The organism is Colwellia sp. MB3u-4, from assembly GCF_014077065.1.
Taxonomy (GTDB): domain Bacteria; phylum Pseudomonadota; class Gammaproteobacteria; order Enterobacterales; family Alteromonadaceae; genus Cognaticolwellia.
Window position 1 is genome coordinate 1 of record NZ_JACGVE010000065.1, and the last position, 57,671, is coordinate 57,671.

Below are 57,671 nucleotides of genomic sequence, written 5' to 3' on the forward strand. Positions count from 1 at the left end.
AAGCTATTAAAACCGTTCGTTTGGGTTACCCCTTGGAACTGGAGCGCATTCTAGAGATTTCTCGCTTCACGTCAACACCTAATATCAATTAAATTGCGATTAAATGACTGTTTGCTTTTTAATTATACATCTGGTGCTTTTATTGACCTAGGAGCGTTCAAATAGCATTCGACCCGTATAAAGTCATATGAAAACGTGGTTCTTATTATTGCTTAATCACAAGGTTTATAACTTCTACTCTAGATAAGAAGACTACAATAGCCATAATAGAGAAGATAATTAACTGAACAGCTATTCTATAACAGTTACTAAGTAACAAATCTTACTGTTAATAGTATTAATAGATACTTGCCTAATTAAATTGCATGAAAATCACACTTATTCTTGCACATTACCAAAAGGTGGGTAACATAGAATTGCAAGTTAAGTTTTTATAAAATAATAATTAGGTATCCATTATGAAGTCTCCTCAAGCATTGACGCTAATTGTTGCGTTAGTATTTTCTGTTGCTATATATTTTTTGGCTAACAGTAGTGTATTCGAATTAACAAGTATGAGTGTCGCCGTTGTTGCTTTTGTTTGTGCATTTATCGCGCCCTTAATTGGAAAAGCCGAAACAAATGCACAAGAAGCAGATACAAGCATCAGCACACTCTATGTTGGCAATTTACCGTATAGAGCTAACGAAGCCGCAGTAAGAGAGTTGTTTTCTGAGTATGGCCAAGTTCAATCAGTAAGATTGATGAAAGATAAACATACAGGAAAAAGACGCGGATTTGGTTTTGTTGAAATATCAGCCGCAGATGCAGAGCAAGCGGTTTTGTCATTGAATGATAGTGAATTTCAGCAAAGAACATTAAAAGTTCGTGAAGCAAAAGAACGACCAGAGCAAATTGTTGAATAAAACCTCAGCATAACGTTGCTTGTTAAAACCGACCCATTAAGTAGTAAGAGTGTAAAATTTACAGAAGTCGTTTAACTCTCTTACTCACTAGTCATATTAAAGCCTGTAAATGATAAGTTTACAGGCTTTTTGTTTTACTACTATATAGGTAATCGGGGAGTTACTTTATGCGTTTGATAATATTAAACTCAAATGTTTTAATATTACTGACCACAAAGTCTATCAACGCTTATCTATAGTCTATAAAATAGCGGCTTTTATTAGCGGCTGTGATTAATAAGCCAGTGCTTCTAAGATACAGTCGTTGTTTAATAAATAATGTCTTTAATAAACAAAAACAGGCCAATCGCTAAAGTCTCGACTTCATCATCAGTTAACGACCTCCACTTTCAACAAGGTATTTCAATGTTTAGTCATATCCATCCCGATAATTATCAACAGCAGCTTGACGAAAAGCAGCAAAATATTACAGAAAATTTTGCTCAGTTTGAATTACCAACATTTGAAATATTTACCTCGCCAAGCTTGAATTATCGCCAGCGTGCAGAGTTTAGAGTTTGGCATGACGGTGATGATCTGTATTACATTATGTTTAATAGTGAAACAAAAGAAAAATATCGGGTTGATGACTTTCCTGTTGCCAGTGTGCTTATAAATCAATTTATGTTGGCACTATTAGCGGATATAAAAACTAACGAAGTATTACGCCAACGTTTATTCCAAGTTGATTTTCTATCAACTGTTAGCGGCGAAGTATTGATTAGTTTGCTTTATCATAAACAGTTAGATGAACAATGGATTGAGCAAGCGCAGCAATTAAAAGTTCGACTATCGGCAATCGCTCCTGTTGATATTATTGGCCGAGCTCGCAAGCAAAAAGTGGTCTTAGACAAAGACTTTGTGATGGAAACATTAACATTAAATAACAAAGAGTTTCATTACCAGCAAGTTGAAAATAGCTTTACTCAACCTAATGCTAAGGTAAATGAAAAGATGTTGCTTTGGGCTCAACAAGCGACTAAAAATATTGGCGGTGATTTAATTGAGCTCTACTGCGGTAATGGTAACTTTAGCATTGCTTTGGCGGAAAACTTTGATCGGGTATTAGGCACAGAGATATCAAAAACGTCAGTTAAGTCTGCACAGATTAACATTGCGGCTAACAAACTCGACAATGTTGATATTGTGCGAATGGCGAGTGAGGACTTTAGTCAGGCGATGAATGGTGAACGGGTATTTCGGCGATTACAAGGTTTTGATCTGACCAGTTACAATTATCAAACTGTGCTTGTTGATCCTCCTCGAGCTGGGCTAGATCCTGATAGTGTTGAATTAGTGAGTCGCTTTGAGCGCATTATCTATATTTCATGCAATCCGGAGACACTCCGTGATAACTTAACTGAATTGGTTAAAACCCATAAAATTGAGCATTTTGCTCTATTTGACCAATTCCCTTATACCCACCATATAGAAACCGGTGTTATTTTGTCTCGTCTTTAGCGCTACTACTGCGCTGTTCGCTACGGTTTTTATTACCTACGCCAATTTCAAATGCACCACGAGCAATAAACCTGAGCTGTTTAATTGTTCGTTGTGCTAATTCTGCTAAATCTTTTTTATCACAATCTAGTGCGTCAGAGCCGGCACTAAAAACAATGGTTACGGCAGCATTTGCTTGCAGATAGGCCACTTCAGCATCAAGTTTATTAGCCTGTTGTAAATAATCACACAACTCTAGCGTAAAATAACGAATTTCACGATTAACTGCAGCACGAAATGCTTTTGACGTGCCTGAACGCTCGCGTAGTAACAAGCGAAAAATATTGCCGTTACTTTCAATGAACTCCATAAAGGTACGCACAGAAATTTGGATCACCGACCCCCCTTTGTCAATACGCTGCCTTGCTTGACGCATTAATTGACGCAAGGTTAAACCCGCTTCATCCACTAAGGTTAAACCCAATTCGTCCATATCAGAAAAATGGCGATAAAATGAGGTTGGCGCTAAACCTGCCTCTTTTGCTACTTCACGTAAACTTAGGCTAGAAAAACTCCGCTCACTGCTGAGTTGCCCTAAAGCGGCATCGATGAGTTGTCGACGTGTTTTTTCTTTTTGTAATGCTCGAATACCGCTCATCGTCTTGCACCTAGTAATTATTTCAGCCTGTAACCAGTTTGATATGATACTGAAAATAGTTAATATTACTAGTCAATAGATGTTAACCACTCTGTGATATTCTGATTTTTATTCTGTATGTTAGCTAAAAAATCACCATCAACACTTGACTCAGCATCGAGTAAAGTTAAAGATAGCGTACATGTGTACACCGAAAAACTTTTCGGTGATTAATCTTAGATGGACAATTAATGAATAAACCACCTATTATTTGGTTAAATGTTTTTGTATTTAGCATTACCTTTTTATTTGCTGCCATTGCAGTACCTTACCGTGCATTCACTCATGGCTTTGATGCCACAGAAATCACCGCAGCAACGATTTGTTTTATCTATTGCGGCATGTCGATTACGGCCGGTTATCACCGACTTTGGTCCCATAGAACCTACCAAGCTCATTGGTCATTGAGAGTGATTTACGCGCTAGGTGGCGCATTTGCTTTGCAAAATAGTGCCTTGCATTGGTGTTCTGATCATCGTATTCATCACAAACATGTTGATAAAAATAACATTGACCCTTATTCCGCAAAGTTGGGCTTTTGGCATTCACACATCGGCTGGATGCTAAGAGATCATCAACCTGAGCACTACAATAATTATAACAACGTGCGCGATTTACAAAAAGATGCGGTGGTGGTTTGGCAACATAAACACTATTTACTACTGACTATATTAATGAACTTCGGTATCCCTATTTTATTTGGTTTATGGCATGGTGATATAATTAATAGCTTACTATTGCTTGGCTTTTTACGTTTAGTGTTAAGTCACCACACCACCTTTTTCATTAATTCATTAGCGCACATCTGGGGTAAGCAAACCTATACTGAAAAAAATACTGCTCGTGATAATGGCTTTCTCGCCTTTTTTACTTTTGGTGAAGGCTACCATAACTATCATCATATCTTCGAAAACGACTATCGTAATGGCATTCGTTGGTGGCAGTTTGATCCAACAAAATGGTTAATTAAAGGCTGCGCTCACTTAAAACTGACGTCAAAGTTACGTGTGACTCCTGAAGATAAAATTGAAAAGGCACGTTTATCTATGGTTTTATTACGTAGCCAGCAAAAGATAGCGGCCCACCCTGACGCAGAGCAGATGCTAGAAAGATTGCAGCATGAGTACGATGAGCTTATTCATAAGATCAACGAATTTTATGCGGTACGTAAAGCGTTAGTTGCCAGTAAACGTGACCAATTACTAGCTGGTGTTGAAAATTCAGAGGTTATGGCGCAATACCAAGAAATTAAGCGAAGATTAGCTGAGCAACAGCGAAGCTGGCAAAATATGGTAGAAAAACTAGCATAAAAACAGTTACCTTAGATTTAATTCCTGCTAATATTTTTCTCCTTAAAGCAGGAATTAAAGGGTTAACCGTTGACTAAACAAGCACAAGCCGAAAATAAGAAAGTAAAAAACGCTGCTAAAAGCTATGATTTTGACGCCATCATTATAGGTACAGGGCCTGGTGGCGAAGGCGCGGCCATGAACTTAGCCAAGCGTGATAAGCGTGTTGCTATTATTGAACGCTATCATAATGTGGGTGGCGGCTGTACTCATTGGGGCACTATTCCATCAAAAGCGTTACGTCAATCGGTTAGCCGACTCATTGAATATAACTCTAATCCGTTATTTAATGCCGGACAAAATGCCAAGCAATTAACCTTCCAAGATATTTTAAGCCACGCATCTGCCGTTATTCGTAAACAAGTCAGTTTGCGCAGCGGCTTTTATAACCGTAACCAAGTTGAACATTTTTACGGTGAAGCATCATTTATTGATGCAAACACCCTCCAAGTATTACGTATTGATGGCTCAATCGATATCATTACAGCCAAACAAATAGTGATTGCCACCGGCTCTCGTCCCTATCATCCTGATGATGTCGATTTTTCGCACCCCAGAGTTTATGACTCAGACAGTATTTTATCGCTTGAACATTCGCCACGCCAAATAATTATCTATGGTGCGGGTGTGATCGGTAGCGAGTACGCGTGTATTTTTCGCGGTTTAGGCGTCAAAGTAGACCTGATCAATACCCGTGATCGCCTACTGTCATTCTTAGACGCCGAAATGTCAGACTCATTAAGCTATCACTTATGGAATAACGGCGTTGTTATTCGCCACGGCGAACAAATTGAACGTGTTGAGACCAGCAAAGATTCAGTTATTGTCCATTTAGAGTCGGGGAAGAAGATGCGCGCCGACTGCTTATTATTTGCCAATGGTCGCACAGGTAACACCGCCGATTTAAAACTTGAGAATGCCGGTTTAAAAGCTGATGGGCGTGGGCAACTGAAAGTCAGCGATACTTATCAAACCGACGTGGAAGGTATTTTTGCAGTGGGTGATGTTATTGGCTATCCGAGTTTGGCCAGTGCAGCCTTTGATCAAGGGAGAATTTGCGCCAGCGCAATGCTTGATGGCACTGGTAAAGCAAAACTTACTGTTGATATTCCTACCGGTATTTATACCATTCCAGAGATTAGCTCTGTCGGTAAAACTGAGCAAGAGCTAACCGCAGCAAAAATTCCATATGAAGTGGGCCGCGCGCAATTTAAACATTTAGCCAGGGCACAAATATCTAATAACTTAGTCGGCTCGTTAAAAATTCTTTTTCACCGGGAAACCAAAGAGATTTTAGGTATTCATTGTTTTGGTGAGAATGCCGCAGAAATCATACATATTGGCCAAGCCATCATGCAACAAACTAATGGTGGCAATACCATTGAATACTTTGTTGAAACGACCTTTAACTATCCCACCATGGCAGAAGCCTTTAGGGTAGCGGCATTAAATGGTCTAAATCGACTTTTTTAAACACAAGCTAAGGGCAAGGCTTCTATCGCTTTGCCTTTACGCCCTACTTTTTATAGACGTTAAAGTGAAAAAATTATGAAATATCCTTTACTGGTTGCGCTGTGTTTTTTTGTCTTACCAACGCTTGCTGAAGATAGCTTTAGTATTTACTTAGTTCGACATGCAGAAAAACAAGCCGTGCAGGATGATCCTAAGTTAACCCCTTGTGGTCAATTAAGAGCAGAGCAAATTGCGACTATGCTTGAGCACACACAAATCAAACATGTATATAGCACAGCCTACCAACGTACCATGGCAACAGCGGCACCCTTTGCTAAACAACAACAGCTGGCCATACAAGAATATTTACCAAAAAAACTGAGTCAGTTTGCACAGAAGTTACTTAAACAAAAAGAAAATGTATTAGTGGTAGGTCATAGTAACACCACGCCACAATTGTCGGCATTGCTCAGTGCATTTGATGTCGAAGATCTTACCGAACAAGAATATCGTAACCTGTATCAAATACAAGTCAGTGACCAGGGTAAAACCTTAACCTTATTTACTCAACCACTTATTTGCCAATAACTTACCGATAAGCTGAAGATAACTAGTCACTTGCCTGTTACTGCTGCTTGATCAAGATTACATGTCGGCGGCATTGACTTTATTGCCTGGTTTTATCAGCTCAATATCGGTAATCGTAAAAGGTGTACCCCATTGTTGAATGGTCATAACATCTTTTACTTTGCCTTTGACTCGAACAATAGCCCCATTTTGCGCAAACTCTTTTGCCATATTCATTGGCAATAATTTTTTTCCTGAATCGGTAATAATGCCGTAAAAGCCACCTTCTAAGTTTAAAAACTGCACACGACCACGTTGCCAACCATTAAATCCATCTTTCAATTTATCTGTTGTGTCTTCCATCTTATGACCTGTTAATGCTTTATTAGTATTTACCTGTGCCTCAACAAGTGTCGTCTCTGCCTGCTGGGTAGTATTTTCCTGGCCAGTTTGCGCTATCGTCTTATTAGCTTTATCTGTTTTAGTTTCATCCTTGTCGGTTGAGCTACTACCGCAAGCGCTGAGTAACAAGCTTATTGCCAACAGAGATAAATTTTTTGTGTTTTTGATCATTGTCATGTCCATTTAGAATCAATTTACTAGCTCAGCATACCTTAATCTAAAAGTAATAACCAAAGCCTAAATATATAAAAAATCTGTTTTTAATCCTATTGAGCAACTGATTAGAAACTGTCTAGCTGAATTTTACAGGTCAGTCATGGCATTATAATTTCAAGACAAAAAAAAGGAGCCTCAGGCTCCTTTAGATATAATCAACTAAACTAGTTTACGCCAACAAGGCACAAATAATATTGCTAACAAGTATAGCTTATCGATGATATGGCTTACTCAAACGATGAACCGACTCAATAAAGTGGCCCGCATGATCTGGGTTTACATCTGGATGTATGCCGTGACCTAAGTTAAACACATGCCCAGTACCACCTTCGCCAAAACCTGCTAATATTTTTGACACTTCTTGCTCAATTCTCGGTAATGGCGCGTATAACATTGATGGGTCCATATTACCTTGCAGTGCCACTTTATCACCAACACGCGCTTTGGCATTTTCAATATCAATGGTCCAATCAAGACCCACCGCATCACAACCTGTTGCAACGATATCTTCTAACCACATACCACCATTTTTGGTAAATAATGTCACCGGCACTTGGCGGCCATCGTTATGACGAGTTAAACCATCGACAATTTTCGCCATATATTGCAATGAAAATTCTTTATAATCTCGAGGTGATAAAACACCACCCCAAGTGTCAAATACCATTACCGATTGCACACCTGCAGCAATTTGGGCATTTAAATATAAAATAACTGAGTCAGCTAATTTATCTAATAATAAGTGTAATGTTTTTGGCTCTGAGAACATCATCTTTTTGATTTTAGTGAAAGCCTTTGAACTACTACCTTCAATCATATAAGTGGCAAGGGTCCAAGGGCTACCAGAAAAGCCAATCAAGGGTACATCACCGTTCAACGTTTTTTTAATCGTGCGTACTGCATTCATAACGTATTGCAATTCGCCTTCAGGGTCTGGAATACCAATTTTATCAACATCAGCTTTACAGGTAATTGGCCGTTCAAATTTAGGTCCTTCGCCTGTTTCAAAATACAGACCTAAACCCATAGCATCAGGAATAGTTAGAATATCACTAAATAAAATCGCCGCATCAAGAGGAAAGCGACGTAAAGGTTGAATGGTCACTTCACAAGCTAAATCAGCATCACGGCAAACCGACATAAAATCGCCAGCCCCTTTGCGCACTTCACGATACTCAGGTAAATAACGCCCAGCTTGACGCATCATCCAAACAGGTGTGTAATCAACAGGTTGGCGCAATAGCGCACGTAAATACGTATCATTTTTTAATTCAGTCATGAAAATTTATCTCCGCTATTTGTATGCGCGCATTCTAACACTTCAAATTTTATTGATCTATGTCCAAATCAAATCTATGTACGCTTACAGCATTGATAAAAAATTTGCCTTATTTTTGCTATAAGGCAAAATACTCTCGCAACCTTTAATTAGCACACCCTAGCTAAAGCCAGATACCAGCAAATATCATTAGCTCAATAAGTTGCCGTTTTAGTGGCGCGATCATTTTTAGTAAAAATAATTTCATTAATATAAAAAATTTATTTTTTTATATTTTTCAGCAAAAGCTATAAGACAGTGAAAATATATTTACAAATGCCCTAAGTGGTTAACCAGGCGGAGTGTTTTTAGTCACATTTTTTCATTAGGTCATACTCACGTTACAACTTGATCGATAACACTTTTTTACATTTTTTTACCCCGCTTTAAAAAGGACAATTTATTAAAGCGTTAGCTTTTAGCTTAATCAACACCTACAAACAAAAAAATAGACTGAGCGTTGTGAGTTTACACATCACTTATACGAAGATATTCGTGGAATATATGCTCTATTAAAGTTGTTGCACAGAGAAAAAGCCTTTGCTATAAATGTCCCGCGCTAAAGAAAAACAATAATAAAAACAAAAACAATAATAATAAAAATAAAGAAATTAATAAAAAGAAGCTAGTTTACTAGACCATATAGCGAGCATTTCAAGCCTTACTTCGGTAAGGCTTTTTTATTGCCTAAAATAATGTATTTACATTAACCAACGTTAATACACAAAAGCTGCAGGCAAACACATGGCTTTTCAATATTAACGAAAATAGACCGAAATACACCTTCAAAGTATTCCCAGAGTATCCCTAGAATAAATCACCGACCATGCGAGGGAGTAATATGAATAAGCACTTCAACTTTACTATCGCCGCAATAAACAATTTACAAATCCCCCGACAGCAGTCGAGTTGAATATCGAGACACCAAAATTCCCGAGTTAATGTTAAGAGTAACGTCAACTGGCTCTAAGTCCTTTTCTATTACCAAAAAAATTGATGATAAATATGTTCAGGTTACTTTAGGACGACTCCCTGCTAATAGCATTGAGCAAGCACGTAAAAAGGCGCGTGAAAATATCTTGTTAATGGAAAATGGTGTTAATCCTATTGAGAAGAAGCGCGAAGAACTTATACAGTACTTATCTACCACTGATCTGTTTGAGCAATACGAAGAAAACTTTCAAGCTCGCATCAAAGTCGGTGAACGTAGAGAAAATCATTAGAAGACTTTAGCCGAACATGGAAGCTGCTCGTAAAACCTAGAATTGGAAAATACAAAGCCAAAGACTTCACTCATGCTATTGCCTTACGAATTACCGATGATATAAAAGCAAACTTAACTGCTGCTTTGTTTAATGCTTCAATTGCATTACTTAGGGCAATGTTTAAATTTGCTGCGAGTCACGAGTTAGTTAAGAGCAATCCGTTTTCAACAATCTCTAAGGTTCGCATTGAGTCTAAAACTAGATTTCTAAGTAAAATAGAAATAGCCAAGCTTTTTGATTCATTGAAAGAAGAAAAACAAATTTACCAAGACGTAGTGCAAATATTAATTTATACCGGCCAACGTAAAGGCAATGTTTATTCAATGGAATGGAAAGAGCTTGACCTTGGAGTTCTGTCAATAACTGTACTAATCATCAATGTTTAGAAGGAAAGTAAATTATAAAATCACGAAAGTAGCTTTTGTTTTAAGCACAATATATAATTTTATTTTTTTTCATTACTATATTTAAAGGATTAAATACATGTTCAAGCTTTCATTCGTCACTTTTCTTTGTTGTATGTTACTAGCATGTGGTGGTGGTGGTGAATCATCGTCTACTAATAATACTTTACCTACCGATAATTCAAATAATAATAATTCTTGGTCTCCCAAAAAACCTGTTTATTCAGGTGAACGTGAGACATATATAATCTCTTATTCAAATGTTTCTGAAACAATGATCAATATTGCTGAGTCGTTAGATGTTCTCAACATGCTGGCATTTGGTGATGCATATTCACAATTTTATTTTTTAAGTGAAAATAGCAATTCAATTATGGGGGATGATGTAAGTTGTATTGGCGGTACAGTTACAAGTAAAGAAGTGGAGCAGAACAAAAAATTTGAAGTGTTTTATAACAAGTGCTTGATTGATGGTACTGAGGTTAATGGTACTTTAAGAGTTATTATAAATGGCTCTAAGGTAACCGTTATCCCAAACATTACCATGTTAGACACTTCTACTAATGAATATGCAACAATTAACGGATACTTTGAGCTACCAAACGATTACACCGCTTTATTTTATCTAATAATGGAGGTTGATGGTGAACAATTATGGTTTGATGAAGTAAAATTAAATGTCTATGAATATGATTCAGATTGGGGGATAAAATATGAAGGGGATATTTATATATCAGATTCAGGAAAGTTAACTGTTTCTACATCTAATATTGGAAATAAAGATCCTAGTAGCCCTAATAGGTTAACACTTTCAATATCGGCAAATATAGAAATTGAGCTTGTTGCTCAACTACAGGAGTATCTCACATTTACTTATTCTGACGAGTATATAGCTGTAACAATCCCATTAACAGGCAATTTTGATGGATATAGTAACGATCAAATTAACCACGCACCTCAAGCAATTATCTTTCCTGAATTATTAGAAATAGATAGAAACCTACCACTTAATTTGACTGCTATAAAATCAACAGATCCTGACTTTGACCCACTTACTGTCAAATGGGAGTTACTGTCTGGTCCTGATGGTAGTCAGTGGCAAGTTAATTCAGATCATTCAGTTACGTTTTCCGCTGATGTTCCTGGCATATATTCCATTAAATTGACTGTTCATGATCTAGAAGAAGAGGTCTCATCTGTTGAAGGGTCCATCAGAGTACTTAAAAATACACCTAAACCATCAATAAGCTATGTACAAGTTGATAATTATATAGGGCATGATTTTAATGCTCATATCGCATTGGATAATGATGAACTTGATGGGCCATTCGAATACAAATTAAAATATGGTCCATCGAATATGGTCGTTGATGATAATGGTCATGTTACTTGGGATGGAGCTATACCAAATTTCGGCTATGATATGGATGTTAACTTTGCTGTCTATATTAAAAATTCTGATAACTTCACCATTATCAAAAATAGTATTTCTTTAAAACCAGAAACAGTTCCCACTCTCACATCAATAACTGATTCTACATGGCGTTCATTTGATTTTAGTTCATTTTTTGATTCTGCAATAATACAAAGCACACAGAATATAAGCACCCTTTATCAAGGTGGTGAAATACTAAGCAAGCTAGCTTTAGATGGTACTAAATTAGAAGTTCAGCATGTATCTTTATATACAAATCAGAAAAACACCCAATATCAAGGCATTTATGATGCAAATGACGATGGAGTAGATGACTTCTGGTTTTCTAGTGTGACTAGGAATAGTGATAATATCGCAACTAGCCATATTTTTTGGAAAGACGGTCTAACAGCTGAAGAACATGAATTTTTAAGTATGGAAAACTCTGGACGTTACTTGAAATTTAGATTAATCGATTATGATAATGATAATCAGAAAGACATCATATTTTCTCAAAAAGCTTATGGTGACGATACTAAAGTAATTGACATAAAGTCAAAAGTTATAAAAAAAACAATAGATAGATTTTACTTTGATTATACTAGAGCTTGTGACTTCAATGGTGATGGTTATACCGACTTTGCCTACGCAAATCGTGTACTAGATTACAATAATGACGAAACACTTTATTATGTAAATACATCTGCATCCATTCTAACGATTGACAGCAATGCCGACGGCATATGTGAAGTGATTGACTATAATGGTGCACAAGTTACTTGGCATAGTTTGCTTGGAGATAATAGTTCTATGACATTATTAGAAGGCTATGATGTGTTAAGTGATCAAGTTGTCGGAAAATTTTACGACGATGGATTTGAAGAACTTGTTGTTTCTTATAGAGATAGCTCAGAAAACTTTGCAACAAAGACTTTGATTATTAAAATAGATAATTTACAGACAGTCGCTGTTGAAACTATATCGAGGGAAAAACCAACTAGTTTCCAATCTCCATTGAATTTAGTTGCAGTGTTAGATGTTGACGGTGATGGAATTGATGAAATCATACGAAAAGAAGCTGTAACAGGCTCTGAATTCACGCAACAAAGGTTTTTCGCAACAAAGCTAAGTGAAGGAACGTTCAGGGAAGTATTTAATTCCAATACTCTAAAGAGTAATATTTACAAATTTGTGAATTGGACTAGTACAGGTGAATTGTTTTATTTTGGAACATACAGTGAGCGATATATTGCGTCTGTAAAGGAAAGCTTTGAGCCACAGATCTTACTAAAAGATCAGAACATTAGGTCAGTGAGTATAGAGAATAGTGAACTATTTTCTTATCTTTGGAGTGGGAGTAAAAGTTTATCAAAAATTGATTTAGCTTATTCTGAATATTGGAATTCAAATGTTACAACTGACAATAGTTTTGATTTCAAAAACTTTGGTGAATTTTTATTATCACTTGGTAGTTCTAGCAATGATAATCTGATAAATGCAAGTACGGGTGAAATCATTTACGAAGTCCCATCTGTAGATAGTAACAAGTACAGTAAGTATGACATTAGTCCACATAGTGGATTACCTAAATATATTGCAAGTAGGCGTTCAAAGAGCTTGCTCAAAATCAAACCTGATCTAAGTGTAGAAGTGCTTTATGATTCAATCAGTGGCGAACTTATGAATGAAGCAGAAGATTATTCATTTGTTCAGTACGACAATGATGAACAAATGGAACTAATAATATATAACCATATTCACTTAGGAAGAGAGTATAAAATACTAGATACTGTTACGCTCCAACTAGAGCCAATTGATAGTTTACATAACACTATTATTAATAACGAAAACATTACTGATGATGAAATTGTCCCGTGTTTCAAGTGGGATAAAGAATGTAGAAATTTAATTTATCTAAATAGTAGTAGTTTAGAGGGTCACACGAACACAGGAACGAACAGATCTCTAAAAGTAGTAGATAAATATACGGGAACGATCATCTGGCAAAGTCCTGAGTTGATGGCTGATGATATAGCTTTTAGAAAAGTAGGAAATAAAATAGAGGTCGCCATAAGTGTAGAGGGTGGGTTTATTTATACACTTAATTAACCACTCTTATTCAATAAGGGATGAATTAAAGTAACGCTAGCTGTGAAAGGTGATTTAGATTTTAATACTTAGTTTATTCTACAGCACACAACTTAATAGCCTAGATAACTGAACTTGGCAAAGTAAAGCGCAGCTAAAGTGCTCAACACCCGCTTTAGCGGCATCTACTGCCCTACTGTCACCATCAACTGGCATTATCCGACGTGCAAAGTTTACTCGCTGAAGCGCAATATTTTTGGCCGCACAAAGTTTGTTTCGGCGAAAGCAATAGCACAAGCCTTTGAGGTAATTAAGCACAGCCAAGGAGAGTATTTTAAGCTCACCTGCTCGTGGTTAATTAACTGTACTGGTTTGCATGCAGTTAGGTTGCTCATGCCATTGAGGACACGCCAAAGCACTATATTCCAAGGATATACTACTGTCGTGAACACTATTTTAGTTATCAGGGGAAAAGTCCATTTCAACAGCTTATTTATCCAATACCTAGTTTAATGGTTCGGGTATTCATGTTTCGTTAACTATAGCAGGGCACCTTAAATTTGGCCCTGACATGCAATACATCGATGTTATTGACTACCACGTTGACCCAATACTAAAAGCTAATTTTTTTAAGGCAATAGTACGATACGCCCCTGAAATTGATGCTAATAAATTGCAGCCTGATTACACCCGTATTCGACCAAAATTACAAACCACACACTAAAGTTTTAGAGACTTTAGCAGTCAAAATGAAAATAAATATGGCATAGCAGGGCTAGTTAATTTATTTGAAAGAAAAAATCTAACACCTTCAGAGATAAAAATTTTATTCTGGGTATAAAAAAGCCCTCTACCAGTAGAAGGCTTTTTAACGTTGTTTAGCTGTAACCTTTATTAAGGTTAGATAACTCCCTAGTTACGGCTTTTTACTGATATTTATCGTTGGTGTGAGCGGATTAGGCCCAGCAACTGTAACGATATAATCACCATCTTCAGTAATTGTTACGCTCAAGTTATCTTGCGAGTCTTGCACTAATACCAATGGTGAATCTAGAGTAACAACATTGGTATCTGCCGGAGCCCCTAAATTGACAGTTGACCAGTCACCCGAAGCCACTTTAAATCCATAATCACCAGCAGTTAGGTTTATTTCCACAGAGTAGCTGCTTGCGCCATCATAGTTAAGTAGATCAACTTCCCCCCAATCATTCATGTCGCCACGAATAAATACGGGTGTAGCACCAAACATTTCTGCGGCATAAATACTTAATGTAGGCTCAGCTAAGTTAGATGCGTCAAACACAAACGTGTAATCGCCAGCTTCAGCAAAGACCATACTGAAGTTATCAATACTACCTGACAATAATAACTGCACTTCACCTTCAAATATTTCCATATCATCAGCTGGTGCGCCCATATTGATTGTAGACCAATCAGCAGAGGCTATTTTAAAGTTAGGCGTTGAAGCAGTCATGCTAATCGTAACTTGGTACTTGCCACCACCCACATAAATTAAGCGGTTATCTTCACTCCAGTCATTCATATCACCACGAATAAACATAGGTGTTCCAACAAACGGTTCTTCATTTTCTACTAACAAAGTAGGTGCGTTGATATCAGAAGAATCAAGCGTGAAGATGTAAGTCCCATCAACGGCAATAGTAATACTTAAATTGTCATTGCTACCAGGCAATAAACTAAAGCTTTCATCTTCTACTACTTCAACACCAGAGCTTGGTGCGCCTAAGTTAATTGTTGACCAATCTCCTGAAGCAATTTTAAAACCGTAACTTCCTGCAGCAAGGGTAATCTTCGTTTGGTATATACCATCAGCTTGGTAGATTAAGCCATCGACTTCACCCCAACCATTCATGTCACCACGAACGAATGGAACCTTATCTCCGTAAGGAACAACATCAGGTGCTCCTGCCGTTGCATAAGCTGATAAACCTGAACCTTGCGTTTCGCCTTGTACTTTCACAAAAACAGCGGTCGTTAACGCAGGAACAGTAAAGCTGCCTTCGTCAGTACCTTGCTCAAAGCTAGCACTAGCAACAGCGCCATCAACTGAGTCAATGAGTAAAGGGTGTAAGCTAAAATCACTTGCTGAGACAATAGTATGTGTTTGTGCGCTATTGCTACCATTTACCAGAACGACTATCGCGTCATAATTAGGGTCAATATCAGTAAGGTTTGTGCCGTCATCAATACTCATGACAATCAAACCTTGTGTTTGATTTTTGCCAATATTGTGAAAACCAACACGGTTAATAATATCTGCCGCGGTTGTTAATCTAAATAATGAGCTGTTTGAACGAATTGATAAAAATTCATTGAAAACATTCGAGGCAAACAACATATCAGTGATTGAAACAGTGCTTGATGGACTAGAAGCTAGTGCAACTAAGTAGCTGTCATCTCGGCCGCCTTTATCTAGAGGTAAGCCTTTATTCCAGTTGTTAATTTCAAAAGTGAAATCAACTAAGTTATACCAATCGCCAGCATCATAGGTATTTCGGTCTAAAGATTTAGAGCGAAGGAAGTCACCACCCATTTGTAAAAATGGAATACCTTGCGACAATAATACAATTGATTGTGAGATGTTTTGTGCACGAACACGTTCGCTGTTCGACATTTCAGGATTTAACTTAAACTGTAAGTTATCCCATAAGGTTTCATTATCATGTTTTGAAACATAATTAATAACATCAGCAGGGTCTTTCGCATACATACCGAAACTACTACCTGCTGCGTCTATACCATTAAAGTTTTTCAATACATAGTCAGTTAGTGTGCCTGCCATGCCCAATTTCACAATGTCTTGTTGTTCAAATGGATAATCTGAATCACTCACATTGTTAAATAGGGTCGCATTACGAATACCATCACGAATGCGATCGTTATAAGTGGCTATCTCTGTGCCCGCCATATTTTCTTGATTAGCGCGTTCGAAACCACGAGAGTCTTTGTACCAACCTTCACCATAAAAATGATTATCAGGGTCAATCGCTTGAACGGCGTCACGCGCTGCTAGCATTTGCGCTTTAGAAGCTTGGCTCATAATATCGAAACGGAATCCGTCGAACTGGTATTGCTGTGTCCACTGTTTTAACGAGTCAACCATCAACTTGTCCATCATGCGATGTTCAAGGGCTGTATCACTACAACAGGTGCTGTTTTGAACCGCGCCTGTAGTCACGTCACGGCTGTGATAATAACCGGGTACAAGTTTATCAAGTACCGAGTTATCCCATAAACCAGCAGAGTTTGTATGGTTATAGACAACATCTAAAACCACACGTAACCCAATGTCATGCAATGATTTGATCATCGCACGCATTTCTTTAATACGTGTTACGCCATCAGGGTTTGAAGCATAGATACCGTCAGGTACATTGAAATGCTTAGGATCGTAGCCCCAATTGAAGCTATCAGTATTGCGCATCGCTTCAGTCAATAAAGCAACATCGTTTGTGAAAGGTGAATAGCTTTCAAAAACCGAACGCAATGTTTGCTCGTCAATTCCTTGATAACAAGGCGGTGCTTTGGAATCTACTTTACATAATGCTAATACTGTACTGTCCAGATCGATAATTTTGGCTGCATCTTCATTAATGGTAGCGATATCATTAGCAGGTAACATATGAAATGTATTCAAGCCATTAGCCACTAATTTTTGTAGATGCAACATAGGCGCAGAGTCTATTTCGGTAAAGGCTAAGAACTTGCCTCTATTGTCAACTGAAGTACTTTCATCTTGTGCACTAAAATCACGAATATGCCCTTCGTAAATTACCGCATCTTCGTAGTTTTCGATAGTTGATACTGAGTGGCCTTCCCACCCTTCAGGTTGTAAGTCCTCGTCAGATAAGTTAACAAACTGAGAGTATTCACCATTGGTTGATAAACTTACCGAGTAAGGATCAGTACTTTCAATTTCTTCAATCGCTTTATTTTGTGGATGGTAAAGCGTTAATGCTAAACGATAAAATTGACGGTCTAGACTTGTATCGCCGGTATAACTCCATACACCTGTCATTGAATCTTCAGTCATATCATGACTTGAAACCATGTTTTTATTCGCATCATAAAGATTTAATTTAAGCGTTTGAGCGGTTGGAGACCACACAGAAACTTTAATGCTACCGTTTTCATAAACCACGCCTAAGGTTGCTTCATCGGCATCAGCCTCGCCTTTGGTATAAAGGTCATCAAGTACTAAATCAGCTTGCACATAGGTGGCCGCAACAGCAATCCCTTCGGCGTTATAACCAACTAAAACTAATTGGTTTTTAGCGATAGCTTTTGCTTCTTCAACAGACCAATTACCTGAAAATGCAGGCCAGTCAGCAACTAAAGGTGCAGCTGCTTTTTGCTCGTCGCTTAAGTTAACTTCTGTTAACTCAACAACCGTTCCAGTGATAACATCTGGGTTCGCTTCGTCTCCACCAATACCAGCAGTCGCTGAATGATGTAATTTAACTGAGGTTACCAGTTCAAAATTCACATCCCAGGTAAAGGTGTTGCTATCAATCCAATGTGCTGAAAAATCATTTATTGCTAACGCTTGCTTACCCAAGGATACAACTGGGTATTCAAAAATAGAGGCTACACCTGAAAAAGTAAAGTTCATACGCTGGTATGTTTCATCATCTTGAAACAGTGGCATTGTAAAGTCACCACCACCAAATTCTTTTCCTGCGTCATCAGTGCCTTTATGAACAATAAAGTGACCACATTCATTGTAACCATCTTTAAGGTTTACTAGCCAATACGCGCCATATACGGGATCAACCCCAGTATGAACTAAACCACTATCCCAGCTTTGCGCTAAAGAATCTTCTGCATAAGCATCACATTCATCACTATTCCAATTATGCATTTTGTAGTCGTCGTATTCACCGTCAGCACGGTTATAAAACAACAACGCCTGATTTTCTTGAGGGAAAATAACAGGGGCAGGTGCATTGGGATCAATACCAACCACACAACTTTCATTTAATGCATCTGGTACCGTTGGCACAGGACAAACAATAGGCTCGGGCGCAACACAACTTGTACCGGCTGCGTCGGCAACCATTGGCACATCGCAACTAAGTAATACTTTACCCGACTCGGTAGAATCTGAACCGCCACACGCGGCCAGTATTATTGATAAAAATGCTAAGACAATAATTCTTAACACCGATTTTTGACTAAACATAACATTTACTCCAAAGAGATAATTGGCGAGCTAATACCGAAATGAATACGGAAATTATTAGATTCTTTTTATTTGAAAATATAATTTCATTCACTTTAATAACTCATGGCTAATAACTAACGGGCTCTACAACGCGTACGTCATACCTAAAAAGAACTGACGACCAAAGTACTGAATGGTGCCTGTTTGGCTTTGTACGCCAAAGTAACTTTTGGTGGGTTCGTCGGTTACATTATTCACCTGAAAAACAACACCTAAATTGTCATTAACTTGATAGGAAGCCTGATAATCGATGACCAATTCATCGTCGTAATTAACGGTTTGTGCTTCGACAGCGACTTGCTCTGAAACAAATTCATCTCGATAACGTGCACTAAAGCGCGTTTCAAAACCTTCATGAGCCCAAAATAGTGTGCTTTGTAGAACATTTTCAGATAAGCCTGGCAGTGAAATAGGTAAATCTTGTTGCCCTAATTTTGAAATTTGTTGAATTTCACTTTTAGTATGTGAGTAACTTGCACTCAGTCCTAAGCCAGACCATAAACCGGGTAAGAATGAAAAAACTTGCGTGTATGTCACTTCAAGCCCTTTTATATAACCACCTTTATCATCGTTAAACGCTGTTTCAAAATTACCATTGCGAATTTCTAATGGCACGCCGCTTAGTGGGTCAATATATTCATCAGGGACAATTAAACCATTGCCAGCGAAGTCATATTCACTGATCGTTTGGGTAACAATACCTGCCGACTTTATGTCTTTATAGAAAAGGGCAAAAACAAAGTTACCATCCGATTCTGTAAAATATCTTTCATAAGAAATATCATATTGATTGGCATAAAACGGCTTTAAATGAGGGCTGTTTTTAGCGTTACCACTTATTTCAGCGTAAGTACCTCTCTCAGTTGTTACCTTGTTAATATTCACGCTACTGTTTGAAGCTAGTCGGTCAATATTAGGTCGGCTCATTACCTTTGCCGCAGCAAAACGTATTTGATCATCATCGGTTAGATGAAAATTTAAATTCATTTGAGGGAGATAATCGGTATAAGTATTACTGATGATACTTGGTGCATATTTTTGGTTGATTAGCCCTGCGTCGTCGGTAATAAATTGCGCGCCTAAATCTGCATTAGGCTCTACGACAACATCGCGCTTTGCATCCAGAACATCTTCGCCGTAGGCATCTTTTACCCTTGTTAAGCCAACATCTTGTAATGAGGTAGATGCTTGTTTTGTTCTAACAACACGAACACCAAAGTTACCCGTGACTGACATATTGCCAATTTCAGTATCAATGTTTGCCATAATATAAGCCGCGAAAATATCTTCAAATACTTCACCACTTTCTTTCATGGTCCAGTCTGAATTTTTTCCTAATGAGTCACCATTGATAACACCACTTGCAGAGCCGCCCCAGGTTTGAACTGGCTGAGGAACCCCCTCAGGAAACCAAGCATTTAACACTGCATCTTGATCAAGTGCTAAATAGCTTGGAAAATAAGAAAAGTCACCTTGCCAGTCAACCACTGAAACCATATCTTCAGTGAGCGTTAAAGGTTTTTCTTTCGAATTAAAGCCACTGTCGCTGCCAAATTCAAAGACTGAGCGGTCATTACTGTATTTTCTTTCTGAATAACGAGCACCAAATTCAATAGAAGAAATATAATTAGTATCAAGTGAGTATTGAAAATCAACACGAGCAGCGGTAACTTCGTCTGAATTGATATAAGGATAAATGCCGTATTTTGTCACCATAACACGGTTTAAATCTGTTAACGCATCGGCTTGATTTAAACTCACATCAGGTAAATCTAGGCCATTCAATAAGTAATTTATAGAGACATTATTATCAAATTCTGGCTCTGCTGCATTAGCATCATCTGATACTAGTGCCCAAAGTAATCCATTTCTAAAATCACTGGTGGCTAATGAATAAGATAAGTCTATCGCCATATTAAGGTTGTTGGTAATTTGCCAGTCTGCATTGATACCGAAGCTTTTTACTTCATCAGAATCGCTATTGTCGTCATTAACGACTTCAACACGCGTTGAACTATTATAGGTTCTGTTAAATGTACCGCCTATGACAGAGTTATCAATAATAGTGGCATTGCCTATTGCGGCACTACCACCGTCCAATTTAACACGATAACCACGGGCAAATTCTTCAGAATCAAATTTAGAATAAAAACCATCAAGCTTTAGCCTAAAGTTATCAACGGGTTGCCATTCAATAGTCGTAACGAAACCGTCACGGGTTTCTTCACCGCCTTTGTGCTGCAACTCAAAACCTTCACTGACATATTCTTTATTAAGGTGAATACCGTCTTCTTTTGTTGGACCATTTGTATCGTTTTCTACCCCGTCTACATCTCTAAGTTTATTGTAGCTTTGTCCGATAAACTGTGTGCTGGCACTGGGTTGGAATAAACGTGCATAACCAAGCGCAATACCCAAGGTGTCATCAGCAAATTTACCCTGATATGAAACACTAAAACGATGACCTGATGATGTAGCATCAGGCACATCGCTGGCTAAATCGTTGTACATACCACGAGCATTCACATTAAAAGAATGTTGTTTTTCATTTTTCAAAGGACTGGCAGTTTTTAATTCAACTGTACCTGCCACGCCACCTTCAATGAGTGATACTTTAGGTGATTTAAAAACGGAGGCTTGTGAAATCAGCTCTGAAGGGTATTGATCAAATTCAACACTGCGCTGACCGCTGGTTGAGACTTGCTCGCGACCATTTAGGGTGGTCGATACAAAACCACCTGACATACCACGGATATTAATTTCAGCAGCTTGCCCACCGGTTCTTACAGCAGAAATACCGGGTAAACGTGTTAAAGCGTCTGCCATGGAAACATCAGGTAGTGCCCCTAAGTCATCGGCCGTTATTTGCTCTGATACGGTATCAGCAAAGCGTTTCTGATTGATAGATTCAATAAGTGAACGTCTAAAACCAGTAACTTCAATAACTTCAATGGCTTTTACTTTTGCTTTGGCGTTATCTTTTACGTCTACTTTTTCTGTTTCTAAGGTAGTTTCAACATTTTCTTGTGCATAAAGCCCCCCAGAAGACATTATAAAACCACAAGAAAGTAAGGCTATTGAAAGCTTACTCCGCTTAAATGTACGCATAATTATTTCCCCTAATATTCATCCATGACATATTTTTATTGTTAGTTTTCTAACTAACTTTTATTATTTATCGTTAACGTTATTAATATAAGGGATGGTTTTTTCTTTAGATATGCTTTGCATACGTATTCAATAATACTGAGAACTCAAACAATTTTGTAACATCAGCAAAACTCATAACATCTATATTGTCACTAATAAGCCGCTAGCCCATTAATACCCAAGATCAAATGTATTAAACATAGAGGAAAGTTGCAGCCTGATTACGCAGGGGTTCGGCCAAAATTACAAGCCGCATACGAAGGTTTTAGAGACTTTAGCATTCAAAATGAAAACAAATATGGCATATCAGGGCTAATTAATTTATTGGCTACTGACTCAGCCGGGCTGATCTCAAGTTTAGCTATTGCTGAGTACGTTGAGCACTTACCGCTATCTGATTAGCCTAATTGAATGCAGTAGCAATACAGTAGTGATGCCGGGTTAAAAACAAAAAAACCAACCTAGGTGGTTGGTTTTTACTATACAAAAAGCTATAAAATTTTACTTAGCTATTTATCGCCAACTTGCGCTGCGGCTTCTGGTTTTTGAATTTCTAATAATTCAATATCAAATTGAAGCACAGAGTTACCCGGAATGCGTGGTGGGTTACCATTTGGGCCGTAAGCTAGATCTGCAGGGATAGTAAATTTAAACTTAGCACCTACTGACATTAACTGCACACCTTCGGTCCAACCTGAAATCACGCGATTAAGTGGAAAAACAGCTGGCTCACCACGTTCGTATGAACTATCAAAAGTTTCACCATTAAGGAAAGTACCCTTGTAATGCACTGTTACTGTATCGGTAGCAACAGGCTTATCACCATCAGCTGCGGTTAAAATTTCGTATTGAATGCCCGACTCAGTAACTTGAACACCTTCTTTTTTAGCATTTTCTGCCAAGAAAGCCTGACCTTCAGCTAAGCTTGCTTCTGAACTTACGGTAGCTTGCTCGGCTTGCTTTGCTTTCATTGCTTGATCTAAATTCATCAACAAGGCTTGAATGTCTTCTTGTTCAATTTGAGAGTTACCGTCCATGCTATCGGTAAAGCCACGAATAATAAGTGTTTTATCTAAAGTTAAGCCCAACTTATCGTGCTCTTCTAGATTACGCTCCATGTACATACCAATTGAAGCACCTAAACCGTAAGCTTGTTTTTGTATTTCTGTATCAAGCGCAACTGTTTGTTCTTCTTGCTTAACTGGTTCTTGACAACCCATTACTGATAATAAAGCAATAGCGACTACCGTTGGTTTAAAAAATCTCATTTATTTCTCCGTTTTACTACTCAGTCAGAAATTCCCGCTAAGTCATTTAAATATGTGTGAATTGTGAAACAATGCGGCTTATACTAACGATAAATGCCCTAAGAAAAAAGTATTAATATTTTGCTGAACTGTAACTTAACTAATCTTAAAGCCAAGCTTTTGTTTTTATTGGTGTTGATATTGCTAACAGCTTGTCAGCCTCTCGGCCAAGCACCAGAAAAAAGGTGGCAACATGCGGTAGAGGGAGCCTACGCGGCAAATATCTCTAATGACGCTAAATTCAGTGTTGTCTCATCCATTCATCACGGCATTAGCTTGTGGGATTTAGACAAAAACGCGCTGATATATAACTGGTCGCAACAGCAAAATAGTGCTGATAATTTAGTATTGGTGGCAGATATTGCTGATAATAACAGTCATGCCCTAACCGCTAATCGCCATGATTTTTCCCTGTGGAATATCAAAAATGGCCAATCAGAAGGTTATTGGTCAATTACCGAATCTACTATTCGTGATGTCGCCGTAGCAAATAATGGTGACTACTTACTTGTTGGACAAAGTAACGGTAAAGTCGTCCACATCACCATCGCCAATGGCCGCCGCTTAGAGTTTTTGGGCCATCAAGAAAAAATTAATGCGATCGATATGTTGCCTAATGGCCGAGTGGCTATTTCTGGCTCTAATGATTTTGTTGCTTATGTCTGGGATACCGTTTCGGGACAAGTTATTTATCGTTTTAATCACCCTAGTCGCGTGACTATGGTGGCGCTTGATCCTAAAGCACGCTATGCCTTTACCGCTGACAGTAAAAAGTCAGCCAATATTTGGGATTTAAAAACCGGTGAGTTAGTGTCCCAATTAAAATATTTTAATCGCCAAGAGATTTTTAGTGCGGTGCAATTTTCACCTGATGGCACTAAGTTATTAACTGGCGCACCTTCTCGTAAGGTTAGCGTATGGGATATTGCTACAGGCGAACGGCTAACCAGTTGGCGTGTTTTACCACGTGATGATATTAGACCGGCGGGGGCAGTTGTTTATAGCGTCGCTTTTAGAGATAATAACCAAGTAATCACCGAAAGTTCCTCAGGATACGCCGAATTATGGCAGGTAAATAAACAGTGAAATCAGTTAACGAATTAAACAAAGCCGTCGAAATGCTTGAAAGCCGCAATGCCTTTCAAGACGATATAATAGAACAACTTAACCACGAAATAACACTACATCAACGCCAGCTTGCAGAGCTGAAACAGCAAGTATCATTGCTTGCCAACAGAATTAAAGACAATACGCCAGAGCAAGACGGTAAAGAAGAAGTAGAGCCACCGCCACCACACTATTAAACGCAATACGCTAAATATTATAATCTAATTGATACCAAGCACTTCAATACCTGCAGGGTTATTAAAGCAGATATAAAATAACCCTAGGCGCTAATGAGTAGGCTTTATTTAATTTACTCTGCTAAATTTTAAGCTACTGAGCGAATAAACTGGGGTTGGTGGCTATAAAAGCATTATAATTAGCGATTGAATATTGTTAATCACAAAACTTAACGTAAGTTAACGCAACTGACAAAGGTCGCAGCATGAACACCAAAATATACAAGCAAGTGCTTTTTTTCGCTGATCACTTAATGGCAGCAGCTCAAGAGCAAGAGCAATCTACATTCGATGGTTTTTATGCCGAACTAAAACAACTCTGCGAAGAGAATGAAAATACCGATAAAGACCACCCTGTGCAGTGGGAAACACTTGCTGACTTTACTGATGACTTACCTTTAGCTATTACTATTTATGAGCAAGCTTTATTAAAAGCTGAAACGATTAACGACAAAGACTTCCGTTCGTCTATTAGTTATTCTATCGCGACAATGAAAGTGGCATTAGATGATCAAGCAGGCGCTATTGAGTCGTTAGAAAAAGCTAAAATCAGCTGTAATAAAATTTCGGATAAAGAATTAAAAGCGGAAATTCATGACTTACTGGAAGAGTTAAAACTTTCATCATAATGAATGTTAAAACTTAGCTGGGCTATATTGAATACTGGCGGGGATTTTCTCTGGGATAGTACTGGGTACTTGTGCTATCCCAGATGCTTTAGCTTTACACATTTAAGCTTACTGAGCTTATCCCTTCCTAAACGGTCGCAATGATGAACTATTATTCTTAACAGATGAAAGATAATTAACTGTTAGGAAGAGATGAAAAATTGTAAAAATTAATTCAGTCAAAAAATTTAGTCTGATGACGCTAAAATAAAAACACTAAATGAGAAATTATCCTCACCAAATAAAGATGATTAGATTGTCAAATCGATAATACCAAATTCAGCACTAACGGCTATCTTTACTTCTGCCTTATTTACTTCTGACTCGCTACAAATCAAACTTAACGCCTAGTCGCTTTGGTAAAATATCAAAACCAGACAAAAGTATGGCTTAACAGTACCGGTCAATTAAGCGCTACAACTGAACACAGCCCCAGGCTAAACAAGATTTGATTTTTGTTTAATATTCAAGTCATTAATCTGGTTTAAAAATACCAATGACCTGCTCTTTTGGTCTGACGTCTTGTGCAACATGCTCTTCAGGTTGCGCCATTTGATGACCACAATTTACACAGGTGACTGTCTCAACACTATTTTCTTTCGTTAGCGCCATGGTATCGATTGCCTTACATTTTGGACAGGTTGCTCCTGCTATAAATCGTCTTTTCACTTATCTACTCAATTTTATGGAATTTTTTCACAGATTTTAGCAAGATATCTGCCTAGGATTTCTATTTTACCTTGAACTACCCCCTAAGGAAAAGCGACAATAGTGTTCTGCATTAAAATGAGTAACGATAAATGATCATAGCCACAGATTTAAGTTTAGCCCGAGGCGCAAAATACCTCATAAAATCATCAAGTTTTACTATACATCCAAATCATAAAGTTGGACTTGTTGGGGCGAATGGCTGTGGAAAATCTTCTTTGTTCGCCAGCTTACTGGGCACACTACCATCAGATGTGGGCAACCTTTCTATGCCCTCAAGCTGGAAAATTGCTACCGTTAAACAGGAAACGCCCGCGTTAGACCGCTCAGCTCTAGACTATGTTATGGATGGAGATGTTGAATATCGTGAGCTAGAGGCGAAATTAGAACAAGCGCGCGAAGACGACAATGGCACGCTTGAAGCCACTATTATCAACCAAATTGACGCGGTCAATGGCTACAGTTTACCGGCACGAGCGGGAGAATTATTACACGGTTTAGGTTTTGTACAAGAGCAACTAGTTAACCCAGTTAAATCATTTTCTGGTGGTTGGAGAATGCGCTTAAACTTAGCTCAAGCCTTGATCAGCCGTGCCGATTTATTATTACTGGATGAACCCACCAACCATTTAGATTTAGATGCCGTGATTTGGCTGCAACGTTGGTTAAAAAGATTCACCGGTACTTTAGTGCTGATCTCACATGATCGTGATTTTCTTGATGATGTGATTGGCCAAATTTTGCATATTGAGCATCAAACCGCGAAATTATATTCGGGCAATTATAGTGCTTTTGAGCGCCAACGTGCCGAACACCTTGCACAGCAAGATGCGCAATATCAGAAACAACAAAAAGAAGTTGCTCACTTAACCTCTTTTGTTGACCGCTTTCGCGCTAAAGCCAGTAAAGCAAAACAAGCACAAAGTCGTTTAAAACGACTGCAAAAATTACCTGATTTGGCGCCAGCACATGTAGACAGTCAATTTACTTTCAGCTTTGAGCATCCCGAAACCCTGCCTTATCCGTTACTGGCACTAAAAGAGAGCCAATGTGGCTATAGTGAACAAGCCATTATTTTAGAAGATGTTGCCATGACCCTAGTACCCGGAAGTCGCATTGGCTTACTCGGGCGCAACGGTGCGGGTAAATCAACATTAATAAAATCACTGGCGGGAGATTTAGCCCTACTAAAAGGTGAGCGTTATTGTGCGCAAGATTTAAAAGTGGGCTATTTTTCACAGCACCAACTTGAGCAACTCCACTTATCCAGTAGTGCCATTGAGCATATTACACGGGCAAAGGCCGATATAACCGAATTACAAGCACGGTCATTTCTAGGCCGCTTTGGCTTTAGTGGTGACCAAGCACTAGATAAAGTCGGCACTATGTCTGGTGGCGAAAAAGCGCGCTTAGTATTAGCGCTTATTGTCCTAGAAAAACCACAACTGCTACTGTTAGATGAGCCAACCAACCATCTTGATTTAGAAATGCGTCAAGCATTGGTGTTAGCTCTGCAAGACTTTGAGGGCGCAATCATTCTTATTGCCCATGACCGATATTTATTAGAGTCGTGTGTCGATGAATTTTACTTAGTGGCTAACGGCCACGTGACTGACTTTGATGGTGACATTGACGACTATCAACAATGGTTAAATGACGATAAAAAGCAAAGCGTTAAAGCAAATAAAATCGTTAGCGAGCCACAAGTTGATAAAAAACAACAACGCAAAGAACAAGCCGAATTACGTAAAAAAGCCTCACCACTGCGCAAACAAGCAGATAAATTTGAAAAGCTAGTACAAAAAAGCCAAGACGAGTTAACGGAAGTTGAAGCTAAGTTAGCAGACAGTGACATTTATCAAGCTGAGCATAAAGCCAAACTAACCGAACTACTGAAACGCCAAGCAAAGCTGACACAAGACTTAGAAGCCAATGAAATACAATGGCTTGACCTTGAAGAGCAAATTGAAGAGATAATGTCGCAAGCATTATAAATTTATTGCTACACTTAACACATTATGAATTACACATTACAGCAACATACTTTGTCATTGCGTTTAATGGCGACAACACCAGACTATAGGACATTAAAATGAAAAAATTGACCTTACTCGTACTTAGTATTGCCCTATTTGCTCAGAACTTTGCATACAGCGCAGATTTAGATTTAGGCATATACGATCTTAATCGTGGTGAGTTTAACGCCGCAATAGCTCAATTTGAGCCTTTAGTAGCAGAAGGATATGCACCTGCTCAATATCAAATGGGCTTAGTTTATTTAAATGGTTACGGCGTGATGAAAAATCCAACAAAAGCAGTGGAATTATTTCATTTGGCGGCGTCACAAAATTATTCAGATGCTTTGTTTGACCTTTCTTTGTTATATAGTGAGGGTGAAGTCGTTAAAAAAGATCTAAACACCGCTTATACCTTAATGGAAAAAGCGGCAAAAAAAGGCTTACCTCGCGCACAATTTAACTTAGGGGTGATGATTTATAATGGCAGCGGTGTACCACAAGATTATTTACAAGCATCGCGCTGGTATCAAAAGGCTGCTGATCAAAACTATGCACTAGCGCAATTTAACCTCGCCTTAATGTATTTTGACGGCAAAGGGGTCGCTAAAAGTACAGAGATGTCGTATATCTGGAATATTATTGCCGCTAGAAATGGCTATCGTATAGCAGAAAAAAGTCGCGATATGGACGAGCATAAGTTAACGGTAGAAGAAATTAAAATCAGCCGTGAAAAAGCCGATACTCTTCAGCGCAACATAATACAACAAAGAGAGCTGAAATTAAGGCAAGCGCTAATAGAGCAAAACCGTTAGGCGAAAAAATTCGTCTGTATTAGCCAGTTAACAATAACCTATTGTTGACCGGCTGCAATAAAAAAATAAACCCGCAACAAACGTTAGCGGGTTTATTTTTGCCTTTCAGTCAGTTATTTATCTAACGGTCTATTTGATGATAAAAATAAGTAACCTCAGCGATAGAAAGGTTAAGCTCTAACCTGCTTGTTTCTTACTATTCATAAAAAACCATACCTAAAATCAATACCTGAAGTCCGTACCTAAAATCAATACCTAAAATCGATACCTAAAGTCAATGCTAGCCTCCATTTCCAGCCATCATATTCACAGCATACAATGGCAATGAATGTGATCTAAATCAATAAGTAGTACTGAGTTATTATTTACAATAGTTATCTAATATTTTTACTATTTTGATGTTTTTTGGAGTCAGTTATGAACGTTTTAAATATGCTAATCAACGACCCTGTTGTGCTTTATTCTTTTATTGGCTTAGCGGTTTTACTGGGTATATGTGGCTTTTATGTCTATTATTTTTTAAAGCATATTAGTGAAGATGAAAAGTAAATCTAGCAAGAGTACAGTCAAGGTATATAGATTCAACATATAACAAGATCAATGCTATCGGCTCAGCCTTGGTTTTTTACTCTGCGCTAAGCTTAATAAGCTTGTACATTGATGGCTAAACATTGGGCATCCACAGTGTTTTAACGTACAATAATTTTTTGCATTACACACTATTACCACGTTATGTTTACCAAAAGTTCTTTCAGCCCTGCTTGGTGGCTTAAAAACCCTCACTGCCAAACCATTGCCGCTAAGTTTTTTAGGCGTGGTCACACCATTAACACCACAAATGAGACGTTAGAGTTACCCGATGGTGACTTTGTAGATTTGGCGTGGACCGAAAAAGTTAGCCCTTCGTGCTCTCGGCCCATTGTCGCCGTATTACATGGCTTAGAAGGTTCAAAAAACAGTCATTATGCTAAAGGCATGTTATCTGCAATTAAAGCGCAAGGTTGGATAGGTGTTTTAATGCATTTTCGCGGTTGCAGTGGCCGACCCAATCGTATGGCAAAGTCTTATCATAGTGGTCAAACTTGTGATGTTGACTACTTTAGTCAATATCTTGCTGATACTTATCCTACCGCAAAAAAAGCGATTATAGGCTTTTCATTGGGGGGGAATGTATTAACCAAATATTTGGCAGAACAAAAACAAAATATCTATCAAGCCGCCGGTGTAATTTGTGCTCCACTTGACCTATCAAGTTGCTGCGACAGAATTAATCAAGGCTTTTCGCGCGTTTATCAAAAGTACCTAGTTGATATGCTTAGAGCCAGCACCATTGAAAAAATAAATGCAGATTTACTCAATAATATAGACAGAAACCATTTAGACAAGGTTCGCTCTATTCGAGAGTTTGATCAAATGATCACCGCCCCAGTTAATGGCTTTCGCGATGCCAATCACTATTATCAACAAGCAAGCGGTCGAGATGTACTTCAACAGATAACCACACCATGCTTAATCATTCACGCGAGCGATGACCCCTTTTTATGCCATGAAAACACCACCGCTATTGGTGTTCTACCAGAGCAATTAACCTTTGAAATTAGTGCTCATGGTGGCCATGTTGGCTTCATTACCGGTAAAAATCCACTTAAGCCACAATTTTGGCTTGAGCAGCGTATACCTGAATTTTTCACGAGATATTTATGATCATTCCATTAGAACAATTATCAACCGAGACTTTAAACGCCATTATTGAGAACTTTGTCCTTCGAGAAGGTACTGAGTATGGTAGTGAAGATGTATCACTCAGTGATAAAATCACCCAAGTGCGTCAGCAATTAACCCAAGGCTCTGCCCTATTAGTCTACTCAGAACTACATGAGACAGTTAATATTTTACCGACAGATCAATTGGTTGAAGACAGTGACGAAAGCGCTTAAAACAAAATGTACCTACATTTTATTGCAATGAAAAAGGCACTGATTAAGTGCCTTTGATAAAGAGTAATGCTGTGTCAACTTAACGAATGTTGCACTTAGCCAAGTGTAGACTTAACGAACTTTAAACTTAACGACCTTTAAACTTAACGACCTTTAATTTAACGAGTAAAGGTAACTGAAAAACTTACCGGCACGACATAATCAATACTCGGTAGAGATGCTAACTCTTTAAGTTTATTAATGCCCGCAACGACACTAAAAGCATCCGCTTTAATAAAAAATGGCTTTATCGTGTTGACCAATATTTTATCTGCGCTTAGCTTAACAACACTAACATCAATAGTGACTATTTGTTGTAGGCCATGAAAATCAAGTGTTCCGCTAAGACTGAGTTGTTGATTTTGGCCAGTTTTTAAAGAGTTAATTAATTCTTTATCCAGCTGAGTCGTAAAATTTGCTGAGCTATATTTGTCAGTTTCAAAAAGGAACTTTTTCATTCGCTCATCGCGGATGGCAATATTGGTATTTACGCTAGCTAGGTCAACACTAATAGTCACCTGTGCTTTTGCGTCAATATCGCCTTCAAGTTTTGCAAAACTGTGATTTTCCGCAATAGCCGATTTCTTCACCGAAGTAAAACTAAGTAGTGAACTTGAATTGTCGAGTTTCCATGTAGCTAAAGCAGGTAAACTGATTGTAGCCACAAGTAGGGTAATTAACATTAAAGCTGTTTGGCGCATTCTGTTCTCCATCTGTGTCAGGCTTTCGCCTTGACCTTTATGCCTAAAAAGCAAATAAGTATATTAACTTTTTGCTTAGGCTCTTATTGATTGTTAGCGTGTTGTTCTGTGCGGCTTAATAATATCATGCCAAGGGATCTCTTTATTCCCTAAAGATAAAAAATCAGGCTGCATCAAAGTTTTACGTTGGTTATAAGTTAATGGCTTAAATTCACTGTCGATAATACTGCCACCCGCTTGTTCAATTATACAATGGCTAGCGCCAGTGTCCCACTCACCTGTTGGCCCAACCCGTAAATAACAATCAGCACCACCTTCGGCAATTAAGCAATTTTTTAGCGAGCAGCTGCCTAAAGCAACATGGTCGAAGTCGTATTTATCATTTAAATACTGCCCCATTAAGTTAATATCCTGGCGACGACTAATCGCGACTTTAATTCGGCGCTGGCCATCATATTTTGCCACTTGTATTTGATGACTACCGCTATCATTTTCTTTAAATGCGCCTAAATGATTTTGGCCATAGTAGGTTAATTGATGATCAGGTGCATGGATAACACCAATAGTTGGCCAGCCATTTTCCACTAAAGCAACATTGACAGCGAAATCGCCACTGCCAGCAATAAACTCTCCGGTTCCATCAATAGGGTCTAATAGCCAATAGCGTGACCATTTGCCGCGCTGAGCAAGTGCTAACGCCCCCACTTCTTCAGAAATAATGGGAATATCAGGTGTTAGCCTTCTTAATTCGTCCATTAGAATGTCATTTGCCGCCATATCAGCACTGGTCACTGGGCTATTATCTTCCTTCATTTCAGCCGTATAGTTGCCATGCTTATAGTAACTCGCGACTTCTTGTCCCGCTTTTTTGGCACTTTCAAGTGCTACTGACAATAATTTTTCTGGGCTCATAAAATACCTCCTAAGTGATCTTTTACTAATAATAGCGCGGCAATACTGCGTGCTTCATTGAAATCTGGCTCTTGCATCAACTGCCGATAATCGGCTAACGGCCAAGGTATTAATTCTAACGCTTCGGGCTCATCACCGAGCAGCTTTTCAGTATAAAGATTTTCCGCGAGAAAAATGGTCATGCTGGCATCAAAAAATGCGGGCGCCATGGCAACGGTATGTATTGAGGTTAATGTTTGAGCACCGTAGCCCACTTCTTCTTTTAATTCTCGATTAGCTGCCTCTGCCGCACTTTCGCCAGCATCAATCAGCCCCTTGGGAAAGCCGAGTTCATAAGTGTGAGTGCCGCCACAGTACTCACGTACTAGTAACATGGTATGTTGATCTAGCATAGGTACAATCATCACCGCCCCTCTACCTTTGCCAGACATACGTTCATATTCACGTTTTTCGCCATTGGTAAAAGTTAGGTCGACTTGTTCAATCGAAAATAAACGACTTTTAGCAACCTGCTTGCGTGCAGTAATTTGCGGTAGTACTTTTTTTGTTGTCATAACGGCCTTTATTGCAACAACTTAACTGAGAATGCAACGTTGAAAAAACTAAAGTTTAACCTTAACACGATAACGTTGAATACATAACCAAACCTCTTTGGTATGCTCCTATAATAAACGTGTTTCTAGGGAAAAATCTATGCTTGATTGGTCAAAAATTTCAACTGTTTTGCTTGATATGGATGGAACCATACTCGATTTACATTTTGACAATCACTTTTGGTTGCACCACTTACCTAAACGCTATAGTGATTTACACGGGGTAAGTTTAGCTGATGCGCAAACATCATTAGCCAATCATTACGAAAAAGTGGCGGGGACTATAGATTGGTATTGCCTTGATTATTGGGCCCAGCAAACACAACTGTCGATCACCGACCTAAAACGCGAAGTACAACATTTGATTCAACTGCGCAGTGACGCACATGACTTTCTCGTTGCGCTTAAGTCATCAGGGCGTGAAGTGGTATTGGTCACCAATGCCCACCCTGATAGTTTATCGCTAAAAATAGAGCGCACTAAGCTAGATAAATACTTTGATACCCTATATTCAACTCATGAATTTGGTGTGACAAAAGAATCACAACTGCTCTGGCAACGCCTACATCAAAAGCATGGTTTTGCCTTAGAGAAGACACTTTTTGTTGATGACAGTGTCGTTATGCTCGATTCTGCTAAAAAATATGGCATTGAGCATTTATTAGCGGTAGCAAACCCCGATAGTAAAAAAGCCAGTGCTGTGATTAATGACTACCCGTCAATTACTGATTATAGTGTTTTGCTGGCAGGAATAAACAACAGCAAGTGGAACAATTAATCATCCCTAGGTATGATAGCCATTGCATTTCGTCAGTAATTATAACTGAGCTGAGGTATGCAATAGCAAGGCCCTTGATGGAGTAATAACTGGAACTAACGTGTGTGATTGAAAGTAACGCCACTATGAAATATTTAGGCCAGCTTCGAATAATCGATTATTTATTTCAATCGCTATGACACTAACCTGACGCATTGGTTGCCCACTTAAGAGCAATAAAGTATTTGATATAACTCACCTAAACTCATCTAAGTGTAAGGTGAGTGATATCTTATGTAGGCATTATCTAGCCATTATATTTTTAAGCGATATCGACCTTGATTATCTGGCTTACCCAAAAAGCTTAATGCTGATCTTAATTGCTCAGGAAATTTAGCCCCTGGGCTTAAATAACCACTACCTGAGAAACGCCCGCCTTGCTTTAACTGGGCACGATAGCTTAATCCTAAATCATTTTCAGGGTCTATATCAGCGACAAGTTCGCCTTTATCACAGGTTAATTTTGCCTTAAGTGTACCAAACTCAACTTTTTCATCAAAAGCGGTAATACCCGCATTACGCCATTGCAAATTACCCTGTAATTCAAGACATATCGGCTTGCCAATAATAAAACGGTCAATAGTTAGCGCTAATTGTTCATGGGCAATAACATTAACCGGTAAGTTAAGCCTTGCGGTCACTGTGTTGGCAGCAAGGTCTATCTGCGCATCTTCAAGAACCATGTCAGATAATAAGCCACTTATCGTCAACTGTCCTTCAGGGCCATTGACTAAAGCACCACCAAAGCTAATATCAAGTTTTGGGTCAAGCATTAACAAAGACATAAACGATAGCGAACTCTGCACTTGGTTAATCACAACGTCATCAACCATGACCTGCTTAACACGGGCTTGCCAAATAGTGCCTTCTACTGCGGCGATAGTGATATTTTTCGGTAAATTAATTTGCGCCATCAACCAACTTGCCGGCATTAATGCTAAAACAAAAACGCTGTACGCGGTGAAGAAAATGGCGATATAAGCAAACTTCTTTTTCATTAACTCTTTCCTAACTGTAATCGACGAACACGAACCATACCTTGTTGATCAGCTGAACTAAGATCTATATTTTTAACTTGCAGACCATCGTTAATGGCCAATTGCTCTAACCAAGTTAATAACTGGTTAAATGATATTTCATCAATCCAGACCTGTAAGTCATCGCCTTGGGGCTGCATGCGAGTAATGGTTATATTATTAGCGCTGGAAGTGCGGTTGACTATGCTCGACAAACTTGCGCCCGAACCGCCGCGTGCACTACGTTTTGCTTGTTGATAGCGTTGAGTATTTTCGGTCACCCAAGTTAACAAGGCTTGTTGACGTTCAAGCTTTAATGTTGTTTTTTCGATATTTTCCGTCAGCGGCTGCCAAATAAGACCATATAAAATAAATATCGATATAAGCACTGACATCACGCTGACCAAACGTTGTTCACGTATATTTAACTGTTGCCACCAAGCTTTCATGAGCGCCCCTTAGCTGCGGTATCTGTAATACTAAACGAGCCTGAAATTTGCTCGCCTTGATTATTTTGTGCGCCTAAATTCACGGTTAATCCTGCCTTTTCAAGCGCCACTTTTAACTTTTCAAAATATTGATAATCTTTGGCAATGGTTTGCATACGAACTTCATGGCGTTTACCGTCAAATTTTAATGTTTGTGGTTTAATTTCAGGCACACTGGCTAATGCGGGCTCAAGCTTAACTAATAATGACAAAAATCCTATAGATTCGTCACTATTACCCACCTCGGCTAATTTTTGTCGTAACTGTGAGCGAACGGTTGACACTTTTACGCGCTTAGTCTGAGGAAATGCTGCTTTATAATTAGCGATAATTTGCGCTTCAATCACCGATTGCTGATCTGACAAGCGATATAATTCTACCCCCTTAAGGGTAAAGTTAAGCACTAAGGCTACACCGGCAATACCGGCGACCCAAAGCCAACTGGTCTTGGTTGCTGAACGTTTTTCTTTTACTTGAAACTCACCTTGCAGTAGGTTGAATTTAGCGGAATGATTATTCGCTAAAATAGCTAAAGGCAGCTCTTCGGGTAAGTATTCGACCTTTATTTCCGCCGGCACTTGCGGTAGAGATGAATAGGCCAAAATGGTGTTTTCATTTTCTGCTAGTGCGCTGTTTTCTGCCTGTGCACTGAAGTGTTGCGCAATAATAGGCCATGCATTTGCTTCAAATGACATAACTTGCCATGCACCAAGCCTGATTAAGACTTGCTCACCCAGCATCACTGCCGTGCTGCTTTGACTAGCCAAGGGTAATGCCAGCGCATCGGGGATGATTGACTTAGTGAATATTCCTGCATTGGCCAGCCACTGTAGCCAAAGCTCTAACTGCTTGCGCTCAAGTGCCGCAACAAAGCAGTTATTACCCTGCTCATCTTGTTTTGTATCACTAAAGGCGAAGCATAGTTGCTCAACATCTTGTGCCAGCGTTTCTTCCATCATATATGGCGCCGCTAAACGAATAGCACGTTGAGATGAGCCAGGCACTTTTAAGCGTTTAATGGCAATGTCACTTGCGGGTACAAAAACGACCACATCCCGTGCTGTCGATTTTTCAGTTAATTGACTCAATGCGTTGGCATTAGGTAACTCACCACTTGCAATAATATCTTCTTGTCCGTTGGTTTTGATCAGCCAGTGAATTTTATTTTCAATTTGGCTGCCTAAACGGATAAATAAGGTTTCACCCATTACTCTCGTCCTATGATGCGACTGATCACACTTATATTGTTTTTATTATCTACTTTCATAATGGTATTCAAAGCAAAGTAACTGTTATTAAAACTTGCTGTTGTTTTGAGCTTAAAATACTCGCTGGTAACGGCAAATTGTTGTTTTTTCTCGGGGGGTATTTTAGCTTTACTCAACTCACTTAAATTAAAAAATTCATCAACACTTTTAAAGCCTTCTTCACCGCGAGCAGTCAAAGCTTGTGTCGCTTCATTTTGACTTATCCCTAACATGGCGACAAGTATTTCAGGCTTGTCTAATGCGATGGTATTTACGTTAATCTTATTGAGGTTAGTATTAGGTAAAACACAGGCATAGTCTTTGAGTTTATTAATGACATTAACCGTAAAATGCTCAACTACTCTTAACTCGCCGATACTAGCAAGATAATTATTCGCCGCTAAATAAGGAAATGCTTTGGCGGCATAATCATTATCTTCAGCACCCCCTGAACTTGAGATGCTGCTATTAGCGTCTAACCAGTCGGTTAAAGCATCTGCCATATATTGCGCTTCAAAACTGCCAACACCTTCAATATTCATGACAATGAGTAATTCTTCAAATGCGGCTCTTGCTGGCGATTTTGTTGCTACATTACCATTATTACGAATATTGTTACTGTCATCATCGTCGGCTCGTAAGGCATTCAAGTTGAAACAGCTATTTAAATCGGTTATCTCGCCGGTAATTTCGCCCAAATCGACAGGAAAGGTGTTCTCCCCTTGCGCCCATATTTGACCTAAATGTGTTACCTCGGCATTATCTGCAAAGGATTGTATTAACACTCTTTTTGCAAAGGCTTCTGCGCCCATGGCATACCAATAGGCTTGCTGGTTTGAGGCAATATTGGTGGTGCGTTGCATTTGTAATTGTAACCGCGCGGTCATTTGCGTTGCCAAAATCGCGATTAATGCCACAATAAGCATAACTGTGATTAACGCAACACCTTTGGCGCTATGTTTACCGGCAAAAACTTTCATCACTGCTAGCCCCCATTATCTTGCAGGTTATCACCGGCAACGATAAATTGGCGACGAATTATGCCATAGTCTGTGGTGTCTATTTCAATTGCAATCGCCATAGGTAAGGTATTCTCTTGCAAGGTTTCTTGCCATTTTTTTCCATCATAAAATTCGAAATTTAGTTTTTCTACCTGCGATATTAATGGCCTGACTTTTGGTACTTCGCCTAACACCGCATCAACAAAGTTAAAGTGTACTCGCTCGACAGTATTTTCGTTTAGTTGATAAGCTACTGACTGCATATCGCTGCGCGGTAAGAGTAATCCAGGGTTAGTCCAACCATGACGAACAAAGGCGATAGCTTGTTCACTGCTAGTGAAGCTGTCGTTGTCAGTATGTAGAAAATCGCTCAGGGGTGCTTCACCGTTTAAACGAACACTGCGTCGCGCTATTTGTAACATATCACGCTCGATAATTAAAAAACCCCGCTGCAGTTCGTTAATACGATCAGTGCGTGCTTTGGTTGCTGTGTCGCTGTTAATCACGGTTTCAAAAATACTAAAACTTGCCATACTGATCACTGAAAAAATTGCAATCGCAATCAGTACTTCTAATAAGGTAAAGCCTTGGCTGCGCTTTGGCATAAAGCTAACGGTTTTTTTCAAAAAACCATGTGTAATGGTAGTAATTTTCATGGGTTAGGCTTAGAAACATAAGTGGTTAAACTGCTTAATGCTGAAGTTTCTTTCTCATCAAGTCGCACTTGCATAACAATCGAACGCATGTCTTTATCCGTTGTTTTAAGTACTTTTTGTTGCCAGAACCATGTTTGCCCTGCCAGCTCTACTTTACCCTTTTTGTTGTTTTTTGGTGGCCATGCACTCTTGACTGTGACTTCAACTAACTGGTTCGATGCCACCCAACTCGCCATAATTTTACTTTCTAAATAACCTAAGTTTCGCACGTTGGTATCTGCCGTACCTAAAATAGCAATACCGGCAATTGAAAACACTGCCATCGCCAACATTACCTCAATCAAGGTAAAACCTTTTGCCAGTTTATGAAAACTAAGGTTAACGAGAGTTAGCATTAACTAATGGCCCTTCTATCGTTAATGGTGTGGTATAAATGCCAGACACTTTAAAGCTGATGTTTTCATCGCCATCAATAGCAAACTCTGCCAATGAAAAGGTTAAGCTAAAAGGGGTGATATCACCGCCAGAGAGCATGTACACTTGAGGGATGGTTTTTTTCTTTTCTTCTTCAGTAAAGTTATCGTCTTGATCTTCATTAATTAATAACGACGAATCAAACAGCAAGGGTTCTTCAATAGGCAGATCATCGAGCTGCAAGGTAATTTCTATCCCTTCAGGTAAAGTAAAGACCTCAAACATAGGATTACTGGCAATCGGCGACCAACTAACACCGTCATAGCCAAGAAATTGATAAGTATTTTTTTCAACAAACAAGCCTAACTCTATATTATTTAACAGGCCGTATTCTGCTGCGGCATCAAAAACGCCGGCAAAACGGATACTGTTTTGTTCTAATACTTGTTCCGCTTTATTACCAGAAAAAGTAAATTGTACTGCAGAAACCATCACGCCAATTAACACGATCACTAGCATCACTTCAATTAAGGTAAAACCTTGCTGGCGATGTTTATCTTTAGGCAGATGGCCGTTTTTAAGCTTCATAGTGAGTCAATAATTTAGGCGACTGATTATTGATAATCGCCTAGATTCCAGTTGCCAATGTCATCGTCTGTACCGGGTTCACCATCAGGTCCCATAGAAAACACATCCATAACGCCATGTTCCCCTGGGTTTAGTAGTTGATATTCATTGCCCCAAGGGTCGTTAGGTAAACGCTTAACATAACCGCCTTGTGGAAAACGACGTGCCGCTGGCTCTATATCCGTTTCAGTGACCAGTGCTTCTAAGCTTTGCTCCGTAGTTGGGTACTGATAGTTATCCATTTTGTACATGGTTAAAGACGTTTCCAACGCATTAATATCTGACACCGCCTTTTGGACATTGGCACGCTCTTGGCTGCCAAGCAAATTAGGCACCACCATACTGGCTAAAATGCCTAAAATGACGATAACGACCATAACTTCTAACAGGGTAAAACCTCGAATATTTCTTACTGCTTTCATTTCTAATTTCCTATTAACGTATTTAACTGAAGAATTGGCTGTAAAATAGCCATCACGATAAATAATACAATACCGGCCATTACCACCATTAAAGCTGGCTCAAATGCTTTTAATGATATATTAATAATCGCCTCAAACTCACGGTCTTGGTTATCTGCAGCTCGGCCTAACATATGCTCAAGCTGACCACTTTTTTCGCCACTGGCGATCATATGTAGCATCATGGGAGGAAACAGTTTAGTTTGCTCTAATGACACCCGTAAACTTGTTCCTTCTCTGACCTTATCCGCTGACTCTTTAACACTTTGCTTAATATATAAATTGTCGAGTACTTCACCCGATATTTTCATACTCTCTAATAAAGGAACGGCACTCGCGGTTAAAATGCTCAAGGTACGAGCAAATCTTGCGGTATTGACACTTTTTGCTACTTTACCTATGCCAGGTATGGCAAGAAAACGCTTATGATAGGCAAACCTAAAACTGGCCTTTTTCAGCAGTTGCGACCAAAGTAACATCAGTGCGACGACAATCAGCACAATAACTAAACCATAGTCACGTAAAAAGTCACTACTGGCAATGAGAAACTGGGTGGTGGCGGGTAAATTAGCGCCCATGTGCTCAAATTGGCCAACAATTTTTGGTACGACAGCGGTCAGTAATATAGCAATAACGCCAGTGGCCACTACGGTCATAATAACCGGGTATACCAAGGCTTGAATAAGCTGCGAGCGCAGTTGTTGTCGCTTTTCGGTGTAATCCGCTAAACGGTCTAATACTTTCTCGAGGTGGCCTGATTTTTCACCCGCAGCAACCATAGCGCGAAATAAGTGATTAAATATTTGTGGAAACTCCGCCATACTTTCAGCTAAGCCATAGCCTTCGGTGACTTTTGTACGCACCGCCATGATCATGCTTTTTATAGCGATTTTTTCACACTGCTCACCAACAGCCATCAAGGACTCTTCTATCGGCAAACCTGACTCAACTAAGGTTGATAGTTGCCGTGTGATTAATGCCAACTCCGACGCTGATATTTTTTTACCGCCAGCAAAAATAGACTTTTTACTTTCTTGCTTACTTTTTTGCAGACAGGGCGTAACCTCAATCGGCATTAAGCCCTGTTCGCGCAATAAATTACGCACATGTCTAGGGGTATCGCCTTCGATAACCCCTTTTTTATTTTTGCCTCGGCTGTCTACTGCCTGATAATCAAATGCTGCCATAATTTACAATTTATCTATACTTAGTTCGCTACTTAGTTCGGTACTTAGTGAGTCGACTGTTAGTCTTCGCGCGTAACGCGTAAGACTTCTTCAATCGTGGTTTCGCCAAGCATGACTTTATCAAAACCGTCACGGCGTATACTGGGTGTCGATTTACGAATAAATTTTTCAATCGCTTGCTCACCTTTACCGTTATGAATTAATGCACGAACTTTCTCATCAACGACAATCAGTTCATGAATACCGGTTCGGCCCCGATAACCTTTAAAGTTACAATCTTCACAACCAACAGATCGGTATATTGGCGCGGTATCGTCGTCACTTAGTTGCAATAACTTGCGCTCTTCCGCTGATGGAGTGCTACATTCGCGGCAATGCGGACATAAGGTTCTGACTAATCGCTGCGCTAAAACCCCTAACAAACTTGATGAAAGTAAGAAAGGTTCAACACCCATATCTTCCATACGCGTTATCGCGCCTGCCGCTGTATTGGTATGTAAGGTAGATAAGACTAAATGTCCGGTCAAACTTGCTTGCACACCAATTTGGGCCGTTTCTAAATCTCGAATTTCACCCACCATAACCACGTCGGGATCTTGGCGAAGTATCGCGCGTAAACCTCGGGCAAAAGTCATATCAACCTTGGTATTAACTTGTGTTTGTCCGATACCTTCAATAGCGTATTCGATGGGATCTTCAACCGTGAGAATATTACGTTCTTTACTATCAATTTGGCTTAAGCCAGCATACAAAGTGGTACTTTTACCTGATCCTGTCGGCCCGGTAACCAGTATAATGCCGTGGGGTTTTTCAATTAATTCAGAAAAACGTGCTCGGTTACCATCGCTCATGCCTAAGTCTTTTAAGTCTAAACGTGTTGAGTTTTTATCTAATAAACGCAAAACTACACGTTCGCCATGGCCTGTTGGCATGGTGGAAACGCGAACATCTACGGCTCGCCCCGCTATTCTTAACGAAATACGACCATCTTGAGGAATGCGTTTTTCCGCAATATCGAGCTTGGCCATCACCTTGATACGTGAAACAAGTAATGAGGCTAATTTACGATTAGGTTTTAACACTTCACGTAATACACCATCAACACGGAAACGAATTTGCAACGCTTGTTCAAAGGTTTCAATATGAATATCAGAAGCGTTTTCTTTAATGGCTTCACTGAGCATGGCATTGATCAGTTTAATAATCGGTGCATCGTCTTCGTTTTCTAATAAGTCTTCGGTTTCGGTCATCTCGTCGGCAAGGGAATATAAGTCAACCTCGTTGCCAATGTCTTCCATCATTTGTTGCGCTTCTGATGAGTCGCGCTGATAAGCAATGGTTAACAATTGTTCAAACTCTTGGGCACTTTTTACGTCAAGGGTAAAAGGGGCTTTGAGTACACGACGTACTTCCAACAAAATATTAGCACTGAGCAAGTCAGTACAAACTAAACGTAACACACCATGGTCATTTGCCACCAACACACTGTGGCGCTTAGCAAAACCAAAGGGTAGGCGAAAGCGAACATTTTCATCTTTCAAAATGTCACTAACGGCAATGGTTGATGACGTATCAGGTGCTAAGGTGTTTTCACTGGCAACACTTTGTTCATTTGCGTTAACAAGCACTGGTGTTTGTGGGGCAATGTCACTCATGGCTATTCGTTTTCAGCAGATGACTTTTCTTCATCACGCTTTTTCATGTATTCGTCAAACGACGGCGGTAATGCCAATTGATCATTCCATTTTGGCAAAATAGGCAACTTCTCACCCGACATTAATTCAAGACCCGCTGCTTTCTTTTGAATTTCTAGCGCGCGAATATAGTTGTACTTTTCTCTACTCAGGTCATTCATCAATTTGCCATCACGGACAATAGTTGGCCGTAAAAACACCATCAAATTACGCTTACGCGTGGTATTACTGGTAGATTTAAACAAGTGGCCGATAAATGGAATGTCGCCTAGTAAAGGTACTTTTTGCACACTTTCTTGCACATCTTCGTCAATCAAGCCACCTAAAATAACGGTTGCGCCATCATCAGCCATCACGGTGGTTTTAATTTCACGTTTATTGATTGAGATATCAACACCCGTAGCACCACTGACCGAAGACACTTCTTGTTCAATGGTTAACTGCACGCCACTGCCTTCATTAATTTGTGGTGTGACTTTTAACTTAATACCTATTTCTTGACGCTCGACCGTTTGAAAGGGATTACTATTGTTGCTGCCGGTTTGCGCGCCCGTAATAATAGGCACTTCTTGACCAACAATAAAATAGGCTTCTTCATTATCTAGTGTAGTAATACTTGGCGTAGACAATAAGTTTGAATTAGTATCAGAACTTACCGCTTGGACTATCGCGCCCCAGTCATCTTTCACAATACCAAACATAGTGCCACTAACAGAGCCTAATACTTGGGCCAGTAAACTATAATCACCATCAACGTCATTCTTTCTATAAGCAGCCGTAATCAACTCGCCAGTATCCGCTGCTCTAACTTCTGGTACAAAATCTCCTGGAGTTGAACGAGCAGTTTCAGCGGCAGCAGCCACCGAACTAATGGGTGTAACACCGTTGTTGAATTGAGACACGGCACCTGATTCATGATACCACTGCACGCCTAAGTTGACGCCGTCACCTTCAAATACTTCGACAATTATGGCTTCAATCAGCACTTGTGCTCGACGAATATCTAACTGGCGAATAACCGCTTCTAATGAGCGCAACATATCTGGTTGGGCGGTAATAACTAAAGTATTTGTATCTTCATGAGCGTCAATACTGACATTACGTGTGTTGCTTTTTCGCGATGATGAACTGGTTGTAGAGGAGTCTGCTTCAATAGATTCACTCACCCCTTGAAGTACTTTCACCATGTCTTCAGATTTTGCGTACTTTAAATGATAAACCCGTGTGTTACCGTTCGATTCTAATTCACTGTCCAAGCGCGACACTAATCTTGCCACACGCTCACGTGCTTTGACTTCGCCGCTAACAATAACGCTATTGGTGCGTTCATCAGCCACAATTTTAGGGATTAAAAAAGTCGGTGTACTAGAGCTTTTACCTTGGCCAGATTTGTTCATTGCCTCAATAATACGGACCATTTCGCCAGCCGATGCATATTTAAGGCTAATGATTTGTACGTCTTGATCGCCGGCTTTATCAACCCGTTCAATAATTTGCACCAAGCGATTAACGACAGCCGCGGTGCCAGTTAACATAATAACGTTGGCAGGATCATAGTTAACCACGTTGCCGCCGCCTGCTTGATCTGATAATTGGCGCAGCAATGGCGTAAGCTCGCGAACGGTGACGTTTTTAACTTCAATCACACGGGTAACCATTTCGTCACCTGCACCGGGGTTTTCATTACCGACTACTGGGATAGATGAGGTTTTTGCATCTTTATCTCGAATGATTTTGACAATATTATTGTCCATTGATACGGCAGAAAAACCATATACTTCTAAAACATTTAGGAAAAATTGATAATATTGCTCTTCAGTTAATAAGTCATAACTACGGACATTAACTTTGCCACGTACGTTTGGATCGACAATCATGGTTTTTCTTAAGTTTTTACCGACAATATTAATAAATTCCCCAATTTCTGTACCTTTGAAATTAGGCGAATATTCTGCAGCACTGATATTGGCAGAAAGCAAAACACTATTGAGTAAAACTGCAGTAACAACCCCGGTAAGGCTTCGCTTATACCAAGGTGCGCTTAATAATTTGCGCATTTATTATTCCTTTTATTCTAATTGTCTATACTGAAGAGTATTTCTGTTATGTCACCATTACGGTCAAGTAACAGCGAAACTTCGCGTTGTTCTTTTAAAGATTGTAGCGCTTGAGCTGCCTCTTGTGGCGCGGTTAAATCAAAACCATTCATTTGTACCGCAACATCACCGGACTTAAGACCCGCACTTTGGAAAAAAGTTGGATCTTTTGCTGGCATTAATTGATAGCCGGTAATTTTACCATTTTCTCGTTTAGGGGAAATTTTTAAATAATCAGTAATTTTACCTGGGTCGCTAGCCAATTCTGTTCGCAGCGACTTGGTCACTTGCGCTAGCGCTTGATTATCTCGTTGATCAACAATATTGGTGGGTGAAAAATTATCAGGTGAAGACTTTTGAGTGGTATTTCTTGTTGGTTGCGTCACGGCTTGCTGGTTGTAACGTGGTTTAATAACCTTAATGTTTTTATCAAAGATTAAACCTTCAAACATTAAGGTTTCTAAGCCACCCGATACTTTTAACAGGACACGATCGTGAAAAATATCTTCTAACACCGCCCGAGTACCTTTAATATTTTCACCGATACTATAGGTTTCTTGCTTGCCGGCACTTTCTATTACGGCCGCGGCAGTCGCTTTGTTAGTACTGGCAACCACACCGGTTAGAATGAGTTGCAGCCGTGTTTCTGGCGCGTCTTCAACAACCTCTTCAACACGATTTACGTTTTGCTGAGAAAAAGCACCAAAAAGATTAAGTGCTTGAATGGCTTTCACCTGAACTTGTTCTTTTGGCGCTACTGAAACAGACGATAAATTATTAAGTGTTAAGTTCGCATTATGATCGCTCTCCGCTAACCCTAGCCAGGTTATTTGCGCAAAGAGAAAGGCAATATAACTAAGCAACACCAAGATAATCACTTGGGTAATTTTTTGTTGCGGCAGCTTAGCAAGCTGCTCAAACGCGTTTGATAGGTTATTCGATAATGTCATTTTTTATAATTTTTTATTATCTGGAAATTTAAAGTCACTTTGATGATACTTGACCAAACGTCTGGCAACAAGACGTCATATTATTTTTTACCTATAATTATGCCATTTTTCATGATGTTTGTGATCTAGTTGCGCACAGCAAAAGTAAATCAGGGTCGGTGTTCATTGCTTCAAACTAAACATAACCGGCGCTGTCCTAGTGTATTTTAAGCAATAAAAGTGGACAATAATTTAATGACCTTATTTAATGACCTTAGTATAAGCTTAAAAATGTAACCAAATGCATTCTAACTAGCGTAAACATTACCGTTATGTTAACTTTCGCCAATTTATAATGCCTGCACGGGATATAAACAAAACAATGACCAAACCTAACGTTATTGAGACAAACAATACCCAGTCAACTCGCTTAGACAAGTGGTTGTGGGCGGCGCGCTTTTATAAAACCCGAGCAATTGCAAAACAGATGATCGATGGCGGTAAAGTATTCTATAATGGCCAACGCAGTAAATCAGGCAAAGCTGTTGTTTTAGGTGATCGCGTTACCTTTCGCCAAGGTTTTGAAGAAAAACATGTTTTGGTCATTGCCTTGGCAGATAAACGCCGAGATGCAAGTTTTGCTCAAACACTTTATCAAGAAACGCCTGAAAGCGTTAAAACCCGTGAGAAAAACAACTTAGCTCGCCAGCAGGGTATTTTGCTCAGCCCAGCCAGTGACACTAAACCTGATAAGAAACAACGTCGACAAATTCGGCAATTAAAAGAAAGGATGTAAACAGTGACCATACAAAAAGATATCTTAAATCGCTATTTATTTGACAACCTACATGCTCGAGGCGAATTGGTTAACTTAAGCCAAACCTTCCAAGACATTGTTGCTGCACACGACTACCCGTTGGGCGTAAAGCAATTGTTAGGTGAATTGGTGGCAGCCACTTGCTTATTAACGGCAACATTAAAATTTGAAGGTGAAATCGCTGTACAACTTCAAGGCGATGGCCCAATAGGATATTTAGCCGTAAATGGCAATAATCGCCAAGAAATGCGTGGTATTGCACGTATGGTGAGCGAAACCGAGGCAACAGCGCTGAAAGACCTTATCGGTAAAGGCAATATGATCATCACTATTCGGCCGAACAATGGCGAACCTTATCAAGGTGTTGTAGCGCTTGAGCAAGATACCTTGGCCGAATGCTTAGAACACTACTTTGATGTTTCAGAACAAATCCCCACTAAAATCTGGCTTTTTAGTGATGAGCAAAGCTCGCAAGTAGCAGGCACCTTAATTCAATTACTACCTGATGGTGATGATAAAGAGCAACAACAAGCCGATTTTGAGCACTTGTGCCAACTCACCAATACGATTAAATCTGAAGAGATATTCTCATTAGCTAGCGAAGACTTACTTTACCGGTTATATCATCAAGAAGAGGTTAGACTCTTTGAGCCACAAGCCGTTAGCTATCAATGTAGTTGCTCAGAAGAAAAGTGTTTAAATACCATTTCTCAAATTGAACCGAGCGAACTTGAAAGTATTATTGTTGAGCAAGGTAGTGTCTCGATGACTTGTGATTATTGTCTGACCACTTATGAATTTAAGCGTCCTCAATTAGCACAATTTATTGACGGCACAACTCACTAAAAAACTACAAACATATAGTGCAGACTCGCTGTGTATTGCTAGTGAGTCTGCTGCTTAGATATTGGGGAATAGTCAACCTCTAGCTCCACAACAGAGAAGTTAGCATTACGCGTTAAATCTTGATAGACAAGATACAAATCACCTTTTTTAGTAGGCCAAACACGAAAAGTTTTTTTGGCTATTTTTTTCACTGTTTTAAAATAACTTTTGTTAAAAACACCTTCATCTGATAGCACTACCACCAGGCTACCTTTAATAGTTCCATACTCATGCATTAACGTATTATATACTTGTGCGCCTTGTTCTAATTTACCATCCACTAATGTAAACTTATTACCATTTAGGCTAATTGATTGATTGAGTTTCTGTGCCGCCTTATTTAGCAGCGCGTGATCACCCATTTCACTTTTCAAGTTGAGCCTTTTATTGTCGTTATTATTTTCCACACTATTTAACGCTTTTACTTCATGCTGCTCGACCGAATGTTCATGATCATTCGCATTATTACAGCCAACTATAAATGTCGAAATAACCACAGCGCTCATTAATTTACTTTTCATAACCTCACCTTTTATTTTATCAATATTTAAAAACCAATACCTATAAAAAAAGCTGATTGAATCATCAATCAGCTTTTTGGATTACTTTATATTATCTACGACGACGTAGTAACGCTAAAGGTAATAATAAAAATGCCAATAAACCTGTAGAACCACTTGATTTTTTCTTAGGTGGTGCAACTGGTGCTGGTACATCATTCACTGTTACTGAAAAGCTCTGAGTAACTGTCTCAGTACCGTCATTAACACTGGCAACGAATGTTAGCGTTTCGCTACCTGATGCTAAATTCGGTGCGGTAAATGAAACCGCAACAGTGTCGCCACCCGTCAATGTTGCCGCTGTTCCAGCGGTTTGCTCCCAACTATACGTTAGAACATCTGCATTAGGATCTGATGCTGCTATACTCAAGCTAACACTTCCACCTTCAGTAACCGTTACCTCTGTTGCAGAGGCAGCACTCACGTTTGGCGATCGGTTGTCACAAGCAAGGCTATCACCAGCAACTACATCTGAGAAAATGCTAGTTTCCATATTGGTAAACGTCATGTCATCAATATACCAACCTGATGAGAAGCCTGAAAATGGACCCGGTGCATAGTAAGCATCTGTAACGATACGGAAACGGAATTGTACTTCGTTGCCATTTAAGTTCTCACCGAAGTTAATAGTTTCCTCACCATAATTTATTCCGGAAAACATATTACGACCTGCGATAGCCGTTCCAGTATTATCAAGTCCTATATCAGTGTAACCATCACCAAAAAAAGTACCTCCCATTTCGCTAACATCAGCCCAATCGCCACCGTTGACACTCACCTCGACAACAGCACCATCATACTCGGCTTCAAGATTGTACAAATGCCAGAATGAAATGCTGTAGTCACCATCAAAGCCAACTAACATAGTACGTGTTTTATAAGCTACATCAGACGTAAAGCTATGACCTGTTGCCGCAATGAGTCCATCGATTACATCCCATTGGTCAAGATGCCATGTACCGACAGCTTGATCGCCACCTGCCATCACAACCTCTGTAAAGTCATTCAAGCGCGATAAGGTGTTAAAGTCTTCAACTTGCGACGTACCAACAAGCTCACGCTCAACAAAGTCAACGTTCGTTGTCGTTGAGAATGTATACTCATCAGCTTCCATTCCGTCTGTTAGCGTTGGAATAAATTTAAGTACTAGCTCATCACCAGTGCCCGCTTCATTCAAGGTGAATTCAAGTGGTGTACTCGTTGCTGAATCAAGTATTGCAATATCATCAAATGATACAACACCTTCGTTTGCAAAAGTTACCTCATGGTCACTGACGACTTCAACAGTACCCGTAAGGCCTACTAACGCAGAATTACCACCATTTTTCAGGGTAAAACTAGCCGTACCGGTTTCGCCTTTATCTAAAATATTGTCATTTGAACAATAACCAGTCATTAACCCTTCATAGTTAGAATTCAATACGTGGTCTGCTACTGCGAATGTAGCTAAGTCTGTTTTAGTAGATCCAACAGCACCGGCATGATCAGTGGCGAATCGACTGGGTGATACTGCGCCTAGACCCATACCACGTTTAGCAAATGCCGCTAATAAAAGTTTGTAATCTTCCCTATCGTTGGCATATGCTGCCGCTAATATCGCATCGCGACCTTCAGTAAAGGTTGGCGCCATTGGCATCATTTTGTAACCAGCGACCAAGTAATCTTTCATTAGGCTCTTAGCTGCATCAAAAGTATGACGCTCGTCATTCACCATACTAACAAAAGATTCCCACAACATATTACCCCATACAGAACCAGGACGATGAACTTCGCCAGGGTATAATCCAATGTCTGCAAACATTGATGGGTTAATAGTTTTATTTGTCGAGTAAGGGTATGGACGTATTCCGTCTACAAAACTTGATACATAAGATGTATCAGCATAACCACCATCATATTCTTCATTACCTAAAACTAAGTTATCCTTAACTTCAGACACAAACAATAATGCATGGAAATCACCAAAACCTTCACCCATAGAACGGGCTTGTGGACTACTTAAACCTGAACCATTACCCACTAAGCGGTTACCGATATAGTGACCCCACTCATGCGCGACAACACCGTTATCCCACGAACTGTCCTTAAAGGCTCTTGAAAGGTCGTTTTTAAACATGTCGATTGAAACAGTTTCATTGGCTGCAAGCTTACTATAAATACTCTCGCCTGCCGCAAAAGTAAGACCCATACTAGCAATAGTTACTGTCTCGTCATCACCTCCCATCGAGGCAGGATTTCCATTGTTCTTATGGTTCACAATAAGTACAGCGATAGCACCAGCATCTTGCGCATTTTTAACTTTTTGCGTAAATTTACAAGCACCACGATCTATGATGGCGATTTTACCGGCTAAAGCAGCACCATTGGTTGCAGCTTCACAGCCATCAGTTGCATCATCAATACGTACCACATCGCCAGACAATTCATAAATCTCTGGACCAAACGATGCAATTTGAGTATTTAAAACAAGGCCAATATCATCATGCGAAGTCACTGTCACACCATAGTCAACACCATTGGTGACTTGAGTTGTTTCCCACAAGTACATTTGCATACGAGGAGAGGCACCATCTGCTGGTGTAGACATGTTGGCATTATTTAAACCAGAATTGTCTTGCACTTCTACATTTAATGCATCACCTTCAACACCGCCACGTTCATAGTTTAAAGCTTGGGCATTGCCGGCTGCTTCGTCAAAGCCATGTTCATAATAGTCATCATGTAAATAGTTATTCACATAGAATAAATTAACAATGGCTGCTTTACGGTTATTTAAAGAATACTCCGCTTCATCAACGTTATATTTGTAATCAAAAGTATTAGCACTGCTAACCTCCGCCATATAATCGCCATTAGTTAAACCCTGCGGCGCTACAGCATCTACATACGCAGTAACATTGTTACCAGAAGTAAAAGTTGCATCATCGGCTAACCAAGCATCCTCTGTGCTGATAGGACCATGGCTCAAAGTTACTAACGGAGCTTCTAAGTATCCTGCAGTTAAAAACGCATTCGGATCAGCATCAGCTGGAGCGGGTACTACGTCACCATGAGGACTATCCCATGGTGTGCCACTTGCATCAGCATAGACACGGTAATTGAAATCAGCTGCATGACTCGTTAGGTTGTTTTTAAATAATACTTCACCAGTTCTAGCTGAAACAACGTAGCTAACGTATTCTGAATCAACGCTATCGATAGCGCTAGTTTCAATTTCAACATAATGCGCAGCGACTAGCTTATTCTTATGTTCAAAAAAAACTTTTTTAGCGCGAGGTTCACCAACGAGGACTTTATCCGTTGCTGAATTAACGACAGAAAACTTATCATATTTTCCATCAGTACTTTTAATTTTTAATGCCACAGTGTTAGCATTGCCACCCATTGCCGTAAATGCGGCATTGATAGAGTGCGAAGAGTCTCCGAATTCTGCAGTGATATTTTTAATGGCTGAAGAAAGAGATTTAGCAGCTCGTTTATCAGCTAAATAGCCTGATGAGGCAACTAAATTAAACTCGCGGTCCATCATGATATTGTATTCACGATTGAATACTTCGACACCAGCAACTTCTTGCTTATATTTCGCAACAATCGCTCCGCGTCCCAAATCATGTATGTTAGCTAATTTAACTTGTGCAACATTTGACTTAATTGATGACAAACCTGCTAGTTTATTAAGGTAAAAGTCCGCAGCATGGGTAACTCGGTGTGCCGCTGCTACTGGTCCTAAATCTGGTGTTTCAGCATTTTTACCTGCCCATTGAAAAGTGGTTTTTCCCAAAACAGAATCATATTGATTAATCATACCACTTGCAGTTTGCACTTTACTGCGCGCATTAGTTTCAGCAACGTTATCAACTGAAAAAGATTTATATGCTATGTTGTCATTAGCCGCTACACCTAATGCGGTCGTAGCTAAAGCTGCACCAACAAAGCTGGCGATTACAGATTTATTAAAATTCATTACATTCCCTTTTTATTTTGGTTTACTTTTAACACTTAAATATCAATATTGCCTTATTACAATATTACATCTTGTTATATTTTATTACATTTATTAACACTTTCTTTAACTCTCTTACAACAGTCCAGACTGTTTTTTATGATTTTAACTGTCACTATTTTACCCGGCGTTTCGGTAGAAGGTTTTTACTCACTTTATGCCAAAATTAAATCTAAGATACGGGTTGTTTGGACAATAAAAAAGCAGAACTGATTGCTCAGCCCTGCTTTGTATTAACGTCTAGCCTTAAGTATTAAAAGTGAATAGTGGTTCCAATAAACACACCATCAAATACAATATTGGTATACAGGCCATTTAAGTCGTCTAATGCGAACTTAACCACACGGGGCCCACATTAATATTACATCAACCGTTAAGTTATCAACAAATTCATAGCTCACGCCTACTTCATAGTCGTAAAGTGTGTGATTGTCGATTGATAAAAAATTGCCTTATGCATATAGATTTAAACCTGTTGAGATGGCGAACGACTAAATTCAGCTTACGAAAGTTCGTAGGCTATCGCGCTTAAAATCACGAATTATCCCCAACGATTAAATACCTACTGCTTTTCCGGCCAAAATATATATTAATTAATAACATTTAGATTAAATTGCTAAACTTACTGTTAAATAACACTAAAAAAAGATACTAGATAGTTGGTCAATTAATTTTTGTCCCTCATGAAGAATTCATTTTAGACCTAATAAAAGTAAAGTGTACATTTTGTAAACACTACTTTCCACTTTCTATAATGAATATCCTCTTAAATAAAAATCCCACTCTCCATATATTTACATTATGTTTACATATTGCTATGTTTGGTCATCGCACTTTTGCGTTTCTCGTCTTATGGAATAAGTAGGTCTTTGATATTAAATGGATTTACTAAATATAAAATAATAACCCGCACAGCTATCTGTGCATTTAGGGAGCTTCCTTGTGAATAACAAAGTAACAATTGCTGTTTCTACAGCGCTATTATCAATGGCCACTATGCAGGCATCTGCCAGCACAGTTCAAACGCAATATTTGGCTGATTCATTAAAATCAGTCACACCAATTTCAATAAACAAAGGTGGTACATACAATAAAACGCAAGTTAAAAAATTTCGTGCTGAAAAAGACTTAACTGGTGGTACTTATACTTATATTATTCGCTTTAAAGACCAACCAGTTGCTACATACGACGGTTCTGTTGCCGGTTTAACAGCGACTAATCCTCAAATTGCCAAGAAGTCTCTTTTTAAATCTTTAGCCAATAGCAAAAAAAGCTCTAAACAAATCAGAAAAGAGTTACGGCTTGATTTTCAAGCGCCTGAAATAATCGCCTACAGTAATTATTTAGAAGCTAAACACCAAACGTTCCTAACAAAAGCGTCAGGAAAATTAGGCGGTAGTTTAAACGTTACTTATCAATATAAAAATGCCTTCAATGGTATGGCTGTGCGTTTAACGCAAGATGAAGCTAAAGCTTTATCGACATTTGCTGATGTAGCGTACGTTGAACGTGAAAAAACTGAGCATTTAGTAACTGATACCGGCCCAATTCACGTTGGTGCACCCTTAGTTTGGGATGGTCAAGGCCAAAGTGCTGTTAACATGGGTGAAGGCGTAATTATCGGTGTGCTTGATACAGGTGCAAATACTGATCACAGATCATTTGCCGACGTTGGTGATGACGGCTACAATCATACTAACCCATGGGGATCAGGTGTCTACGCGGGTGACTGTGCTGGCGATTTCGCTGCCTTGTGTAACGACAAATTAATTGGTGTACGTTCATATGCCACTATTACAGACAGCTATGACGATGCTGATGTATTTGGCAATACCCCACCAGCCAAAAATGGTGAAGATTACGGCGGGCACGGTTCTCATACTGCAGGTACTGCTGGCGGTAACATTTTACATGATGTACCTTTAGTTGACCCTCAAACAGGTGAACTTGAAGGTGACGGTATAAACACAACAGGCTTTGAATTTGCTCAAATCTCTGGTGTAGCACCGCACGCAAACATTGTTGCTTATCAAATATGTCATGGTGGCGACACTGGTGATAAATATTCGGGTTGTCCAGGTGCAGCCATTATTGCGGCGCTAGATGATGCGCTAGTTGATGGTGTTGATGTTATTAACTACTCGATTAGTGGTGGCGGCGATCCTTGGGTAAGTTCAACTGAGCTAGGGTTCTTAGCCGCTCAAGAAGCCGGTATTTTTTCTTCTGTTTCTGCCGGCAATGACGGTCCAGACGCATTTACCACTTCGAAAAATGCTCCTTGGTATACCGTTGTTGGTGCTTCCACACACGGCCGTGAAGTTGCCTTTGAAAAAGAAATTGGCGCATTCACCGGTGGTGATACTGAATTAGCTACTATTGAAGGTAACAGTGCCTCACAAGGTATTACAGCAAGTATTGTTTGGGCTGGTGATTACACTAACAGCAACGATCCTGATGGAGACCCTGCACAATGTTTACAGCCTTTCCCAACAGATACATTCTCAGGTGAAATAGTTGTTTGTGACCGAGGCGAAATTGCTCGTGTACAAAAAGCAATAAATGCTGCTGATGGTGGCGCAGGTGGTTTTGTACTTGGTAATATAGATGATGGTTCAAATGCTGTAGCCAATGACGTTTACGTGGTACCTGGTATTCATATCAACGCAGAAAATGGTAATGCTTTACGTGCTTGGTTAGCAAGTGGTGAAGGACATACTGCAACCATTACTGCTGCAGTCGCTGAGTTAAAGATTGGCCAAGCAGATGATATGGCTGACTTCTCTTCACGTGGCGGTAATAATACAGTTCCTGATATTATGACCCCTTCTGTAACGGCTCCCGGGGTTTCAATTTATGCGGCCTATTCAGATCAGCAATTTGGTCATGACGAAACCACACCAGCACCAACAGATTTTGCCTTTTTACAAGGGACTTCAATGTCAGCTCCTCATGTTGCTGGCGCTGGTGCTGTATTGAAATCAGCTCATCCAACATGGACACCTGATAACATTCGTTCAGCATTAATGTTGACAGCAATTACCGATGTTCGTAAAGAAGATGGTACAACAGCTGCTGATTTCTTTGATATGGGTGCTGGTAGTATACGGGTGAATTTAGCGCATCTAACAGGTCTTGTAATGAATGAAACTGCAGCGAACTATACTGCTGCTAATCCTGACGAAGGTGGGGATCCTAAAACATTAAACATTCCATCAGTTGCTAATGCTAGCTGTGTTGGTTTGTGTGATTGGACCCGAACTGTAACTGCTACAGCAGACGGCACTTGGACTGTTGAAGGCACTACGATTTCTGATGGTTTAATCATTACGGCTACTCCAGCAACATTTACACTTGCCTCCGGCGAAAGCCAGACTATAGCAATTAGTGTTGATGCCATTGCTGCAGAAAGTGACGTATGGTCATTTGGCCACGTTGTGATGACATCAAATATTCATCCAACAGCTAGAATTCCTGTAAGCGTTCAGGCTTCAAATGGTAACATACCAGACAGTCTATCTTTCGACGCAAATCGCGATCAAGATAGCTACTTAATTGAAAATGTTATGGCGGTTGAAATTACTGAATTTACCAGTCGTTCATATGGTTTGACTAAGGCAGACAAAACTGAGGCGACATTAGCTGTCGATAGCGATAATAGTGATGCTTACGATGATTTAGCCGATGGTATTAATGTTACTCTGCATACCGTTCCTGCTGATGCAAAACGTTTTGTTGTAGAAATATTAGCGTCTGCATCTCCAGATTTAGATCTACGCGTAGGTTTAGATGCTAACGGCGATGGTATCCCACAAGAAGACGAAGAAGTGGGTATCAGTGCAACCGCTACTGCACTTGAAAAAGTTGACCTAATTATGCCTGAAGCCGGTAGTTACTGGGTTGCTGTTCAAAACTGGGCGGCATCAGAGGAAGGTGCTGAAGATGCATATACCTTAGCAACAGCTATTGTAGATGCTGAAGCTGGTGATAACTTATCTATCGAAGCTGACACTGCTATAACTGCATTAACGGAATTTGACTTACGTGTTAAATGGTCACTTGACGGTGCTTTACAAGGTGATATGTACTACGGTGCTCTTGACTTAGGTACAAGCTTTGAAAATGCAGGCAACTTAGGATTAGTATCTGTTGACCTTATGCGTGGCATGGACGATGTGTCTATTTCAAGTAATGCAAATGCATACATGGAACGTCAAGACCGTGTTGATTATGAAGTGAGTGTAATTGCAAACTTAACCCCAGGCGAGCGCACATATACTGTTAAAGCAACAGTACCTGCAAGTATGACGCTTGATGAAGCTTCAGTTAGCGGTGATGCGGTAATTAGCGGTAATGATATTACTTGGACTGTTGTTCAAGAATCACTATTTGGTGTTGAGCCCTTCTATACTAAAACGACCAATGATAATGATACAAGTTGTGCATTACCAGATTTTGGTCAAGGTGGTGGCTACCTTGATTTAGCTGCTTTTGATATCTTACCTGGTACGCTAAATGGTGACACAGTTACCGCGACATATAGCTTAAACGCCAACTTTTTAGGCAAGTCATTTAGTTCAGTTTCTGTAACAGATGATGGGTTTATTTACTTAGGTGGTTCAGCCGGTTCAACACCTTGGATTAACCAGTTATTACCCAATGCCGCGGAAGCTAACAACTTAGTTGCACCATTTTGGCGTGATATGGAAATTGTTCGTACCGATACCTCTGGTGTTAGTACTGCCTCAGCTGGTAGTTATAGCTTCATTGAGTTTGATGACATGAGACCTTGGGATTTCCATAATGGCGATGCAAGTGTTTCTGATAATATCGATTTTGAAGTGGTATTTGATAACTCTACTGGTAATGTCATGTTTGCCTACGATAATGTGACACATGTTGTTGGTGCTGATTTAGGTGTAACTGTTGGCCTTGAAAATGCTACAGGTACATCAGGTCGTACCGACGTATATGCAATATCACCGTATACAGGCGGTGAAGCCGGTTCTGTTGGTGATATTTCAGATATATATTCTGGCTTAGTTATATGTTATACATTAACGCCTGTCGCAACTGATCCACAAGTATTTACTTTCTCTACTGAGATTAAAGATACGTTTAAAGGTGGTCCAGCAAATGTTGTTCTTACACACAGTACAGACGATATAAATACAATTGAAGTTGTTAATAACTCAAGCGTTGCTATTCAGGTTGAAGGTGCTCCTACCGCGATGATTACAGGTAGTACAGCTGTTGTTGAAACCGAAAGTGTACAACTGAGTGGTGCTAACTCATCAGATCCTAACGGTGATGCACTGACTTATGCTTGGGTGCAAATGGCGGGGACTCCAGTGACTATCAACGCAAGCGCTGAGTCAATTAGCTTTACAGCACCCAAAGTCTCGAAAGATGAAACTATCTCTTTTCAGCTGACAGTAAATGATGGCAACGACAACTCAGATTCAATGGTTGCTTCAGTATCAATTGTTAATAAGAAAGAAAGTGGTTCATTCGGGTGGTTAATGTTACTGCTGACACCATTGTTATTTACTCGCCGTAAAAAAGCGTAATTAGATAATCTAAACTTTTATTAAAGCATCTATAAAAGTAAAAGCCATCAACATTATGTTGATGGCTTTTTTATTACCTGATGATACTGGAATTTCCTCTTAAAAGTTCATCACTGCCAAGCACCCGAAATCGACATATAATACACATTTGATTAATTAAGTGGTCTACTTTTTCATGCAGAAAATAGATATATACAAGGCATGAAATTTAGTCAA

The 57,671-nt window shown here is 39.4% G+C and carries 46 protein-coding genes; 22 read left to right on the forward strand and 24 right to left on the reverse strand.

What is annotated here, in order from left to right; genetic code table 11:
* The first annotated feature begins 458 nt into the window (after positions 1 to 458).
* Complete coding sequence (locus tag H4J61_RS02630; protein WP_182137406.1) at positions 459 to 905, forward strand: RNA-binding protein; 447 nt, start codon at positions 459 to 461, stop codon at positions 903 to 905.
* A gap of 405 nt (positions 906 to 1,310) precedes the next feature.
* A complete protein-coding gene (trmA, locus tag H4J61_RS02635; RefSeq protein WP_182137407.1) occupies positions 1,311 to 2,405 on the forward strand; it encodes a tRNA (uridine(54)-C5)-methyltransferase TrmA in 1,095 nt (364 codons plus the stop codon).
* Here trmA and fabR read toward each other — a convergent pair.
* Entirely contained in the window at positions 2,386 to 3,042 is a 657-nt protein-coding gene (gene fabR, locus H4J61_RS02640) for an HTH-type transcriptional repressor FabR (protein ID WP_182137408.1), read from the reverse strand. The genes trmA and fabR overlap by 20 nt on opposite strands.
* Positions 3,043 to 3,272: 230 nt before the next feature.
* Between fabR and H4J61_RS02645 the strand changes: the two genes are divergently transcribed.
* The 3 genes from H4J61_RS02645 (at position 3,273) to H4J61_RS02655 (ending at position 6,470) form a co-directional block, all read left to right on the forward strand.
* A complete protein-coding gene (locus H4J61_RS02645) occupies positions 3,273 to 4,391 on the forward strand; it encodes a fatty acid desaturase (protein WP_182183423.1) in 1,119 nt (372 codons plus the stop codon).
* A 69-nt stretch (positions 4,392 to 4,460) separates the two neighbouring features.
* A complete protein-coding gene (gene sthA / locus H4J61_RS02650) occupies positions 4,461 to 5,903 on the forward strand; it encodes a Si-specific NAD(P)(+) transhydrogenase (RefSeq protein ID WP_182183426.1) in 1,443 nt (480 codons plus the stop codon).
* 75 nt (positions 5,904 to 5,978) lie between these two features.
* Entirely contained in the window at positions 5,979 to 6,470 is a 492-nt protein-coding gene (locus tag H4J61_RS02655; RefSeq protein WP_182183428.1) for a histidine phosphatase family protein, read from the forward strand.
* A gap of 57 nt (positions 6,471 to 6,527) precedes the next feature.
* Here H4J61_RS02655 and H4J61_RS02660 read toward each other — a convergent pair whose 3' ends face one another.
* Both H4J61_RS02660 and hemE read right to left on the reverse strand, forming a co-directional pair.
* Positions 6,528 to 7,022: a hypothetical protein gene (locus H4J61_RS02660; RefSeq protein WP_182183431.1), complete on the reverse strand. Its 495-nt coding sequence runs from the start codon at positions 7,020 to 7,022 to the stop codon at positions 6,528 to 6,530.
* A gap of 256 nt (positions 7,023 to 7,278) precedes the next feature.
* Positions 7,279 to 8,346, reverse strand: coding sequence for a uroporphyrinogen decarboxylase (gene hemE, locus H4J61_RS02665; protein WP_182137412.1), 1,068 nt, complete (start codon positions 8,344 to 8,346; stop codon positions 7,279 to 7,281).
* A 920-nt stretch (positions 8,347 to 9,266) separates the two neighbouring features.
* On the opposite strand from hemE, the gene H4J61_RS02670 reads away from it, so the two are divergent.
* From H4J61_RS02670 to H4J61_RS02685, 4 genes are all read left to right on the forward strand, one after another.
* Positions 9,267 to 9,608 (forward strand): Arm DNA-binding domain-containing protein, encoded by a 342-nt coding sequence (locus tag H4J61_RS02670; protein WP_404852055.1) that lies wholly within the window; start codon positions 9,267 to 9,269, stop codon positions 9,606 to 9,608.
* A 158-nt stretch (positions 9,609 to 9,766) separates the two neighbouring features.
* Complete coding sequence (locus H4J61_RS02675; protein ID WP_182183436.1) at positions 9,767 to 10,036, forward strand: hypothetical protein; 270 nt, start codon at positions 9,767 to 9,769, stop codon at positions 10,034 to 10,036.
* 97 nt (positions 10,037 to 10,133) lie between these two features.
* Positions 10,134 to 13,577 carry a PKD domain-containing protein gene (locus tag H4J61_RS02680; protein ID WP_182183439.1) on the forward strand — a complete coding sequence of 1,148 codons (3,444 nt, stop codon included), beginning with the start codon at positions 10,134 to 10,136 and terminating at the stop codon, positions 13,575 to 13,577.
* 550 nt (positions 13,578 to 14,127) lie between these two features.
* Positions 14,128 to 14,280 (forward strand): hypothetical protein, encoded by a 153-nt coding sequence (locus tag H4J61_RS02685; protein WP_182183441.1) that lies wholly within the window; start codon positions 14,128 to 14,130, stop codon positions 14,278 to 14,280.
* Positions 14,281 to 14,472: 192 nt separating this feature from the next.
* Here the strand turns inward: H4J61_RS02685 and H4J61_RS02690 are convergent, their stop codons facing one another.
* Entirely contained in the window at positions 14,473 to 18,759 is a 4,287-nt protein-coding gene (locus H4J61_RS02690) for an alpha-1,6-glucosidase domain-containing protein (RefSeq protein ID WP_182183443.1), read from the reverse strand.
* Positions 18,760 to 18,885: 126 nt separating this feature from the next.
* A complete protein-coding gene (locus H4J61_RS02695) occupies positions 18,886 to 21,909 on the reverse strand; it encodes a TonB-dependent receptor (RefSeq protein WP_182183445.1) in 3,024 nt (1,007 codons plus the stop codon).
* A gap of 252 nt (positions 21,910 to 22,161) precedes the next feature.
* Between H4J61_RS02695 and H4J61_RS02700 the strand changes: the two genes are divergently transcribed.
* Positions 22,162 to 22,353 (forward strand): hypothetical protein, encoded by a 192-nt coding sequence (locus tag H4J61_RS02700; protein WP_182183448.1) that lies wholly within the window; start codon positions 22,162 to 22,164, stop codon positions 22,351 to 22,353.
* Positions 22,354 to 22,460: 107 nt separating this feature from the next.
* Here the strand turns inward: H4J61_RS02700 and H4J61_RS02705 are convergent, their stop codons facing one another.
* Complete coding sequence (locus tag H4J61_RS02705; protein ID WP_182137416.1) at positions 22,461 to 23,219, reverse strand: FKBP-type peptidyl-prolyl cis-trans isomerase; 759 nt, start codon at positions 23,217 to 23,219, stop codon at positions 22,461 to 22,463.
* A gap of 180 nt (positions 23,220 to 23,399) precedes the next feature.
* On the opposite strand from H4J61_RS02705, the gene H4J61_RS02710 reads away from it, so the two are divergent.
* The 3 genes from H4J61_RS02710 (at position 23,400) to H4J61_RS02720 (ending at position 25,230) form a co-directional block, all read left to right on the forward strand.
* Positions 23,400 to 24,344, forward strand: a complete 945-nt coding sequence (locus tag H4J61_RS02710; RefSeq protein ID WP_259363067.1) for a hypothetical protein — start codon at positions 23,400 to 23,402, stop codon at positions 24,342 to 24,344.
* Complete coding sequence (locus tag H4J61_RS02715; protein WP_310649820.1) at positions 24,341 to 24,562, forward strand: SlyX family protein; 222 nt, start codon at positions 24,341 to 24,343, stop codon at positions 24,560 to 24,562. The genes H4J61_RS02710 and H4J61_RS02715 overlap by 4 nt, the downstream gene beginning before the upstream one ends.
* Positions 24,563 to 24,807: 245 nt before the next feature.
* Entirely contained in the window at positions 24,808 to 25,230 is a 423-nt protein-coding gene (locus H4J61_RS02720) for a tetratricopeptide repeat protein (RefSeq protein ID WP_182183450.1), read from the forward strand.
* 513 nt (positions 25,231 to 25,743) lie between these two features.
* Here the strand turns inward: H4J61_RS02720 and H4J61_RS02725 are convergent.
* On the reverse strand, positions 25,744 to 25,938 hold the full coding sequence (locus H4J61_RS02725) for a YheV family putative zinc ribbon protein (protein WP_182137418.1): 195 nt from the start codon (positions 25,936 to 25,938) through the stop codon (positions 25,744 to 25,746).
* Between the two features lie 131 nt (positions 25,939 to 26,069).
* On the opposite strand from H4J61_RS02725, the gene H4J61_RS02730 reads away from it, so the two are divergent.
* The 5 genes from H4J61_RS02730 (at position 26,070) to H4J61_RS02750 (ending at position 30,744) form a co-directional block, all read left to right on the forward strand.
* Positions 26,070 to 27,971, forward strand: a complete 1,902-nt coding sequence (locus H4J61_RS02730; RefSeq protein WP_182183453.1) for an ATP-binding cassette domain-containing protein — start codon at positions 26,070 to 26,072, stop codon at positions 27,969 to 27,971.
* 98 nt (positions 27,972 to 28,069) lie between these two features.
* Positions 28,070 to 28,807, forward strand: a complete 738-nt coding sequence (locus H4J61_RS02735; RefSeq protein WP_182137420.1) for a tetratricopeptide repeat protein — start codon at positions 28,070 to 28,072, stop codon at positions 28,805 to 28,807.
* 417 nt (positions 28,808 to 29,224) lie between these two features.
* Entirely contained in the window at positions 29,225 to 29,356 is a 132-nt protein-coding gene (locus H4J61_RS02740; protein ID WP_182137421.1) for a DUF3149 domain-containing protein, read from the forward strand.
* A 183-nt stretch (positions 29,357 to 29,539) separates the two neighbouring features.
* Complete coding sequence (locus H4J61_RS02745) at positions 29,540 to 30,511, forward strand: hydrolase (protein ID WP_182137422.1); 972 nt, start codon at positions 29,540 to 29,542, stop codon at positions 30,509 to 30,511.
* Complete coding sequence (locus H4J61_RS02750) at positions 30,508 to 30,744, forward strand: YheU family protein (protein ID WP_182137423.1); 237 nt, start codon at positions 30,508 to 30,510, stop codon at positions 30,742 to 30,744. Before H4J61_RS02745 ends, H4J61_RS02750 begins: the two co-directional genes overlap by 4 nt.
* Positions 30,745 to 30,902: 158 nt before the next feature.
* On the opposite strand, the gene H4J61_RS02755 is transcribed toward H4J61_RS02750, so the two are convergent.
* The 3 genes from H4J61_RS02755 to nudE all read right to left on the reverse strand — a co-directional run bounded on the left by H4J61_RS02755 (position 30,903) and on the right by nudE (position 32,950).
* Complete coding sequence (locus H4J61_RS02755; protein WP_182183455.1) at positions 30,903 to 31,484, reverse strand: YceI family protein; 582 nt, start codon at positions 31,482 to 31,484, stop codon at positions 30,903 to 30,905.
* Between the two features lie 93 nt (positions 31,485 to 31,577).
* Positions 31,578 to 32,396: a 3'(2'),5'-bisphosphate nucleotidase CysQ gene (gene cysQ, locus H4J61_RS02760; protein WP_182183457.1), complete on the reverse strand. Its 819-nt coding sequence runs from the start codon at positions 32,394 to 32,396 to the stop codon at positions 31,578 to 31,580.
* Positions 32,393 to 32,950, reverse strand: coding sequence for an ADP compounds hydrolase NudE (nudE, locus tag H4J61_RS02765; RefSeq protein ID WP_182137426.1), 558 nt, complete (start codon positions 32,948 to 32,950; stop codon positions 32,393 to 32,395). Before nudE ends, cysQ begins: the two co-directional genes overlap by 4 nt.
* A 139-nt stretch (positions 32,951 to 33,089) precedes the next feature.
* Between nudE and yrfG the strand changes: the two genes are divergently transcribed.
* Entirely contained in the window at positions 33,090 to 33,767 is a 678-nt protein-coding gene (yrfG, locus tag H4J61_RS02770; RefSeq protein WP_182183460.1) for a GMP/IMP nucleotidase, read from the forward strand.
* A gap of 293 nt (positions 33,768 to 34,060) precedes the next feature.
* Here yrfG and H4J61_RS02775 read toward each other — a convergent pair whose 3' ends face one another.
* The 12 genes from H4J61_RS02775 to gspC are packed head-to-tail and all read right to left on the reverse strand — an operon-like array spanning position 34,061 to position 45,643.
* A complete protein-coding gene (locus H4J61_RS02775; RefSeq protein WP_182183462.1) occupies positions 34,061 to 34,804 on the reverse strand; it encodes a type II secretion system protein N in 744 nt (247 codons plus the stop codon).
* On the reverse strand, positions 34,804 to 35,271 hold the full coding sequence (gspM, locus tag H4J61_RS02780; protein ID WP_182183465.1) for a type II secretion system protein GspM: 468 nt from the start codon (positions 35,269 to 35,271) through the stop codon (positions 34,804 to 34,806). Before gspM ends, H4J61_RS02775 begins: the two co-directional genes overlap by 1 nt.
* The gene (gene gspL, locus H4J61_RS02785) at positions 35,268 to 36,518 is read right to left on the reverse strand and encodes a type II secretion system protein GspL (protein ID WP_182183467.1); all 1,251 of its coding nucleotides are present in this window, start codon (positions 36,516 to 36,518) and stop codon (positions 35,268 to 35,270) included. The genes gspM and gspL overlap by 4 nt, the downstream gene beginning before the upstream one ends.
* Entirely contained in the window at positions 36,518 to 37,537 is a 1,020-nt protein-coding gene (gene gspK, locus H4J61_RS02790) for a type II secretion system minor pseudopilin GspK (RefSeq protein ID WP_182183522.1), read from the reverse strand. Before gspK ends, gspL begins: the two co-directional genes overlap by 1 nt.
* A 5-nt stretch (positions 37,538 to 37,542) precedes the next feature.
* Positions 37,543 to 38,214, reverse strand: coding sequence for a type II secretion system minor pseudopilin GspJ (gene gspJ / locus H4J61_RS02795; protein WP_259363068.1), 672 nt, complete (start codon positions 38,212 to 38,214; stop codon positions 37,543 to 37,545).
* A complete protein-coding gene (gspI, locus tag H4J61_RS02800) occupies positions 38,211 to 38,609 on the reverse strand; it encodes a type II secretion system minor pseudopilin GspI (protein WP_182183470.1) in 399 nt (132 codons plus the stop codon). Before gspI ends, gspJ begins: the two co-directional genes overlap by 4 nt.
* Positions 38,593 to 39,216, reverse strand: a complete 624-nt coding sequence (gene gspH / locus H4J61_RS02805; protein WP_182183478.1) for a type II secretion system minor pseudopilin GspH — start codon at positions 39,214 to 39,216, stop codon at positions 38,593 to 38,595. The genes gspI and gspH overlap by 17 nt, the downstream gene beginning before the upstream one ends.
* Before the next feature lie 26 nt (positions 39,217 to 39,242).
* Complete coding sequence (gene gspG, locus H4J61_RS02810) at positions 39,243 to 39,677, reverse strand: type II secretion system major pseudopilin GspG (protein ID WP_182183480.1); 435 nt, start codon at positions 39,675 to 39,677, stop codon at positions 39,243 to 39,245.
* Between the two features lie 2 nt (positions 39,678 to 39,679).
* Entirely contained in the window at positions 39,680 to 40,903 is a 1,224-nt protein-coding gene (gspF, locus tag H4J61_RS02815) for a type II secretion system inner membrane protein GspF (RefSeq protein WP_182137434.1), read from the reverse strand.
* Between the two features lie 59 nt (positions 40,904 to 40,962).
* Entirely contained in the window at positions 40,963 to 42,558 is a 1,596-nt protein-coding gene (gene gspE / locus H4J61_RS02820) for a type II secretion system ATPase GspE (RefSeq protein WP_259363069.1), read from the reverse strand.
* A gap of 2 nt (positions 42,559 to 42,560) precedes the next feature.
* The gene (gene gspD / locus H4J61_RS02825) at positions 42,561 to 44,654 is read right to left on the reverse strand and encodes a type II secretion system secretin GspD (protein ID WP_182183482.1); all 2,094 of its coding nucleotides are present in this window, start codon (positions 44,652 to 44,654) and stop codon (positions 42,561 to 42,563) included.
* Positions 44,655 to 44,671: 17 nt separating this feature from the next.
* On the reverse strand, positions 44,672 to 45,643 hold the full coding sequence (gspC, locus tag H4J61_RS02830; RefSeq protein WP_182183485.1) for a type II secretion system protein GspC: 972 nt from the start codon (positions 45,641 to 45,643) through the stop codon (positions 44,672 to 44,674).
* 361 nt (positions 45,644 to 46,004) lie between these two features.
* On the opposite strand from gspC, the gene hslR reads away from it, so the two are divergent.
* Both hslR and hslO read left to right on the forward strand, forming a co-directional pair.
* Complete coding sequence (gene hslR, locus H4J61_RS02835) at positions 46,005 to 46,418, forward strand: ribosome-associated heat shock protein Hsp15 (RefSeq protein ID WP_182183487.1); 414 nt, start codon at positions 46,005 to 46,007, stop codon at positions 46,416 to 46,418.
* A gap of 9 nt (positions 46,419 to 46,427) precedes the next feature.
* Positions 46,428 to 47,285: an Hsp33 family molecular chaperone HslO gene (hslO, locus tag H4J61_RS02840; RefSeq protein WP_182183526.1), complete on the forward strand. Its 858-nt coding sequence runs from the start codon at positions 46,428 to 46,430 to the stop codon at positions 47,283 to 47,285.
* A gap of 38 nt (positions 47,286 to 47,323) precedes the next feature.
* On the opposite strand, the gene H4J61_RS02845 is transcribed toward hslO, so the two are convergent.
* Positions 47,324 to 47,845, reverse strand: a complete 522-nt coding sequence (locus H4J61_RS02845) for a hypothetical protein (RefSeq protein ID WP_182183489.1) — start codon at positions 47,843 to 47,845, stop codon at positions 47,324 to 47,326.
* A gap of 91 nt (positions 47,846 to 47,936) precedes the next feature.
* Positions 47,937 to 51,848, reverse strand: coding sequence for a rhombosortase-dependent M36 family metallopeptidase (locus H4J61_RS02850; protein ID WP_182183491.1), 3,912 nt, complete (start codon positions 51,846 to 51,848; stop codon positions 47,937 to 47,939).
* Positions 51,849 to 52,829: 981 nt separating this feature from the next.
* Here H4J61_RS02850 and H4J61_RS18035 point away from each other — a divergent pair.
* Positions 52,830 to 57,455: a S8 family serine peptidase gene (locus H4J61_RS18035; RefSeq protein ID WP_310649919.1), complete on the forward strand. Its 4,626-nt coding sequence runs from the start codon at positions 52,830 to 52,832 to the stop codon at positions 57,453 to 57,455.
* Positions 57,456 to 57,671: the final 216 nt, after the last annotated feature.

Bases quoted from the DNA above. Each gene is read 5' to 3' on its own strand.
- H4J61_RS02630 (WP_182137406.1), top strand. From the start codon at position 459: ATGAAGTCTCCTCAAGCATTGACGCTAATTGTTGCGTTAGTATTTTCT.
- trmA (WP_182137407.1), top strand. From the start codon at position 1,311: ATGTTTAGTCATATCCATCCCGATAATTATCAACAGCAGCTTGACGAA.
- fabR (WP_182137408.1), bottom strand. From the start codon at position 3,042: ATGAGCGGTATTCGAGCATTACAAAAAGAAAAAACACGTCGACAACTC.
- H4J61_RS02645 (WP_182183423.1), top strand. From the start codon at position 3,273: ATGAATAAACCACCTATTATTTGGTTAAATGTTTTTGTATTTAGCATT.
- H4J61_RS02655 (WP_182183428.1), top strand. From the start codon at position 5,979: ATGAAATATCCTTTACTGGTTGCGCTGTGTTTTTTTGTCTTACCAACG.
- H4J61_RS02660 (WP_182183431.1), bottom strand. From the start codon at position 7,022: ATGATCAAAAACACAAAAAATTTATCTCTGTTGGCAATAAGCTTGTTA.
- hemE (WP_182137412.1), bottom strand. From the start codon at position 8,346: ATGACTGAATTAAAAAATGATACGTATTTACGTGCGCTATTGCGCCAA.
- H4J61_RS02675 (WP_182183436.1), top strand. From the start codon at position 9,767: ATGTTTAAATTTGCTGCGAGTCACGAGTTAGTTAAGAGCAATCCGTTT.
- H4J61_RS02680 (WP_182183439.1), top strand. From the start codon at position 10,134: ATGTTCAAGCTTTCATTCGTCACTTTTCTTTGTTGTATGTTACTAGCA.
- H4J61_RS02685 (WP_182183441.1), top strand. From the start codon at position 14,128: ATGCAATACATCGATGTTATTGACTACCACGTTGACCCAATACTAAAA.
- H4J61_RS02690 (WP_182183443.1), bottom strand. From the start codon at position 18,759: ATGTTTAGTCAAAAATCGGTGTTAAGAATTATTGTCTTAGCATTTTTA.
- H4J61_RS02695 (WP_182183445.1), bottom strand. From the start codon at position 21,909: ATGCGTACATTTAAGCGGAGTAAGCTTTCAATAGCCTTACTTTCTTGT.
- H4J61_RS02705 (WP_182137416.1), bottom strand. From the start codon at position 23,219: ATGAGATTTTTTAAACCAACGGTAGTCGCTATTGCTTTATTATCAGTA.
- H4J61_RS02720 (WP_182183450.1), top strand. From the start codon at position 24,808: ATGAACACCAAAATATACAAGCAAGTGCTTTTTTTCGCTGATCACTTA.
- H4J61_RS02730 (WP_182183453.1), top strand. From the start codon at position 26,070: ATGATCATAGCCACAGATTTAAGTTTAGCCCGAGGCGCAAAATACCTC.
- H4J61_RS02735 (WP_182137420.1), top strand. From the start codon at position 28,070: ATGAAAAAATTGACCTTACTCGTACTTAGTATTGCCCTATTTGCTCAG.
- H4J61_RS02740 (WP_182137421.1), top strand. From the start codon at position 29,225: ATGAACGTTTTAAATATGCTAATCAACGACCCTGTTGTGCTTTATTCT.
- H4J61_RS02745 (WP_182137422.1), top strand. From the start codon at position 29,540: ATGTTTACCAAAAGTTCTTTCAGCCCTGCTTGGTGGCTTAAAAACCCT.
- H4J61_RS02750 (WP_182137423.1), top strand. From the start codon at position 30,508: ATGATCATTCCATTAGAACAATTATCAACCGAGACTTTAAACGCCATT.
- H4J61_RS02755 (WP_182183455.1), bottom strand. From the start codon at position 31,484: ATGCGCCAAACAGCTTTAATGTTAATTACCCTACTTGTGGCTACAATC.
- cysQ (WP_182183457.1), bottom strand. From the start codon at position 32,396: ATGAGCCCAGAAAAATTATTGTCAGTAGCACTTGAAAGTGCCAAAAAA.
- nudE (WP_182137426.1), bottom strand. From the start codon at position 32,950: ATGACAACAAAAAAAGTACTACCGCAAATTACTGCACGCAAGCAGGTT.
- yrfG (WP_182183460.1), top strand. From the start codon at position 33,090: ATGCTTGATTGGTCAAAAATTTCAACTGTTTTGCTTGATATGGATGGA.
- H4J61_RS02775 (WP_182183462.1), bottom strand. From the start codon at position 34,804: ATGAAAAAGAAGTTTGCTTATATCGCCATTTTCTTCACCGCGTACAGC.
- gspM (WP_182183465.1), bottom strand. From the start codon at position 35,271: ATGAAAGCTTGGTGGCAACAGTTAAATATACGTGAACAACGTTTGGTC.
- gspL (WP_182183467.1), bottom strand. From the start codon at position 36,518: ATGGGTGAAACCTTATTTATCCGTTTAGGCAGCCAAATTGAAAATAAA.
- gspK (WP_182183522.1), bottom strand. From the start codon at position 37,537: ATGAAAGTTTTTGCCGGTAAACATAGCGCCAAAGGTGTTGCGTTAATC.
- gspJ (WP_259363068.1), bottom strand. From the start codon at position 38,214: ATGAAAATTACTACCATTACACATGGTTTTTTGAAAAAAACCGTTAGC.
- gspI (WP_182183470.1), bottom strand. From the start codon at position 38,609: ATGCTAACTCTCGTTAACCTTAGTTTTCATAAACTGGCAAAAGGTTTT.
- gspH (WP_182183478.1), bottom strand. From the start codon at position 39,216: ATGAAGCTTAAAAACGGCCATCTGCCTAAAGATAAACATCGCCAGCAA.
- gspG (WP_182183480.1), bottom strand. From the start codon at position 39,677: ATGAAAGCAGTAAGAAATATTCGAGGTTTTACCCTGTTAGAAGTTATG.
- gspF (WP_182137434.1), bottom strand. From the start codon at position 40,903: ATGGCAGCATTTGATTATCAGGCAGTAGACAGCCGAGGCAAAAATAAA.
- gspE (WP_259363069.1), bottom strand. From the start codon at position 42,558: ATGAGTGACATTGCCCCACAAACACCAGTGCTTGTTAACGCAAATGAA.
- gspD (WP_182183482.1), bottom strand. From the start codon at position 44,654: ATGCGCAAATTATTAAGCGCACCTTGGTATAAGCGAAGCCTTACCGGG.
- gspC (WP_182183485.1), bottom strand. From the start codon at position 45,643: ATGACATTATCGAATAACCTATCAAACGCGTTTGAGCAGCTTGCTAAG.
- hslR (WP_182183487.1), top strand. From the start codon at position 46,005: ATGACCAAACCTAACGTTATTGAGACAAACAATACCCAGTCAACTCGC.
- H4J61_RS02845 (WP_182183489.1), bottom strand. From the start codon at position 47,845: ATGAAAAGTAAATTAATGAGCGCTGTGGTTATTTCGACATTTATAGTT.
- H4J61_RS02850 (WP_182183491.1), bottom strand. From the start codon at position 51,848: ATGAATTTTAATAAATCTGTAATCGCCAGCTTTGTTGGTGCAGCTTTA.